Raw genomic sequence first — 57,671 nt, forward strand, 5'->3', positions numbered from 1 at the left:
CTTGCGCGCGCCAGCACGCTGGGCGCTGGAAGTGGGGTCGGTGACCCAGCTTGACCTGCAGCTCTACCTACCTGACGGCCAGGGCGGCTGGCAGTTGCGCCAGTCCGGCGAACGAGTTCCCTTCACCGAGAATCGCGACCACCCTTACCGACGCATGGTGTTCGACCTACCGCCCTTGGGTGATCAACCAACGACCTTCTACCTGCGCGCCTTCGACCCTGCGGGCAATTCGTTCCCACTGCGAATCTGGCAAATCGAGGACCTCACGCAACTGGCAACCCGTGAAAACCTGGCACTCGGTGCTATCTATGGCGTGGTCTTCGCGCTGCTGCTGTACAACCTGTTCATCCTCATCTCACTGCGTGACAGAGCGTATTTCTGGTACGTACTGACAACAGCCTTCGCCCTGCTGTTCATCATGAGCATGACCGGTCACGGCGCGCAGTACCTGTGGCCGAACCATGCGGTGCCGGCCTGGCTGGACCGCATCACCCTGCCTTCGCTGTGGGGCCTGTTCGCCAGTCGCTTCACCCAGACGCTATTGCAGACCCGCATCTACGTGCGCTGGGCGCATCACCTGCTGAACATGGCCTGCGTGATCTACCTGATCGCCATCGCCCTGACCCTGTTCGATCAACGTTACCTCGCCGCCTGGGCCATCGCCCTGCTGTCGCTGACCAGCATCCCCGCCGCCCTGGGCAGTGCCGTGATCCGCTGGCGTCAGGGCTTCTTTCCGGCGCAGCTGTATCTCTACGGCTATGGGCTGGTCCTGGGCAGCGTCGCCATCCTGCTGCTGCGCACCACCGGCGTGCTGCAGCCAGCCGAGTGGAACGCCTATGTATTCCCGCTGGCAGTGGCCGCCGAATCCATCCTCTTCTCCTTCGCGCTGGCCTACCGCATTCAGATACTCAAGCAGGAGCGCGCCGTTGCGCTGCAACAGGCAGATCGCGAGAAGACCGCGCGCCTGGCGCAGTTGCAGGCCAGCGCCGACGAACTGCAGGCCGCGGTGACGGCACGTACCGCCGAACTGGCCGCGACCAACGAACAGCTGCGCGAGCGAGAGCGCGAGCTACAGCACGCGGCATTCCACGACCCACTGACGGAGCTGCCCAACCGACGCTATCTGGTCGAGCGCTGCGAATCGGCGCTGGCTCACGCCGAGCGCCACAAGGAAAGCGTGGCGCTGCTGCTGATCGATCTGGATCACTTCAAGCCGATCAATGACCGCTTTGGCCACGCCGCCGGCGACCTGATGCTGCAAGTGATCGCCAAGCGCCTGCGCGAGCACGTTCGTGCAGGTGATGCAGTCGCCCGCCTGGGCGGCGATGAGTTCGCCGCCCTGATCTGCGGCAGCGATGCCGAAAGCCAGGCCCGGGAAATCGCCGAGCGCCTGCTGGCTGAGCTCTCCGAGCCTGTGCACTACGGCGCCGAGCGCCTGCGGGTAACCATCAGCATCGGCGTGGCGCTCTATCCACGCCATGCAAAGAACTTCACCGAACTTTACAAGGCCGCAGACATGGCCCTCTACCGAGTGAAGGAACTGGGCCGCTCGGGCTCACGCGTACATGGCGACGATGGCGAACTCAGCGAGCAGGCCTGCCTCGAGCTGGATGTACTGAAAGTCCCCAGCGGCCTGGTCTAGTAGCCTAGGGCGGGTGTAACCCGCCGGGCTGCCGATGGCGGGTTATACCCGCCCTACCCGAGATCCCGCTAGCCGATATAGCGCCGCGGCACTCGAGCAGTGACCTTGGTCAGCAGCTCATAACCAATGGTGCCGCACGCCGTGGCCACTTCATCCACCGGCAATTGGCTGCCCCATAGCTCCACCGGCGAATCGATATCGGCGTCAGGCAGATCCGTGATATCCACCGCCAGCATGTCCATCGACACCCGGCCCGCCAACTCGGCGCGCTGCCCCTCGACCAGCACCGGCGTGCCACTCGGGGCGTGGCGCGGATAACCGTCGGCATAACCACAGCTGACCGTGGCAATGCGCGAGGGCCGCTTGGCGACCCAGCTCGCGCCATAACCGACGCTTTCACCGACCGCCACCTCACGCACGGCGATCACCCGCGCAGCCAGCGTCATGGCCGGTTTCAGACCTAGCTCACGTGCGCTCAGCTCGGCGAAGGGCGTCGCACCGTAGAGCATGATGCCGGGGCGCAGCCAGTCCATATGTGCCGCCGGGATGGTCAGCACCGCCGCTGAGTTGGCTAGCGAGCGATGGTTGAAGTCCAAATCCAGCAGATCGAGAAAACGCTCGACCTGCTGCTCGGTGAGCGGATGACCACGCTCGTCGGCACAGGCGAAATGGCTGAGCAGATTGAGCTCGGCGACCTGTTCAGCCTCCTCCAATTGCGCATGCCATTGGCGCAGGCTGGCAGCATCGAAACCGAGGCGATGCATGCCCGAGTCGAGCTTGAGCCAGACGTTGAGCGGACGCGCCAACTCAGCAGCGATCAGCGCCTCGGCCTGCGCCGCGCCCTGCACCACGATATCCAGGCCGAGCTGCGCAGCGATGGCATATTCACTAGCTTCGAAGCAGCCTTCCAGCAGCAGGATACGCGCCTCGCCATGCATGGCACGCACCTCGGCCGCCTCCTCCAGGCAGGCCACGGCGAAACCATCGGCCACCTCGTGCAGCGCCGTCACCACCTCACGCACGCCATGCCCGTAGGCATTGGCCTTCACCACCGCAAAGGCCTCGCGCCCTGGCGCGCAGCGCTTGGCCACGGCGTAGTTATGGGCAATGGCGGAAAGGTCGACGATAGCGGCAAGCGGGCGCATGACAGTGGCCTGAACGAGAAACGGGCCCCCATCTTAACCGTTGGGCGCCCGTTTTCATTGATCTGTGCCGCTGCACCGCTGCCGCGAAAACCGCAGCGCACGTGGACACGATCTATTCGTCGTCGAACTGATAGCTACCCGGTGCCAGGTTCTCGAAGCGCGAATATTTACCGAGGAACGCCAGACGCGCGGTGCCCAGCGGGCCGTTACGCTGCTTGCCGATGATGATCTCGGCCACGCCCTTGTACTCGGTTTCCGGGTGGTACACCTCGTCGCGATAGACGAACAGGATGATGTCGGCGTCTTGCTCGATCGCACCGGATTCACGCAAGTCGGAGTTGATCGGGCGTTTGTTCGGGCGCTGTTCCAGACCGCGGTTGAGCTGCGACAGGGCGATCACCGGGCAGTTGAACTCCTTGGCCAGGCCCTTGAGCGAGCGCGAGATCTCGGAAATCTCGTTGACCCGGCTGTCGCCGCTGGAACCCGGAATCTGCATCAGCTGCAGGTAGTCGACCATGATCAGGCCAATCTCGCCGTGCTCGCGTGCCAGACGCCGGGTGCGCGCACGCATCTCACTCGGGGAGATGCCGGCGGTATCGTCGATGAACAGCTTGCGGTCATTGAGCAGGTTGACCGCGCTGGTCAGCCGCGGCCAATCGTCGTCATCGAGCTGACCGGCACGCACCTTGGTCTGGTCGATACGCCCCAGCGAGGCGAGCATACGAATCACGATGGACTCCGAAGGCATCTCCAGCGAGTACACCAGAATCGCCTTGTCGCTGCGCATCAGGGCGTTTTCCACCAGGTTCATGGCGAAGGTGGTCTTACCCATCGACGGACGGCCGGCGACGATGATCATGTCAGCCGGCTGCAGGCCGCTGGTGAGGCCGTCCAGATCGTCGAAACCGGTGGACAGGCCGGTGATCGCGTCGCCGTTGTTGAACAGCGTATCGATACGGTCAATGGCCTTGACCAGAATGTCGTTGATGCCCACCGGGCCACCGGTCTTGGGGCGGTCCTCGGCGATCTGGAAGATCAGGCGCTCCGCCTCGTCGAGAATTTCCTCGCCCGTGCGCCCCTCTGGGGCATAGGCACTGTCGGCAATGTCGTTGCTGATACTGATCAGTTTGCGCAAGGTGGCGCGCTCACGAATGATCTGCGCATAGGCCTTGATGTTGGCCACCGACGGCGTGTTCTTCGCCAGTTCGGCGAGATAAGCCAGGCCACCGACTTGCGACAGCTGCCCTTCCTTGTCCAACTGCTCGGACAGGGTCACCACGTCGAAGGGTTCATTACGCTCGGCCAGCTTGAAGATGGCGCGGAAGATCAACCGGTGATCATGGCGATAAAAATCGACATCCGACACACCATCGAGCACACGCTCCCAAGCGTTGTTGTCGAGCATCAGGCCGCCGAGCACCGACTGTTCCGCCTCGATGGAGTGCGGAGGCACTTTCAGAGCGGCAGTCTGCAGGTCGTATTGCTCGGGAATGCTGATGTCGTTCATAGGCTCGGGAAGAAAATGCTGCGATAGAAAAACAAAGGGCACGGATCGCAGAGCGATGCCGTGCCCGATTGTCAGCAGACCTGCGCTACAGCGCAAGCCCGCTTGGCGGCTACTTGATTAAGCAGCGACCACGACCACCTTGACGGTGGCTTCGACGTCGGTGTGCAGGTGCACAGCTACGTCGTATTCGCCAACCTGGCGAATGGTGCCGTTCGGCAGACGAACTTCAGCTTTGGCCACTTCAACGCCGGAGGCGGTCAGGGCGTCAGCGATGTCGTGGGTGCCGATGGAACCGAACAGCTTGCCTTCATCGCCAGCGGTGGCGGTGATGGTGACTTCCAGCTCTGCCAGCTGAGCAGCGCGAGTTTCAGCAGAAGCTTTCTTCTCGGCAGCAGCTTTTTCCAGCTCGGCACGACGTGCTTCGAAAGCAGCAACGTTGGCTTCGGTGGCAGCGGTAGCTTTGCCTTGCGGCAGCAGGAAGTTACGGCCGTAACCGGCTTTAACATTCACTTTGTCGCCCAGGTTGCCCAGATTGGCGATTTTTTCCAGCAGGATGACTTCCATTTGGGTCTTACCTCTTAACTTTTAACCTTCACCGTTCGCAGAGCCCGGGCCATTCTTGCGCGCCAGGCGACCGCGAAAATCAAACAGACTGTCGACGATGGCCAAGACCACCAGTAACGGATAGATCAGTTGCATGAACAGCAGCAACGTGATGTACATGCCCACCAGCCAGAAGCGAGCGAGCCCACCCTTCTCCACCAAGCCATGCACCAGGGCGATCCCGGCGAACAGCAGCGGCACACTGCAAAGCGGCGTGAGCATGGCCAACTGCGGCCCCAGATTGGGACCTAGGATCATGCCCGCCAGCAGCAACAGCGCCTGCGGCAGAGACAGTCTCAGGGCGCGAAATTCGCGACCAAAACCGCCAGGGTTGTACAACACGGCCTGCCAGTAACGCCCAAGAATCAGGCTCAGCAAGCTCAGGACTTGCAGCAAGGCCGCCAATAATCCGGTCAGTACCGGTGCGATCAAAGCCTCGAGACGCTCGCGTTCACTCACCGCCAATTGCTGGTGAGCCCCATCGAACATGGTCGGCAGGAGCTTCTGCAGCTCACCGGCCATGGCCGCGATGGGTTCGCGGAACACCGCCCCAAGAACAAATCCGTACACCAGGCCCAGTGCCACACTGCTCAGCAGTATGCGGTTCCAGGTCCAGTTGGCGCGTAACAACAACGCCAACCCCAGCGCGCCGACCAGCACCAACAAGGTGCGCGGTTCGCCGAAATACCACCAGGCAATCGCCGGAAGCATGGCCCAGACCAGGATGCCCATGGCATCACTGGCTCCACGCCGCAACAGCACCAGGCTGCCAGCGGCTGCACTCAACCAGAACAACAGCGGCATCGCTGCCGATCCCACCACCACGAGGGTGGCCTGCATACGGCCGCGCATGATGTATTCAGCCAGGGCGCGCATGCGATCTATTCCTTAACTCTTGTCGACTGTCCGGTCTCAGCGGCCGTGGCTGTCGGTGTAGGGCAGCAGGGCCAGGAAGCGGGCGCGCTTGATAGCGGTGGCCAGCTGACGCTGATAACGAGCCTTGGTACCGGTGATACGGCTAGGAACGATTTTGCCGGTTTCCGAGATGTAGGCTTTCAGGGTGTTGAGATCTTTGAAATCGATCTCTTTCACGTCTTCAGCGGTGAAGCGGCAGAATTTACGACGACGGAAGAAACGTGCCATGTGATTGGCTCCTCAATAGATCCGTGGATTACTCGTCAGCGTTGTCGCTGTCGTTGCTGTCGCTGTCATCGCCGTCGTTGGACTCGGCGTTTTCAGGACGTTCACGACGCTCGCGGCGCTCACTGCGGTTTTCTTCGGCCTTCAGCATCTCGGACTGGCCAGTGACGGCCTCGTCGCGACGGATGACCAGGTTACGGATCACGGCGTCGTTGTAGCGGAAGTTGTCTTCCAGCTCGGCCAGGGCCTTGCCGGTGCACTCTACGTTGAGCATCACGTAGTGGGCTTTGTGGACGTTGTTGATGGCGTAAGCCAGCTGACGACGACCCCAGTCTTCCAGGCGGTGAATCTTGCCACCGTCTTCTTCGATCAGCTTGGTGTAACGCTCGACCATGCCGCCGACTTGCTCGCTCTGGTCCGGGTGAACCAGAAAGATGATTTCGTAATGACGCATAAATGCTCCTTACGGGTTGTAGCCTGCCAACTAAGGTGGTCAGGCAAGGAGTGGGTTTTCTCGTGATGAGCTTGCCGGGTGGTAGGCGCAAAAAGGCCTGCCGTCACGGCAAGGGGCGCCATTCTAGAGAAGCCCCCTGCCGCACGCAAGACGAATTGGCGATTATTTGAGCAGTCAGCCCTTGCGCTTGGCCTGACGCTGACGCACCGCCTCGAACAGGCAGACCCCAGTGGCAACCGAGACGTTGAGGCTGCTGACACTGCCGCTCATGGGCAGCTTGACCAGATAATCGCAGTGCTCGCGGGTCAAACGGCGCATGCCCTTGCCCTCGGCCCCCATGATCAGCACCGTTGGCCCGGTCATGTCCTGCTGGTAGACCTCCTGCTCGGCCTCGCCGGCCGTACCCACCACCCACAGGCCACGCTGCTGCAACTTCTCCAGACTGCGCGCCAGGTTGGTCACTGCCACCAGCGGAATCACCTCGGCAGCACCGCAGGCCACCTTGCGCACCGTGGCGTTGAGGGTGGCCGATTTGTCCTTGGGTACGATCACCGCCAGCGCACCGGCGGCATCTGCGGTACGCAGGCAAGCCCCCAGGTTGTGCGGGTCGGTCACGCCATCGAGCACCAGCAGCAAAGGCGGACCTTCGCTGCGATCGAGTAACTCTTCGAGCATCGCCTCCCCCCAGACCTGACTGGGGCTGACATCGGCAACCACCCCCTGGTGCACGCCCTCGACCCAGGCATCCATCTCGCGGCGCTCGCACTGCCCCACTTTTACGCGAGACTGCGCAGCCAGCTCCAGCAAGGGTTGCACCCGAGGATCACTGCGACCATCGGCCAGCCAGACCTGCTTCACCCGCTTGGGGTGATGACGCAGCAAGGCTTCTACAGCATGTACGCCGTAGATCTTTTCCAGATCACTCATGACTTGGCCTTACGCTTGCGCGGCTTACCAGCAGGTGGTGGGGCGCTGTCGCTACGTCCGGCGCCTTTGCGCGAACCGCCGGCCGGCTTGCTCGCCGATTTCCCGGCAGCACCTTTGCCACTCGCACCCTTGCCAGCCTTGGCGCCAGCCAACAGCGCCTTCTTCACATCCCGGCTCTTCTGCACGTCGGTATTGCCCATACCGCTCGGCTTACCGCCACGACGCACATCATCACCCTTGCCGGCCTTGTCCTGACTCAGCTCGAAATCGATCTTGCGCTCGTCCAGGTCGACGCGCATGACCTTGACCTCGACGCTGTCGCCAAGGCGGAAGCTGCGGCCACTGCGCTCGCCAGACAGGCGATGGTGAACCGGATCGAAGTGGTAGTAGTCGGCCGGCAGCGCGGTCACGTGTACCAGGCCCTCGACATAGATGTCGCGCAGCTCGACGAAGATGCCGAAACCGGTCACCGCGGTGATCACACCGGCGAAGGTCTCACCGACGCGATCCTGCATGAACTCGCACTTGAGCCAGTTGACCACGTCACGCGTCGCCTCGTCGGCACGGCGCTCGGTCATCGAGCATTGCTCGCCGAGTTTTTCCAGGGTCGCCTCGTCGTACGGATAGATGCGCGCCTTGGGCATGATCGCCGCGCCGGCACGCTCCACATGCTTGGTGTCGCGCTTGGAGCGGACCACGCTGCGAATGGCGCGATGCACCAGCAGGTCGGGGTAGCGACGGATCGGCGAGGTGAAGTGGGTATACGCCTCGTAATTGAGACCGAAGTGCCCTTCATTCTGCGCGCTGTACACCGCCTGACTCAGCGAACGCAGCATCACGGTCTGGATCAGGTGATAGTCCGGGCGCTCACGGATGCTTTCCAGCAGGCGCTGGTAGTCCTTGGGCGACGGACCGTCCTTGGACTTGCCACGCTGCAGCGACAGTCCCAGCTCGCCGAGGAAGGCCTTGAGTTTCTCCAGTCGCTCCGGCGGCGGGCCATCGTGCACGCGATACAGCGACGGGATCTCGTGATCCTGCATGAAACGCGCGGTGGCCACGTTGGCGGCCAACATGCACTCTTCGATCAGCTTGTGCGCGTCATTACGCTGGGTTGGGCGGATTTCGTCGATCTTGCGGTCGGTGCCGAAGACGATGCGTGTTTCCTGCGTCTCGAAGTCGATGGCGCCACGCTCGTGACGGGCTGCGACCAGCACCTGATACAGCGCATAGAGCTGATTGAGGTGCGGCAGGACTTCCTTGTACTCGCTGCGCAGGGACTTGCCCTCGCTGCTCTTGGGATCTTCCAGCATCAGGCTGACCTTGTTGTAGGTCAGCCGTGCGTGGGAGTGGATCACCGCCTCGTAGAACTTGTAGTCGACCATCTGACCGCTCTTGGACATGGTCATTTCGCAGACCATGGCCAGGCGATCGACGTGCGGATTGAGCGAGCACAGGCCGTTGGACAGCTCCTCCGGCAGCATCGGCACGACACGCTCGGGGAAGTACACCGAGTTGCCACGCTCGACCGCCTCGGCATCCAGCGCCGAGCCGACCTTGACGTAGTGCGAGACGTCGGCGATGGCCACGTAGAGTTTCCAGCCACCGGAGAACAGCTTCCAGCGACTGCTGTTCTTCTCGCAGTAAACAGCATCGTCGAAGTCGCGGGCGTCTTCACCGTCGATGGTGACGAAAGGCAGATGGCGCAGGTCGACGCGCTTCTCCTTGTCCTTCTCATCCACTTCGGGCTTGAGCTTGCGCGCTTCCTTGACCACCGCCTCGGGCCAGACGTGCGGAATGTCGTAGCTGCGCAGCGCCACGTCGATCTCCATGCCCGGCGCCATGTAATTACCGATCACCTCAACGATGTCACCCTGCGGCTGGAAGCGCTGCGTAGGCCAGTGGGTGATCTTGATTTCGACGAACTGGCCGATGCGCGCACCGGCAGTACGGCCCGGCGTGACCAGCACTTCCTGCTGGATCTTGGGATTGTCAGCGACGACGAAGCCAATGCCGTTCTCTTCGTAGTAACGGCCGACGATGCTCTCATGCGCACGCTCGATCACTTCGACGATGCCGCCTTCACGGCGGCCGCGACGGTCGAAACCGGCCACGCGCACCAGCGCCCGGTCACGATCGAACACCAGGCGCATCTGCGCCGGGCTGAGGAACAGGTCGTCACTGCCGTCATCCGGCACCAGGAAGCCAAAGCCGTCGCGGTGACCGCTGATGCGACCGCAGATCAGATCGAGCTTGTCCACCGGGGCGTAAGTGCCACGGCGGGTATAGATCAGCTGACCGTCGCGCTCCATTGCGCGCAGTCGGCGTCGCAGGGCTTCGAGCTGATCTTCGGTATGCAAACCGAACTCTTCGACCAGTTGCTCACGACTGGCAGGCGCACCGCGCTCGGCCAGATGCGAAAGAATCAGCTCACGGCTGGGGATAGGGTTGTCGTATTTTTCCGCCTCGCGGGCGGCCTCGGGATCGAGGGATTGCCAATCGGCCATGTAAAGAGGATTACCTATGCTTATGTATAAAGGTGTATGCCATATGCCTATTGAAGCGCGAAAAAGGCATCCGGGGCAGCTTTTCCGGTGACAATAATTTTTTTGGGGTCAGGGGTTTACAAGGTAAATGCCCGCCCGTATAGTTCGCGCCCACAGCGTCGAGCAGACGTTGTAACACGAAGCAGATGATGATTCATCGGTTTCTGTGCCCAGGTGGCGGAATTGGTAGACGCGCTGGTTTCAGGTATCAGTGACTTAACGGTCGTGGAAGTTCGAGTCTTCTCCTGGGCACCAAATTCGTGAAGTGGTTTGATAACCCACTTTGCAAATAAACGGATGCAACGCTCCGTGTCGGTAACGACGAACATTGCTGCAGTGCCCAGGTGGCGGAATTGGTAGACGCGCTGGTTTCAGGTATCAGTGGTGGCAACACCGTGGAAGTTCGAGTCTTCTCCTGGGCACCAAAATTCAAAAAACCGAGTCAAATGACTCGGTTTTTTATTGTCCCAAAAAAGCTGCAAGCGTGTTCTCCGGGCATGCGCCGGCAAGCCTTTCGCTCTTACTTAAGGCTTGCGGCTTGTAGCTGCCCCTATACCCTGAACTGACCCAGACTGGCCTTGAGCTGCGCCGCCAATTCATCCAGCACACGCGCATTGCCGGCAATCGCTGCCACGGCCTCCGCCGCGTGCTGCGCTTCGGCATGGATGACCTCAACACGCCCACGCACCGCCCCCGCCCCTTCGGCCTGATGAGCCGCCGCCTGAGTTGCCGCATTGATGGCGCCATGCACTTCATCTACCGACTGCTGCACCGATTGCTGCAGACGGGCACTGTCACGCAGCACCTCCAGCCCCTGACCACCCTGCTCGCCCGCCTGAGCGATGGCCGCCACCGCCTCCTGCGCCCCGCGCTGCAGTGCAGTGATATGGGTCTGGATATCACCAGTCGACTGCTGCGTCTTGCTCGCCAGGGCTCGCACCTCGTCCGCCACCACCGCGAAGCCACGACCACTCTCACCAGCACGCGCCGCTTCGATCGCAGCATTCAGCGCCAACAGGTTGGTCTGCTCGGCAATGGATTGAATGACCGTCAGCACCACTTCGATCTGTTCGCTCTGCTTGGCCAGTCGCTCGATCACCGCCGAACCGTCCGCAACCCGCGCAACAAGCCCCTCGATCAGTGAAGACAGGCGCTGAGCGATGACAGCATTCTCGCGCGCCGCGGCACGGATGGTCTCCACACGCTGCAACGCCTCCTGCATCGCCTGACTCTCGGCCTGCGCTTCGTCTGCCATCTGCTCTAGCGCCTGCAGGCTGCCTGCCACTTCGTCACGCTGGCGACCAGCCGCCGACTCGGCTGCCGCACCACGTTGGGTCAGACTGCGAATCTGCTCGCTCGTACGCAGGGCCACCTCACCGGACTCACGCACAATGGGCTGCAGCTTATCCATGAAGCGGTTGACCGCCCCCGCCATCGCCCCCACTTCGTCCTGACTGTGGATATCGACACGCCGAGTCAGATCCCCCTCGCCTGCGGCCAGATCGTTGAGCGCATCACTGAGCAGACGCAGGCGGCTCAGCACCCGCCACCCGAGCACGAGCGCCACCACAACCAAGGCTAGAACGCCGACCAGAAGCAAGCCCAAGGCGATATTCCAGCGCAACCCGTCCGCCGCCTGACGCACCGACTCACCGCCATTGCGTGCCATCTCCTGGGTGTAGCGCTCAGCCGACAGCAAGCGCTCGCGCAGCGTTCGCGCAGTTTCCTCAGAAGCACCCGACAGACTGCTGTCGACCAGCTTGCCGGCACCTTCGACCAGCGTATTGAAACGCCCATCGAGCGCCTGCAACTCACGCTCGACTACATCGAGCGACAAGCCCATCTGGATCTTGCCAATGGACGCGCCCATCGGATTGATGTCCGCCTCGACGATATAGACGTTGGGGTTACGCGAGGCAGCATCGACCAGCTTATCGAGCGGAGAAGCGCCTTGACCGGTAGCGATGAGGGCGCGCACCTGCTCATTGCTACGATTGAAATTACGCGTCAGACGCTGGCCTTCGGCATCATAGATAACGGCGAAGAGCACGGCAGGATCCTGCTGCGCGATACGCGTCAGAGCCGTCAGCGCCGGAATGTCGAGATCCCAGATGGATTTAGGCGCGACCCCGGCCAGCAGTTGCGCGAGCGATTGGCCTGACTGCTTGAGACTGCCCTCCAGCACACTACGCAGTTGCGCCTGCTCGCCTTTGAGTTGCGTCGAGAGCCCTTCAACCAGACGCGAACGGGTATTCTGCGAAAGCGCCGTGAGCCCCTGGCTCATCTCCTGCTGCGCGACGTTCAGTTCCTGCCCCAGACGCAGACTCTCGCCCCCCAGACGCTGAGCGAGATCTTCGACCATGTCGTTCACCGAGGCACGCATCAACCACACAGCCAGCCCCACCTGCACCAACATGGCCAAGCCGAGCGCAATGAACACCGGACGCAACAGACGACTGCGCAACATCGAGATAATGGCGAACACTGACGACTCTCCTCAACGAACCTGATCGTTATAACGGCAACTCTGACGATTTATTGAGCGCACGCAAGCTTCGTGCCCGTTATTCGGATACGAAAAGACCGCCCGAAGGCGGTCTTTTCACGGATTGAACAAACTCGATCAGGCGAACGGATGACGCAGCACGATGGTTTCGTTGCGATCCGGGCCGGTGGAGATGATGTCGATCGGCGCACCGACCAGCTCTTCCACGCGCTTGATGTAGGCGCGGGCAGCAGCCGGAAGATCTTCCAGGCTCTTGGCGCCCAGGGTGGATTCGCTCCAGCCCGGCATTTCCTCGTAGACCGGCTGCAGGCCGATGTAGCTATCGGCATCGGTCGGCGCGTCGACCAATACCTGGCCATTGGCATCCTTGTAACCGGTGCAGATGCGGATGGTTTCGAGGCCATCGAGCACGTCCAGCTTGGTCAGACACAGGCCGGAGATGCTGTTGATCTCGATGGCGCGACGCAGGATCACCGCATCGAACCAGCCACAACGGCGAGCACGGCCAGTGGTGGCACCGAACTCGTGGCCACGCTTGGCCAGGAAGGCACCGATGTCATCGAACAGCTCGGTCGGGAACGGGCCAGAGCCGACACGGGTGGTGTAGGCCTTGGTGATGCCAAGGATGTAATCCAGGTACAGCGGGCCAAAACCGGAACCGGTGGCGATACCGCCAGCGGTGGTGTTGGAGCTGGTGACGTAGGGATAGGTGCCGTGGTCGATGTCCAGCAGCGAGCCCTGAGCGCCTTCGAACATGATGTCGCGGCCGCTGCGGCGCAGGTCATGCAGCACGGCGGTAACATCGGCCATCATCGGCTTGAGCAGCTCGGCGTATTCCATGCACTCATCCAGGGTCTTCTGGAAGTCGATGGCCGGCTCTTTGTAGAAATTGACCAGCTGGAAGTTGTGGTAATCCAGCAGCTCACCCAGCTTGGCGGCGAAACGCTCGCGGTGGAACAGGTCACCGATGCGCAGGCCACGGCGCGCCACCTTGTCTTCATAAGCCGGACCGATACCACGACCGGTGGTGCCGATCTTGGCATCGCCACGCGCCTTCTCGCGCGCCTGGTCCAGCGCCACGTGATAGGACAGGATCAGCGGGCAAGCCGGGCTGATACGCAGGCGCTCACGCACCGGCACACCCTTCTCTTCCAGCTTGGTGATTTCGCGCATCAGGGCATCGGGAGCGACGACCACGCCATTGCCGATCAGGCACTCGACGCCTTCACGCAGGATGCCGGACGGAATCAGATGCAGGACGGTTTTCTCACCGTTGATCACCAGGGTGTGGCCAGCGTTGTGACCGCCCTGATAACGCACGACTGCAGCGGCCTGCTCGGTGAGCAGGTCGACGATCTTGCCCTTGCCCTCATCACCCCACTGGGTGCCCAGGACGACGACATTCTTACCCATAAACTTGTCCTCTTCGCGCAAGCTTCGATGCCGGCCGCGGGCCGGCGAAAATGAATTCAGAACGCCAGGGGCGCCACCTGCCAACGTCCATCGCGCAGCGTCAGCAGACGATCACAGCCTGCTTCGCGCGCATCCGCCTCGCTCTGTCCAGGCAGCGCCTGTACCACGCGCTCACCCTCACCCCGCAGACGACGAACGGCCTGCCACAGATAGAGATCATGGTTGTCCGGAGACCAGACACCACTGACTGTCTCGTCCAGACGCATGCCACCCAGGGTCACCAGGGTTTTCAGGTCGGTCGAGAAACCAGTAGCCGGGCGCGCGCGACCAAATACCGCGCCGGTATCGTCGTAACGACCACCCTGAGCGATGGCACCGCCCTCACCCGGCACGAAGGCCGCGAACACCACGCCGGTGTGATAGTTGTAGCCGCGCAACTCACCCAGGTCGAAGTACAGCGGTAGCTCCGGATAACGCAGTTCCAGCGCATCGGCAATCGCCACCAGCTCATCGAGCGCAGCGTGCACCGCATCTGGCGCCTCGACCAGGACTGCCTGAGCCAGATCCAGCACCTCGCGCCCGCCACACAGCTCGGCCAGGGAGCGCAGCATGTTGCCCAGCCCCGCCGGCAGCGCAGCGGTGAGACTCTCGATTTCATCCATGGCCTTGCGTTGCAGCGCATCGAACAGCTGCTGCTCGGCCTCACCGGACAGCCCTGCGGCGTGCGCCAGACCACGGTAGATACCGACATGGCCAAGATCCATGTGCACATCCGGCACCGCAGCCAGCTCGAGGGTCTCGACCAGTAGGCTGATCACCTCAATATCGCTGGCCGGACTGGCGTCGCCGTATAGCTCGGCACCCAGCTGGATCGGGCTACGCGACGTGGTCAGTGCACGCGGCAGGGCATGCAGCACGCTGCCGGCATAACACAGCCGGCTCGGCCCCTCGCGGCGCAAGGTGTGGGCATCGATACGCGCCACCTGCGGTGTGATGTCGGCGCGAAAACCCATCTGCCGTCCGGACAGCGGATCGGTGACCTTGAAGGTACGCAGGTCAAGATCCTGGCCAGCGCCAGTCAGCAGGGATTCCAGGTACTCGATATGGGGAGTCACGACGAATTCGTAACCCCAGCGTTGAAACAGATCCAGCACCTGACGGCGGGCTGCTTCGATGCGCGCCGCTTCCGGCGGCAGTACTTCTTCGATGCCATCTGGCAGCAGCCAGCGGTCTACCGTTGCCATTTCGCCATTCCCCTCTCGATCCGGGCGGCACAAGCCTTCAGTGAAGCAGATATAGAAGGGCAGTACCCAGCAACATGCTGGCCAGCCCCATAAGGCGCAGTCGGCGGTCGGGCAGACGAGCCGCCTGCAATACCGCTCCGCGCCAGTGGCGCGGATAGAGGAAGGGCAGGATGCCTTCCAGCACCAGTACCAGTACCAGTACCAGACACAGTGCGATGCCAAGTTCCTGCCACATGATTCCCACAGACGCAAAAAAGCCGGGATTTTCCCGGCTGCCGCATGATACCACGCTCGAAGCTACAAGCCACAAGTTCAAGCCGCAAGTAAGCGACCGGCGCTCACGTGCGGCTTGTGGTTTGCAGCTCGGAGCTGCTTTTTAGGGCTTGGATTTTTCCAGGTAGCGGAAGAAGTCGCTGCCCGGATCCAGCACCAGCACGTCGCGTTTGTCAGCGAAGCTTTCACGGTAAGCACGCAGGCTACGGTAGAAGGAGTAAAACTCCTGATCCGTACCATAGGCCGCAGCGTAGATCGAAGCAGCCCGGGCATCACCGTCACCGCGCAACTCTTCGGATTCGCGATATGCCTCAGCCAAAAGCACGCGGCGCTGACGGTCGGCGTCAGCACGAATACCTTCGGCCAGCTCACGACCCTTGGCACGGTGCTCGCGAGCCTCACGCTCACGCTCGGTACTCATCCGCTCGAACACGCTGCGGTTGACTTCACGCGGCAGGTCGATGGCCTTGACCCGCACGTCGACCACCTCGATACCCAACTCACGCTCGGCAGCACGGTTGAGGGTAGCGGTCACGTCTGCCATCAGCGCATCACGCTCACCGGATACCGACTCATGCAGAGTGCGCTTACCGAACTGGTCACGCAGAGACGCTTCCAGACGACGCGCCAGACGCTCATCAGCGACCTGCTTCATGCCCGAGGTGGACTGATAGAAGCGCTCGGCATCCTTCACCCGCCACTTGGCATAGGCATCGACCATCAGTGCCTTCTTCTCCAGGGTAAGGAAGCGCGACGAGGTCGAATCCAGGGTCAGCAGGCGACCATCGAAGATGCGCACCTGGTTGACGTAAGGAATCTTCACATGCAGACCAGGTTGCACATCAGGCTGAACCACACGACCGAACTGCAGCAATACCGCGCGCTCTGTCTGCGCCACGATATAGAAGCTATTCCATGCCACCAGGGCCACAACCACGGCCACGATCAGGCCGATCAGGGACTTGTTGTTCATCAACGGCCCTCCCGGGTACGCAGGTTACGCTGCGACAGATCGCTGCTCAGCGGCACCGCCGGATCACGCGCTGTCGAATTGCTGCTGTTGGCAGAGCTGGAGGAAGAGGAACCGCCACGGCTGTCGATCATTTTGTCCAGCGGCAGATAGAGCAGGTTGTTCTGCCCCTTGTCGCCAGTGACCAGAACCTTGCTGGTATTGCTCATCAGCTCCTGCATGGTGTCCAGATACAGACGCTCGCGAGTGACTTCCGGTGCCTTGCGGTACTCGGTCACCAGCTTGGTGAAACGGTCAGCCTCACCCTGAGCACGAGCGATGACTTCGTCACGATAACCATTGGCCTCCTCCAGCAGACGCTGAGCTTGACCACGCGCCTCCGGAATCACACCGTTGGCGTAGGACTCGGCCTGGTTCTTCTCACGCTGCTCGTCTTCACGGGCGCGGATCACGTCATCGAAGGCTTCCTGAACTTCACGCGGCGCCGCAGCGCTCTGGATGTTCACCTGAGTGATGGTGATACCGGTGCGATAGTTGTCGAGGAAACGCTGCAGACGCTCACGCACCTCGCTGGCCATCAGTTCACGACCTTCGGTCAGCACCTGATCCATCTCGGTAGAGCCCACGACGTGGCGCACGGCACTGTCGGTAGCGTGCTGCAGGCTGACTTCCGGCTGGTCGACGTTGAGTACGAAGTCCTGCAGGTTGCTCACGCGGTACTGCACGGTCAGCGGCACCTCGATGATGTTCTCGTCCTCGGTCAGCATGGCGCCCTGCTTGCTGTAAGCGCGCTCACGAGTCACGTTTTCCTGAAACTTGCGATCAATCGGCGGGAAGTAGATGTTCAGGCCGGGACCTACGGTTTCGTGGTATTTGCCGAAGCGCAGCACTACAGCCTGCTCCTGCTCGTCCACCACATAGATCGCACTGTAAAGCCAGACCACCGCCAGCAGGCCGAGGCCAACGAACAGCAGACCGAAGCCACCGCCACCACCGCTGCGCCCGCTATCGTCGTCACCACGTTTCTTACCGCCACCGAACAAGCCGTTGAGGCTTTCTTGCAGCTTGCGGAACGCTTCGTCGAGATCCGGCGGGCCCTGGCGTCCACCGCCTTTGCGGCCGCCCCAAGGGTCTTGATTGTTCGAGTTTCCACCCGGCTCATTCCAAGCCATAGCGTTCTCCGTACTGATAAAGCAAAGGCGCGCCCACGGCGCGCCGGCCAATGCTACCCAAAGCCCTATGGTGACAGCAAAGCCACCGTCCCAGGCTTTATTGCAAAGTATGTTGCTCGATGAAGGTTTGAGGTTCCAAACCTTCGCGACTCACCAGGCGATTGAGCTCGACTCGCGGCAAACGTACCGCCAGCAGACTATGTCCCGACTCGTCATGCTCTTCGCTCTGCACCGCCCCCAGCGCGAAGAACTGCGCACGCAGTCGACCCAAACGCTGCGGCAGCTGCAGCGTGGCGACGAACAAATCTTCACCCAGCAGCTCTGCCACGGCTTGCCGCAGCAGCTCCAGACCACGCCCCTCGCGGGCCGAGAGCCAGACGCGAACCGGCTTACCGTCACCATCACGCTGGATCTGTGGTTCGACACCTTCCAACAAATCCAGCTTGTTGTACACCTCGAGCATCGGCAGCTCGCTCGCTCCGATTTCCTTGAGCACCGCCTGAACCTGCTCGATCTGCGCCATGCGCTCGGGCTCATGGGCATCGATCACGTGCAGCAATAGATCGGAATTGCTCGACTCTTCCAGCGTAGCGCGGAAGGCCTCGACCAGCTTGTGTGGCAGGTGGCGAATGAAGCCCACGGTATCGGCAAGGACGATCGGGCCAAGGTCGTCGAGCTCGAGCCGACGCAGAGTCGGATCGAGCGTGGCGAACAACTGGTCAGCCGCATAGACCTCGGAGGTCGTCAGGGCATTGAACAGCGTGGATTTGCCGGCGTTGGTGTAACCCACCAGCGAAACCGAAGGAATATCCGCACGTTTGCGCCCACGGCGCGCCTGCTCACGCTGACTGCGCACCTTCTCCAGCTTCTGCTTGATCTGACGAATCCGCACGCGCAACAAACGGCGGTCGGTTTCCAGCTGGGTTTCACCAGGGCCGCGCAGACCGATACCACCCTTCTGCCGTTCAAGGTGAGTCCAGCCGCGAACCAGCCGCGTGCTCATGTGATCGAGCTGAGCCAGCTCGACCTGCAGTTTGCCTTCATGGGTACGCGCGCGCTGGGCGAAGATATCGAGGATCAGTCCGGTGCGATCGAGCACACGGCATTCAAAGGCGCGCTCAAGGTTGCGCTCCTGGCTGGGTGTCAGGGTGTGGTTGAAGATGACCAGATCGGCCTCGATGGCCTTGACCTGGTCGCGCAGCTCCTCGACCTTGCCGCTGCCGATAAGGAACTTGGCAGTCAGGCGACTGCTGGGCACGCGAAAGAAAGCGACCATGTCAGCGCCTGCCGACATGGCCAATTCTTGGAACTCCTGGGGATCTTCGCTCGCCTCGGAGTCTTGGCCTTCCAGATGAACCAGGATGGCCCGCTCACCGCCCTCATGACGCTCGAAGAACAATGCGACCCCCTATCAGGCGTTACCCGGCTCGCCATCGGCTTGCTCGGCATCGCCAGCGCTCGGCAGACGTACCGGACGGCTTGGTACGACGGTGGAAATGGCGTGTTTGTAGACCATCTGGCTGACAGTGTTCTTCAGCAGGATGACGAACTGGTCGAATGACTCGATCTGGCCCTGCAGCTTGATGCCGTTGACCAGATAGATGGAAACAGGGACGCGTTCCTTACGCAGGGTATTCAGGTAAGGGTCTTGTAGCGAATGCCCTTTTGACATGTGCCGCACTCCTTTCGAGGATCAATTCAATAATTTTAGGTAAGTAAACAATGGCTTCAGACCGCCTCACCCCCAAGGATAGACGGCCAGCGGCAAGGTCTCATTTCAATATGGAGACGCTTTCCAGGTATTTCAAGGCGCGAGACAGATTGTCGCAGGCCAGGCTATCCAGCCACTGCAAACCGTCCCAGCCGCGTAGCCAGGTGAACTGACGCTTGGCCAATTGCCGAGTGGCGATAATGCCGCGCTCGACCATCTCGTCCCGGGACAGCTCGCCATCAAGGTATTCCCATACCTGGCGATAACCTACCGCCCGTATAGACGGTAATCCCGCGTGCAAGTCACTTCGTCTACGCAAGGCTTCGACCTCTTCCACGAAACCCTGTTCCAACATCGCCCGAAATCGTTGAGCGATGCGGTCATGCAGAACCTGACGCTGCGCTGGTGCGATAGCAAGCTGAACAACAGTATAGGGTAATTGCCAGGCGCCCGATGTGCCCGTATCGGGATTTCCTGCAGCCTGCCGCCGGCGATGCTCGGTCATGCTCAGGCCACTTGCGCGATAGACCTCCAGCGCTCGGGTCAGACGCTGCGGATCATTGGGATGGATGCGCGCCGCAGACTCCGGATCGACTGCAGCCAACTCCCGATGCAGCACCTCCCAACCCTCGGTCGCCGCTCGCGCTTCCAGCTCGGCGCGGATGACTGGATCAGCACTGGGCATATCGGCCAAGCCTTCCAGCAGGGCCTTGTAATACAGCATGGTGCCACCGACCAGCAGCGGAATACGCCCACGTGCCGTGCTTTCGGCCATGGCAGCCAGCGCGTCGGCGCGAAACTCCGCAGCCGAATAGCTTTCGGCCGGATCACGAATGTCGATCAGTGCGTGAGGAAACGCCTCAAGCACGCTGCGCTCCGGCTTGGCCGTGCCGATATCCATGCCACGATAGACCAGCGCTGAATCGACGCTGATCAGGTCGCAAGGCAACACGCGGGCGAGTTCCAGCGCCAGATCGGTCTTACCGGCGGCGGTCGGCCCCATCAGGAAGATGGCCGGTGGCAATTGAGCCATCAGCGGCCCCGCAGGAACAGTTTGTCGAGGTCGTCCATGCCCAGCTGCGTCCAGGTCGGACGGCCATGGTTGCACTGCCCGCTGCGCTCGGTCTGCTCCATGTCACGCAGCAGGCCGTTCATCTCAGGAAGGGTCAGACGCCGATTGGCGCGCACCGCACCATGGCAAGCCATGGTTGCCAGCAACTCGTTGAGATGCGCCTGGATACGGTCGCTGGTGCCGTACTCCAGCAGATCAGCCAGCACATCACGCACCAGCTGGGTAGCTTCGGCCTGTTTGAGCAGCGCCGGAATCTGTCGAATCGCTACCGTTTCTTCACCCAGGCGCTGCAATTCAAAGCCCAGACGCTGAAACCACTCGCCATGTTCCTCGGCGCAATCTGCTTCACGCTGACTGAGGGCGATGGACTCGGGCACCAGTAGCGGCTGGCCACGCAGTCCTTCACTGGCCATGGCGTGCTTCAGTCGCTCGTAGGTGATGCGTTCGTGAGCCGCGTGCATATCCACCACCACCATGCCCTGGGCATTCTCGGCAAGGATATAGACACCCTTGAGCTGCGCCACGGCGTAACCGAGCGGCGGAATGTCGCCCTGCTCCTGCGGCATGGGCTGAGCCTGGGCCGCCGGTAATGGCGAAAAATACTCGCGATACGCCGCCTGAGCCTCGCCAGCCGATACACCGGGGCTACTGGCTGGCTGCTGGTACCCGGCGCCACTGCCACGCCAGGCCGGCTGAACGCTGGAGGCGGGCATTTCAAGAATGCTGGCGGCCAGGCCCATCTCGCCCTGCGGGCCGAACTCCCCGGCAGCCAGGCCGGTCGGGCGCACCATATGCGATACGGCGGCCGGAGCGGCCACCTGATCCTCTGGGCGGACATCAGCCAGCGCACGATGCAGCGTGCCGTAGAGGAAGTCGTGGACCATCCGACTTTCACGGAAGCGCACTTCGTGCTTGGTCGGGTGCACGTTGACGTCCACCGTCGCCGGATCGATCTCCAGAAACAGCACGAAAGCAGGATGGCGACCGTTGAACAGCACGTCGCGAAAGGCCTGGCGCACCGCATGAGCCACCAGTTTGTCGCGCACCATGCGCCCATTGACATAGAAATACTGCAGATCCGCCTGGCTGCGGGAGAACGTCGGCAAGCCGACCCAACCCCACAAACGCAGACCGCCGCGCTCAATCTCGATTGGCAGCGCCTGCTCAAGGAAGGCCGACCCACAAACCGAGGCGACACGACGCGCGCGGCTCATCTCGTCACCGGCCTCGTGCAGGCTGAGCACGGTTTTGCCGTTATGACGCAGATGGAAGCCGACATCGAAGCGCGCCAGCGCCAGGCGCTTGATCACTTCCTGCAGGTGGTCGAATTCGGTTTTCTCGGCGCGCAGGAATTTGCGCCGCGCCGGGGTATTGAAGAATAGGTCACGCACTTCCACCGAGGTGCCCACCGGGTGCGCAGCAGGCTGCACCCGTGGCTCCATGTCGCGCCCTTCGGTTTCAACCTGCCAGGCCTGATCGGCATCGGCGGTACGCGAGGTCAGGGTCAGGCGTGATACCGAACTGATCGACGCCAGCGCCTCGCCACGAAAACCCATGCTGAGCACGGCTTCGAGGTCTTCGAGCTCACGAATCTTGCTAGTGGCGTGGCGCGCCAGTGCCAGGGGCAGGTCGTCCGGTGCGATACCGCCACCATCATCGCGCACTTTGAGCAGCTTGACGCCGCCTTGCTCGACTTCGACATCGATACGCCGGGCACCTGAGTCCAGACTGTTCTCCAGCAGCTCCTTGGCTACCGACGCCGGGCGCTCGACCACCTCGCCCGCAGCGATCTGGTTGGCCAGGCGCGGGCTGAGCAAATGAATACGGGACATGTCACTCACTACTGGGCCGCCAGCGCTGTGGCGGGTATATGCAATGTCTGGCCGACCTTGATCACGTCGCCATTGAGCTTATTAGCGCTGCGCAGCGACGCCAGGCTGATCTGGTAACGCTGGGCGATCAGCGCCAGGCTCTCGCCACGCGCCACAACGTGCTCACGCGGGCCAGCAGCGATCTTGCCTTCATCACGCAGCCAGGCGACGTAAGTACCGGGCGGCGGATTTTCGTGGAAGAACTGCTTGACCCCGGAAGTGATCGAACGCGCCAGCGCCTGCTGATGATTGGCGGTGTGCAACTTCTTCGCTTCGTTGGGGTTGGAGATGAAGCCGGTCTCCACCAGGATCGAGGGAATATCCGGCGATTTCAGCACCATGAAGCCCGCCTGCTCGACGCGACGCTTGTGCAGCGGGGTAATACCACCCATGTTCGACAGCACCTTCTGACCGACGTTGAGGCTGGAGGAGAGCGACGCGGTCATCGACAGGTCCAGCAACACGCCAGCGAGCATCTTGTCCTTGTCGTCGAGGCTGACGTTGCCAGCCCCGCCGATCAGGTCGGACTGGTTCTCGGCGTCGGCCAGCCAGCGCGCGGTCTCGGAGGTAGCGCCGCGTTCGGACAGGGCATAGACCGAAGCACCGAATGCCGAGGAGCGCGGCGCGGCATCGGCATGAATGGACACGAACAGGTCGGCGCCTTTCTTGCGCGCGATCTCGGTACGCTTGCGCAGCGGAATGAAGTAGTCGCCGGTACGCACCAGTTCACCACGGAAGCCTTTCTCGGCGTTGATCTGCCGCTGCAGCTCCTTGGCGATGGCCAGGGTCACGTTCTTTTCATACTGGCCCTTGACCGGCGACAGCGCGCCAGGGTCCTCGCCACCATGGCCGGCATCGATGGCGACGACGATGTCGCGCTTGCCATTGGGCACGGGTGTCAGCTTGGGCGGAGGCTGGGTCGGAGTAACCGGCACCGGCGGCGCACTAGCGGCAACGCTGGGCGCCTGAGTGGCGGGCGGCGCACTGCCCTGATCAAACAGATCGACGACCAGGCGATGGCCGTACTGCTGATTCGGCGCTAGGGTGAAGCTCTTCGGTGAGACAGGCGCGGAAAGGTCGATGACCACGCGCAGGTCATCAGCGCTACGCTGAGCCGAGCGCACACCAGTAATCGGGGTGTTGGCGAGGGAAAGCTGCTCGAGATTGGTGGCTAACTTGGCGCCACTGACGTCGATAACGATGCGATCAGGCGCGGCCAGGGTGAACACGCTGTGCTGCACCGGGCCGGACAGATCGAAGACCAGACGGGTATTGTCAGGAGCACGCCACAGGCGCACACCACGTACATCGGAGGCAGCAAACGCCTCGGCGGCCAGGGCCGCCAACAATACCCCAACAGCGGTAACCAGCGCGCCTATGCGCATAACCAACCCCATCGCTTCTTATTCATTCCTTGCTGCTCAGAGCCTTGCACCAGGCCTCCCCTCGAGCCCCATGCCCCTGCAGCAATAGCGAACGGCCGCTCGCTTGGGGGCTAATGGTAATGTCCAGGTCGGGCTTTGGCAAAACGCCCGCGCCACGCTGCGGCCATTCGATCAGGCACAAAGCGTCACCTTCGAAGTAATCGCGGATACCGAGAAACTCCAGTTCCTCCGGGTCAACCAGGCGATAGAGGTCGAAATGAAAGGCGCGCACATCACCGATTTCGTAGGGCTCGACCAGGGTAAAGGTCGGGCTCTTGACCGCACCGACATGGCCCAGACCACGCAGAATGCCGCGGGAAAGGGTGGTTTTGCCGGCGCCCAGGTCGCCATGCAGATAAATGATGCCGACGCCGTCACTGACTTCAGCGATCCGCGCACCCAAGGCCAGCATCACTGCCTCGTCAGCCGCTTCGAACTTCACTTCACACAAGGGCACAACTCCTCCAATAACTGACGAATGGTGCCGGGTAGATCACCAGCAGCCAACCCACGCCCCTGCGCGGCGAGCACCTCGCCAGCTCGCGCATGCAGCCATACCGCCAGGCAGGCAGCATCGTATGCCGCCATTCCTTGCGCCAGCAGCGCCCCGATCAAGCCCGCCAAGACATCACCCAAACCCGCCCCGGCCATCGCCGGGTGACCACGATCACACAACGCAAGGCGCCCGTCCGGCGCTGCAATCAAACTGCCGGCGCCCTTGAGGACGACTACCAGCCCGAAGCGCTGCGCCAGGACTCGCGCCGCAGCCGGCCTATCAGCCTGAAGCTCGGCGGTCTCGACGCCGAGCAAGCGCGCGGCTTCACCGGGATGAGGGGTCAGCACGCCCTGGCGCGGCCCTGCGACCTGGCCAGCAGCCAGAAGATTCAGTGCATCAGCATCCCAGACCTGTGGCACCTCGAGAGTGCAGACGCCTGACAACAGGCTGCGCGACCAAGCCCCCTGCCCCAGGCCAGGGCCTACTACGCAGACATCGGCACGCTCGATCAGTGCCACCAGCTGATTGGCCGAGGCCACCGCAGCGCACATGATCTCAGGCCGCCGCATCAGTGCTGCAGCGACATGTTCGGCTCGCGTCGCCAGAGACACCAGCCCGGCGCCAGCACGCAGTGCGCTGTCGGCACACAACAGCGCCGCGCCGCCCATACCCAGGTCGCCACCGACCACCAGCAGGTGGCCAAACTGGCCCTTGTGCGCCACCGGCGAACGCGCGGCCAGACGCGGCAGATTGGCCGGATCGAGACGCCAAGCTTCGCTGGCAGCGCCAGCCAATAGCTGAGCATCACCCTGCAGATCGTCGAACTGCAGCTCACCGCACAACTCCGGGCCGACGCCCGTCAGCAGGCCGAGCTTGAGAGCGATGAAGGTCACGGTCAGATCGGCGCGTACCGCCACACCCAGGCGTGCGCCGCTGTCAGCGTGCAAACCAGAGGGGATATCCACGGCGAGTACCGGCAGTGCGCTCTGATTGAGCATGCGGATCGCCTGGGCATACGGTTCCCGCACGGCACCCGCCAGGCCCGTACCGAGCAACGCATCGACCACGACCCCAGCCAAGGGGGCGCACTCGCTCCACGGCAGAATCGCCACACCGGCATTCCTGGCCTCGGCGCAAGCCTGGGCAGCGTCACCACTCAGCGCTGCCGAATCACCCACCGCCAGCACCCGCACGCGCCAGCCAGCGCGCTGCGCCAGGGCTGCGATCAGATAACCATCACCGGCATTGTTGCCACGCCCAGCCAGCACCGTAATTTCCCCAGCATCCGGCCAGCGCCTACGCAGGGCGCGCCAAGCCGCATGGGCAGCGCGCTGCATCAACGCGAAACCAGGCGTGCCAGCTGCGATCAGCTGCGCGTCCAGCGTTCGCACCTGCTCGGCACTGTGCAGGCTCAAGGGTAAAGAGGCAGAAAGTGGATGCATGACTCGCTCACGACGGATGTCTGGCAGAATTATACCCACGTCCATCGCCTGCGCCCGCCCATGTCCGATCAAACCCTCGACCTCAACGCCCTCGCCCTGTCCATCAAGGACTGGGGGCGTGAGCTGGGCTTTCAGCAGGTCGGCATCACCGATGTCGAGCTGGGCGAGCACGAGGCGCACTTGCAACGTTGGCTCGACGCCGGCTACCAGGGCGAAATGGACTACATGGCCGCTCACGGCAGCAAACGCTCGCACCCCGATGAGCTGGTGCCCGGCACCCTGCGCGTGGTGTCCCTGCGCATGGATTACCTGCCCGGTGATACGCAGATGGCCCAGCGCCTGAAGGAGCCAGAACAGGCCTACGTGTCGCGTTATGCCCTGGGCCGCGACTACCACAAGCTGATCCGCAAGCGCCTGCAGCAGTTGGCCGAACGCATCCAGCAGCAGATCGGCCCGTTCGGCTACCGCGCCTTCGTCGACAGCGCTCCGGTGCTGGAAAAGGCCATCGCCGAAAAGGCAGGCCTCGGCTGGATCGGCAAGAACACCCTGGTGCTCAACCGCAAGGCGGGCAGCTATTTCTTTCTCGGCGAACTGTTCGTCGACTTGCCCCTGCCGGTGGACGCCGCGCATGCCAGCGAACATTGCGGACGCTGCAGCGCGTGCATGGACATCTGCCCCACGGCAGCCTTCGCCGGCCCTTATGTGCTGGATGCCCGGCGCTGCATCTCCTACCTGACCATCGAGCTGAAAGGCTCGATCCCAGTAGAGTTACGCGCGCCCATCGGCAACCGGGTGTTCGGCTGTGATGACTGCCAGATCGTCTGCCCCTGGAATCGCTTTGCCCGTCCTACCGAGCAGGGCGACTTTCAGCCACGCCATGGTTTGGACAACAGCGGCCTGGCCGAACTGTTCCTGTGGACGGAAGAGGAGTTTCTCAGCCGAACCGAGGGTTCGCCGCTGCGCCGCGCCGGCTACGAGCGCTGGCTGCGTAACCTGGCAGTCGGCCTGGGCAATGCGCCTTCGACCATTCCGGTGCTGCTGGCCCTGCAAGCGCGCCGCGAGCACCCGTCGGAACTGGTGCGCGAACATGTCGAGTGGGCGCTGGAGCGACACGGCGCCTTGTAGCCCGAATGAAACCCGGGAGTAGCGCCACCTGTTTCCCCGGATTGCATCCGAGCTACGGTACTTTGCCTCTCAGACCTTGAGGAAGTGCTTACGGTAGTGGCGCAACTCGGCGATGGACTCGCGGATGTCGTCCAACGCCTGGTGCGTGCCGGTTTTCTGGAAGCTGTCCTTGACCTCCGGCGCCCACATGCCAGCCAGAATTTTCAGGGTCGAGACATCCAGATAGCGGTAGTGAAAGTAGGCTTCCAGTGCCGGCATGTACTTGTAGAGGAAGCGGCGATCCTGGCCAATACTGTTGCCGCAGATCGGTGATTTGCCCTTCGGCACCCACTGTTCAAGAAAGACGATGGTCTGCGCTTCAGCCATGGCGCTGTCGATACGGCTCTCACGCACGCGCTGGGTCAGACCACTCTGACCATGGGTGCGGGTGTTCCACTCGTCCATGCCGGCCAGGGTCTCGTCGCTCTGATGAATGGCGATCACCGGCCCCTCGGCGAGCACGTTCAGCTCGCTGTCGGTGACGATGGTGGCCATCTCGATGATCACATCGCGCTCCGGCTCCAGGCCGGTCATTTCCAGGTCGATCCAGATCAGGTTATTGGGGTTTTGCATGGTGGGGGCTCCTAGACTCAGGCGCCAAGTCTAGCGGATATCCGCCTCCTTGATCTGCCAGAGAAACAGCGCGGTCTGCCGCCCTTCGTTGACCTCCAGCAGCCGGTCGGCCGGCGCCCCGGGAATCTCGAAGGTATTGCTGATCAGCCAGCTGCCAGCGCCCATCTCGGCCTGGGCCTTGGCCCAGAGACGGGTCATCGGCACCGGCGAGAGAAAGCAGTACACGACGTCGAAGCACCCAAGGTCGACGCGCCAGATACTGCGATAGCGGATGCTGCAATTTTCCTGCAACAGGCAGCGCAACCACGCGACAACGAACAGCAGCGGCGCTGTTTCGACACCGACGAACTGGCCACGCGGGAACTGTCGAGCCAGCTGCAGCAAGGTACCAGCGGTGCCACAGCCCAGGTCGACGAAGCGCAATGGCGGCTCGCGCTCGCTCAAAAATTGCTGCAGACGCTGCTGCGCCTTGCGCCCGCTCAAGTAAAGCGGCACCTGCTCACGCCAGCTGTTCCAGTTGACCAAAAGCAGCAGCACGAAGCCCAACAGGAACAGCCATGCCGGCATATCGATGCGCTGCACCACCAACAATGCCGGCAGGAACGCCAGGTTTATCCACAGCCACCAACGCGACAGGCCCAGGCGCCAGCCGATCCCGGCAGCCAGAACGCCTTGCAGCAAAGCCACCGAAAACAGCGACATGCGCCAGGGCAGCAAGGCCAGCAAGGCCAGCAGATAGACCAGCACCACCACCAGCGCAATGGCCAACCCTTGCGCCAAAAGAGCGCGCAGCACCGGTAGCCGCAGCACCGCTCTCTCCCCGCCTGTCATCATTGCCAGCCCCTGCTCCTGACAGCCGAATGGCCACCGAGCGCTCATGCTAAACTCGCCGCGATCAACACTCCACTACCCCCGGAAACTCCATGGCCAAACGCCAACTCAACCGCCGCCAGAGCTGGCGTATCGAAAAGATTCAAGGCGAACGCGCCGCTCGCGCCGCCAAGCGCGAATCGAAGGCAGTGGAAGCACTGGAAGGCGGCGACCTGGGCCCTGAGCAGACCGGCCTGGTCATCGCTCACTTCGGGGTGCAGGTAGAGATCGAGGGTTTACAGGGCGAGCTGGCCGGCCAGATCTTTCGCTGTCACCTACGCGCCAACCTGCCGGCGCTGGTCACCGGCGACCAGGTAGTCTGGCGGCCCGGCAATCAGGGTGATGGCGTCATCGTTGCGCAACTGCCGAGAAACAGCGAGCTGTGCCGCCCCGACATGCGCGGCCAGCTCAAGCCGGTGGCTGCCAACGTCGACCAGATCGTTATCGTCTTCGCTCCGCTCCCCGAGCCGCACGCCAACCTGATCGACCGCTATCTGGTCGCCGCCGAGCATGCCGGCATTCGCCCCCTGCTGCTGCTGAACAAGGCCGACCTGATCGACGAGCAGAACAAGGTGGCGCTGGATGCCCTGCTCACGGTCTATCGCCAGCTGGAGTACCCGCTGCTGGAAGTCTCGGCCCATCAGGGCGATGGCATGGAGCAACTGAAGAAACATCTGGATGGCAACGTCAGCGTATTCGTCGGCCAGTCCGGTGTTGGTAAATCATCCCTGGTCAACGGCCTGCTGCCCGGCGTCGACACCCGTGTCGGCGCGTTGTCGGAACTGACCGGCAAGGGCACGCACACCACCACCACGGCGCGCCTGTTCCATTTCCCCGGCGGCGGTCAGCTGATCGACTCCCCCGGCATTCGCGAGTTCGGCCTGGGCCATGTCAGCCGTGATGATGTGGAGGCAGGCTTCATCGAGTTCCACGACCTGCTTGGCCGCTGTCGCTTCCGCGATTGCAAGCACGACCGCGAGCCTGGTTGCGCACTGCTGCAGGCACTGGAAGACGGTCGTGTGCAGCCGCAGCGGATGGCCAGCTACCGGCACATCCTCGCCAGCCTGCCGCAGGACGATTACTGATTGTTCAGCTGATCGAGCGGGCTATTGCCATTCTCGAAGATGTTCAAGCGCTCACGCAGTTGATCGGCCGGTAGCGCTTCGGCGGGCGGCCCTGGCGGAGTGCCGGCGGGTGCCGCCTCCTGCGTTGCCGGCTCTGCACCAGCGCCCTGCTCGCCCTCGATCGCGCGCTGCGCCTTCTTGGTCAGCACGACGATATCGATGCGCCGATTGACGGGATTGAACGGATCCTCGCGGTCAAACAGGGCCGACGACGCATAGCCGACGACGCGCGCCACCTGCTCGTCCGGATACCCACCCGCCACCAGGGTGCGTCTCGCTGCATTCGCGCGATTGGAGGACAGCTCCCAGTTGCCAAAATCGCCACGCCCGGAAAAGGGCTTGGCGTCGGTATGGCCGCTGACGCTGATCTTGTTCGGCACCGCGCGAATGGTGTCGGCCATGGCCAGCAGGATGTCTTCGAAATAAGGCTGAAGGTCAGCACTGCCGAGGGCGAACATGGGACGATTCTCGGCGTCCATGATCTGAATGCGCAGGCCATCCTGGGTGATCTCGAACAGAATCTGGTCCTTGAAGCGCTGCAGTTCGGGGTTTTCCTCGACCTTGTTCTGCAGCTCCTGCAACAGCAGCTCCAGGCGCTCCTGTTCCATTTTTTCAGCCAGGGTTTCGATCTGATCCGTGCTTACGCCAGTCTCATCCGGCTGGCTCTCCGGTGTCTCGGAGACGTCCGGGTTGAGCGTGCGCTCGGGCGCCGGCGTCGGCGTACCGCCCAGGTCGATGGCGTAGGGGCTGGCACTTTCGGTGAAGCCGATGGGGTCCTGGAAGTAACCGGAAATCGCGCGTTTCTGTTCCGGCGTGGCCGACGACATCAGCCACATCACCAGGAAGAACGCCATCATGGCGGTAGCAAAGTCGGCGAACGCGATCTTCCAGGCACCGCCATGGTGCCCGCCAGCGGTCTTCTTGACCCGCTTGACGATGATGGGTTGGTTATTTTCCATGGCTTAGTTGCCGCGCATGGCCTGCTCGAGCTCACTGAAGCTCGGGCGATGCGCCGGATACAGCACCTTGCGCCCGAACTCGACAGCCAGGGTCGGCGGCATGCCGGAAGCGGACGCGACCAGCGTCGCCTTGATCGACTCGTAGAGGTTCAGCTCTTCCTTGGCGTCATGCTCCAACGCCCCGGAAAGCGGGCCGAAGAAACCGTAAGAAGCGAGAATACCGAGGAAGGTACCGACCAGCGCCGTACCCACCTTCTCACCGATCTGCGCGTTGTCCGCCTCGGCGAGAATCGACATGGTGATCACAATACCCAGTACCGCCGCGACAATACCCATGGCCGGCATGCCGTCGGCGACCTTGGCCACTGCGTGTGCCGGATGCTCCACTTCCTCCTTGAGGCTGGCCAGCTCCATGTCGAACAGGCCTTCCAGCTCGTGCGGCGCCATGTTGCCGGAGGACATGATACGCAGGTAGTCGCAGATGAACGCCGTCATCCGCGCATCCTTGAGCACGCCGGGATACTTGCTGAAGATCGGGCTGGCGTTGGGATCTTCAACGTCAGCCTCGATGGCCATCATGCCCTCGCGGCGACTTTTATTGAGTATCTCGTAAAGCAGCTTGAGCACTTCGAGGTAATAGGCATGAGTGAAACGACTGCCGAACATGCTCAGCGACTTCTTGAACACGGTCATGAACATGCTGCCGGGGTTGGCCTGCAGGAATGCCCCGAGCGCCGCACCACCGATAATCATTACTTCGAAGGGGTGGACCAATGCCATCAGGTGCCCGCCCGATAGCACGAACCCACCGAATACGCAGCCGAAAACGACGATGATGCCTATGATTTTTGCCATGGAAGAAACGCTTGAGGAGCCTAGAGGATGGGTTATTAAAAACAACCCTTCTAATTATCGGAGCTTATACGCCAGACTATAGCCAGTTATGGTCAAAAGCCAGTTTCGACTCGAGCCAATATGTCGACGTCAAAATCCCTGCCGCGCACGCTGGATGCCTGGGTACAACAGCTGGGCAAGTTGCCACTGCCAATCGAGCAGCAGCAGCATTTGCGTCTGCGTCGCATCCTTGCCGACAGCCGCCGAACCTGGCGCGAAATTGCCGAGGCGATAGAGGCGAGCCCCTCCTTTGCCCTGCAGGTACTGCGTGAAGCCAACCAGTCGAGCAACAGCCTCAGCGACCCCGCTGAAAGCGTCGAAACCGCTCTTTCGCGTCTGGGCCTGAGTCGCTGCGAAGCCCTTCTCAATCAGGCGCCCGCCCTACCAGAAAGCGACATACCCCTTGCATTCAAGCAGATCTTGCTGATCAGCCAGCATGCCAGCCAACAGGCACGCGGCTTGTTCGGCGCACGCCTGGCGCGCCTGTGGAATGAACTGCATGGCTGCAGCCTACTGTTTCTCTCGCCCATCTGGCCGCTGCTGTGCGCCCACCCTCAACTCTTCGAAGCGTGGGAACAGCGCGTACTGCTTAAAGGCGAGCGCCCTGCCGTTGTCGAGAAGGAATTGCTCGGGGTCAGCTTGATCCAGCTGTGCGTCAAACTGGCCGAACGCTGGCGCCTGCCCGAGTGGATCGTTCGCGGCTACCGCTTGCTGGAGCGAGATCGCCGCCAGTTGGTCAAGGCGTTGCACATCGCCCGCGACAACGAGCATCCCTTGCATCAACAGCAGATGCTCGACGCCGACACGCCCCTGCGCCACTGGCTCACTCATCCGAGCAACTGCGTGCTGCTGGCCAACGGCCTGGCGGTATCGGCGCACCAAGCCTGGGATACCGCACACTGCCTGCGCTGGCAGCGGCTGACCGGGCTGTACCTGCAGATTCCCCTGAGCGAACTACAGCAGGAAGTGCACCAGCATGCTGTGAGCAGCGCTCGCCAGCCCCACGACAGCACACTCTGGCATCCGGCCCAGGCGCTGATCTGGCCGTGGCACGTTCACCGCCTCAGACCAGCCGTGAGCGCGGCAGCACCGCCCAAACGTGATGACCTCGCTGCCTGGCGCCAGCACTGTGCACGCCTGCTCGCCGACCCCAGTACTTTTGCCAACGTGCCGCAGCTGACTGCCTGCGCCCGCGACGCCCTGCAAGCCTGCGGCCTCAAGCGCGTGCTGCTGCTACTTGCCGATCGCCAGCACACCCGCCTGCTAACCCAACAGCAAGCGGGCCTTGATGTCAGCGCAGCTGGCCTCAGCCTCGACCCAGCACAGAGCAAGGTGCTGAAGCGCCTGCTCAGCGAGCCAGGACAACTGCGCCTGACGCCCGGCAATGTGGCGCAGTTTTCGGCACTGCTGCCGGGCAACCTTAAGGCCCTGTTCCCCAGCGAGCACCTGCTGCTGCGCTCCCTAGCCAATAACGGTCGGGTGGTGATGCTGGTCGTGGCCGACCAGGGCGGCCAACCGCTCAATGACGTCTGCCTGCAGGCGTTCGGCAAGACCGTACAGTGCATCGAACGCGCGCTTGGTAGCTTTTCCAGACGCGGGCGCTGAAACGACCTGTTTCCGCTACAATCGACCTCTTTTCATACGAGGAGGCCGTCATGTCCGCCTTCGACAACCTGCCACTGGTGATCGAGCCGGCCGAACTGGCCGAGCGCCTGGACGCCCCCGATCTGATCCTGCTCGACCTGAGCAGCGCGGCACGCTATGCAGCCGGTCATATCCCCGGCGCGCGCTGGGTCGATGCCAAGCGCACGCAGCTAGGCCAGCCGCCTGCTCCCGGTCTGCGCCCCGAACGCCCCGAACTGGAAGCGTTGTTCGCCGATATCGGTCACCACCCGGATGCCACCTATGTGGTCTACGACGATGAAGGCGGCCCCTGGGCCGGTCGTTTCATCTGGCTGCTCGACGTGATTGGCCATCAGCACTACCACTTTCTCAACGGCGGCTTGCAGGCCTGGATCGGCGACGGCCTCGAACTGAGCCAGGAGGCACCGAGCGTAGCGCGCAGCGAAGTGCAACTGACGCTCAGCGATGCTCCCACTGCAACCCGCGACTACCTGCAGTCGCGCCTGGGCCACAGCGACCTGGCCATCTGGGACGTACGTGGCGCGGATGAATACCGCGGCGAGAAACTGAGTTCGGCACGCGGCGGGCATATCCCCGGCGCCACTCATTTCGAGTGGACGGCCGGCATGGACCCGCAACGCGGCATGCGCATCCGCACCGATATCGCCGAAATCCTGCAAGGCCTGGGCATCACGCCCGACAAGGAAGTGATCACCCACTGCCAGACTCACCGCCGCTCTGGCTTCAGCTACGTGGTCGCCAAGGCGCTCGGTTACCCACGCGTGAAGGCCTATGCCGGCTCTTGGTCCGAGTGGGGCAACCTACCCGACACGCCAATCGAACGCTGAGCGCATCGGCAATCAGATCTCCCCGGCCTGGCCATGCCAGTGCCGGTTCAGAACCCTCAAGGAAACACGATGAAACAACGTCTCTTTATCCTCAGCCAGTACCTGCTGCCTCATCACCTGCTGTCGCGCCTGATCGGCTGCGTTGCCGAATGCCGTATCGGCTGGCTGAAGAATCCGCTGATCTCGTGGTTCGCCAAGCAATACCAGGTCAACATGAGCGAAGCGCAAGTCGAAGACCTGCGCGCCTTCGAGCACTTCAACGCCTTTTTCACCCGCGCCTTGAAAGATGGCGTCCGCCCGCTGGATGGAACCCCCGGCGCCATTCTCAGCCCTGCCGACGGCGCCATCAGCCAGCTCGGTGCCATCGAGCACGGCCGAATCTTCCAGGCCAAGGGCCACAGCTTCAGCGCTGTCGAACTGCTCGGCGGCGATGCCGAGCGCGCAGCACCGTTCATGGGCGGCCAGTTCGCCACCGTGTACCTGTCGCCGAAGGATTACCACCGCGTGCATATGCCGCTGGGCGGCACGCTGAAGGAAATGGTCTACGTACCGGGTCGCCTGTTCTCGGTCAACCAGACCACCGCGGAGAACGTGCCCGAGCTGTTCGCGCGCAACGAGCGCGTGGTCTGCCTGTTCGACACCGAGCGCGGGCCGATGGCCGTGGTACTGGTCGGTGCGATGATCGTGGCCAGCGTCGAAACCGTATGGGCCGGCCTGGTCACGCCGCCCAAGCGTGAGCTGAAGAGCACCCGCTACGACGCGCAGGCGCGCGAGCCGATCGAGCTGGCCAAAGGTGCGGAGATGGGTCGTTTCAAGCTGGGCTCCACCGCCATCGTTCTGTTCGGCCCGAATCAGGTGCAATGGGCTCAGGAGCTGGACGCCGGCAGCGCGGTGAGCATGGGCCAACTGCTCGGCAACGCTCAAGACTGAAAACGAAAAACAGGAACCCGCGTATCGACCGCTTGGTCATAGATACGTACTCTGCCTGGGTGCCCGTCCATGTGGACGGGCTGCCAGCACAGCCAGATGCTGCTAGAGTTCGAAAGACTATTACTAGAGCCGCTTGATAGTGCGTGGCCGGAGCCTCCGAGTTTGATGGATAAACAGAGTACCCACCTTCAACTGTTGCGCGTTCCCACGCCAAGCAAGCAGAGCCTCGGTTTCTGCGACGGCAGCCCCCGCGATCTGAAACGCTGGATCGCAGGCCTACCCAAGGCGAACATCGGTGAAACCGCACGGCAGTTGTATCAGAGCCTGGTGGAACTCAACCAATTCCTCACCCCCTCGGAAAACCGCCTGCAACTGCTCGAGCTGCTGCGCCCGGAAGTCAGCTACGTCTGCCAGCATCTGGAGCGTCACTTCCTCAACCAGGCCATCGTCCTCGACGAGCGCCCACGCAAGGTAGCCAACCTGTGCCAGGCGCTGCAGAACCACCTGGCCGTCGGCTACAAACTGATCATTTCCCGCGTTATCAGCCGTAGCGGCAAGGATCGCGACCAACTGCTCGCCGTCTCTCTGCAGCGCGCCAGCCACAGTCTTTGCAGCCCGCTGATCCGCGCCAGCCAGCTTTACTGCCCGGTGCCCGAAGGGCTGTGGCTGGAGCTGCACCAGCTGTATCAGATCGCCTGCGAACAAGGCCTGCAACGCCAGGTCATTCGTGACCCGCTGGCTCGCCATACCCAGGGACTGAGCACCGAGCAGTCCTACGTGACCGCGCTGCTGCTGGGCTGCGCCCGCACCAACCAGATGCGTCAGAACGGCATCGCCCGCCTGGCAGAAGCACTGGAACCCTGGAGCACACTGGTCAAGCTGCAGCCGGGCGATCATCCGGACAGCCTGTTCGTGCTGGCACCACAGATCGACGGCCCGCCACGCTACAAATCGCTGTACCAGAGCAGTGAACTGCACAACCTTCTGGGCATCGACACTCAGCCACTGGTCGATGCGATCAAGGAATACCTCGAACTGCCGGAAGAAGAGCGCAGCAAATCGCGCTTGATGATTCCGGAGGGCATCAGCCTCGATCTGCTGCAACACGTCGCAGCGGCCTGGGGAGACATCGCCGAGCGCACCTTCCAGCGCACTGCGGGCCACGGCAACCTGACCCTGTGCATCGGCATGACCGCATTGCATTTCTTCCTTTCCGGAAAGCGCTCGTTCGCCGAAGTGCTCAAGCGCCCGGTCGAGCTAGGGGCCGCGGTGTTCAAACCCACGACCGGCGAGCCCGATGTCTGGTCGAACGCCTTCGACGCCCAGCGCAGTGCGGTTGACGAAATTCATTTCGAAGAAATCCAGTACACCAAAGTGACGCCTGGCGAACAAGCGCAGCCGGCGAGCAATGGCGAGGAGTACCCGACCTTCCCGCTGGCCATCGTCAATCACAGCCCTGGCGGCTACTGCCTGTCCTGGCCCAAGGACGTGCCCAGCCAACTGCAAGCCGGCGAGTTGCTTGGCGTGCAGGACAGCCCGAGCCAGGGCTGGAGCGTGGCTATCGTGCGCTGGATTCGTCAGGTTCGCGGTGGCGGTACGCAGATGGGCATCGAACTAATCGCCCCGCATGCACGCCCGTGCGGCCTGCAGCTGCTGCGCAAAGCCGAGCAGAATAGCCAGTATCTGCGTGCCCTGCTGCTGCCGGAAATCAGCGCCATTTCCCGCCCTGCCAGCCTGATCACACCGCGCCTGCCGTTCCAGGAGGGCAGCAAGGTGCTGATCAACGATCACGGCGAGGAGCACCGTGCCGTGCTCACCCGCAGACAGGTCAGCACCGGAAGCTTCAGCCAGTTCGAGTATCGCCGCGTGGGCGAAGAAGAAGGCGCAGCCGGGACACCGGTCACAGCCTCGCAAAGCCAGAAGCCTGCCGGGGAGGAAGATTTTGACTCACTCTGGAAGTCGCTGTAGGCTCCAGCGAACTCACCATTTGTCGCCTTTTCGCGTCCGTTCGGCGCGGTATTGACTCCTCTATGGCCATCGAAAAAAAAACCATCCGCCTGCTGATTCTCGAAGACTCGCAGAACGAAGCTGAGCGCCTGGTTAGTTTGTTCCGCAACGCCGGTCACGCCACCCGCGTGCATCGTTTGACCTCCAGCGATGACCTTGCAGAAACCCTGCAACAAACCTGGGATCTGCTGATCTGCGCGCCGAGCAGCGAGCACCTCGACCCCAGCGAGGCGATTACCGCCATCCGCCGCCAGGCCAAGGACATCCCGGTCATCCAACTGATCGAAGACAACGACTCCGAGATCATCACCGAGGCACTGCTGTTCGGCGCCCAGGATGCACTGCCGCAAGGCGAGGACGAGCGCCTGGTGCTGGTGGCCAAGCGCGAGCTGGCCAACCTTGAAGAACGCCGCGCCCGCCGTGCCGCAGAAGTGGCACTGCGCGAGGCGGAAAAACGCTGCCAGCTGCTGCTGGAAAGCTCGGTGGACGCCATCACCTACGTCCACGACGGCATGCATATCTACGCCAACCGCGCGTACCTGGAACTGTTCCGCTACGAAGATGGCGAAGAGCTCGAAGGCATGCCGATGATCGACCTGATCGCCAGCGCCGATCACGGGGCCTTCAAGGATTTCCTGAAGAACTACCAGAGCGCCGAAGGCCATGCCGAGCTCAACTGCCAGGGCGTGCGCGCCGACGGCAGTAGCTTCGCTGCGCAGATGAGCTTTTCGCCTGCCACCTACGACGGCGAGCCGTGCATTCAGGTGGTGATCCGCGCGGAAACCTCCAACGCCGAACTGGAAGAGAAACTGCGCGAGATCAGCAGCCAGGACCTGGTCACCGGCCTGTTCAACCGCAACCATTTCCTCGAACTGATGGACAATGCCGCCGAACGCGCCGTCAGCACCGGCCAGCCCTCGACCCTCGCGTACATCCGCGTCGACCGCTACGCCGGCATGCAAGGCGAAATCGGCCTGGCCGGCATCGACCTGCTGTTGACCGATCTGACCGGTCTGCTGCGCGCACACTTCCCGGCGGAAACCCAACTGGCCCGCTTCGGTGACGATGTGTTCGCCGCCCTGCTTCCGGGCCAGACGCCCGAGCAGTGCGAAGCCAGCCTGACGACGCTGCTGAAGAAAGTCGAAGGCCATTTGTTCGACGTCAGCGGCCGCACCGCCCAGACCACCTTGTCAATTGGCGTAGCCGGCCTCAGCGAGAAAACCGCCAAGGCGCAGGAAGTCATCGACCGTGCGCACCGTTGCGCCGATGAGCTCAGCGACGGTAACGCCATCAAGCTGTTCAACCCGGCCGACGAACTGGCCGCCGCCGCCAACCGCGGCAACCTGCTGGCGATGGTGCAGCAAGCGCTGGAGAACAACAGCTTCCGCCTGCTGTTCCAGCCGATCATCAGCCTGCGTGGCGATGCCCACGAACACTACGAAGTACTGCTGCGCCTGCTCAGCCCGCAGGGCGAAGAGGTGCCGCCTACGCAGTTCCTCGCAGCCGCCAAGGACGCCGGGCTGGGCGAGAAGATCGACCGCTGGGTGATCCTCAACTCGATCAAGCTGCTGGCCGATCACCGCTCCAAAGGTCACAACACGCGCCTGTTCGTGCACCTGTCCAGCGCCAGCCTGCAGGACCAGACCCTGCTGCCCTGGCTCAGCGTGGCACTCAAGGCGGCGCGACTGCCGTCGGACTCACTGGTATTCCAGTTCAGCGAGCCGGATGCCATCGCCTACCTGAAACAGGCCAAGGCCCTGACCCAAGGCCTAGCGGAGCTGCACTGCAAGGCGGCCCTGAGCCAGTTCGGCTGTGCGCTGAATCCGTTCAACACGCTCAAACACCTGCAAGTGGACTTCGTCAAAGTCGACGGTTCCTTCTCCCAGGACCTGACCAGCGCGGACAACCAGGAAGCGCTGAAGACGCTGCTCAGCAGCCTGCACGCCCAGGCCAAGCTGACCATCGTGCCCTTCGTCGAGAGCGCCAGCGTGCTGGCCACGCTGTGGCAGGCCGGGGTCAACTTTATTCAGGGCTACTACCTGCAGGGTCCGAGCCAGTCGATGGACTACGACTTCTCGGCCGGTGACGAATAAGCTCGCCGCAACGAAAAAGCCGCCTGAACAGGCGGCTTTTTCATTTCCGAAAGAACGCGATGCTTATTCCTGCCCCTCGCGATCGCGGAAGCCCAGCAGATAAAGAATGCCATCGAGGCCGAGGGTGGAGATCGCCTGCTTGGCCGATTGCTTGACCAGCGGCTTGGCGCGGAACGCCACACCGAGACCAGCCAGACCAAGCATCGGTAAGTCGTTGGCGCCATCACCGACCGCGATGGTCTGCTCCAGCTGCAGGCCTTCCTTCTGCGCCAGCTCGCGCAGCAGATCAGCCTTGCGCTGGGCATCGACGATGGGCTCGACAGCCACGCCGGTGACCTTACCGTTCTCGATCTGCAGCTCGTTGGCGAACACGTAGTCGATACCCAGCTTGGCCTGCAGCTGCTTGGCGAAGTAAGTGAAGCCGCCGGACAGAATTGCAGTCTTGTAGCCCAGGCGCTTGAGCTCGGCGAACAGCACCTCGGCGCCCTCGGTCAGGCGCAGGGACGCGCCGATCTCTTCCAGCACGTCTTCCGACAGGCCCTGCAGCAAGCCCAGACGCTCCTTGAAACTGGCGCGGAAATCCAGCTCGCCACGCATGGCGCGCTCGGTGATCTCGGCCACCTGCTCGCCGACGCCAGCCGCCTTGGCCAGTTCGTCGATCACCTCGGCCTCGATCAACGTCGAATCCATGTCGAACACGGCCAGACGGCGATTGCGCCGGAACACCGAGTCGCGCTGGAAGGCGATGTCGACGTTGAGCTCCTGCGCCACGCTGAGGAATTCGGCGCGCAGGGCGACCGGATCGGCCGGCTCGCCACGCACGGAAAACTCGATGCAGCCCTTGCCCTGCTCAGCCGGCATATCCAGCGGCATGCGCCCGGAAAGACGGTCGATATGATCGATATTCAGGTCGTACTTGGCAGTGATCACACTGACGCGCTGCAACTGCTCAGCGCTGACCTTGCGCGTCAGCAGGGTGACGATATGGCGGGCCTTGCCCTGGCCACCGACCCATTGGCGGTAGTCGTCTTCCGATACCGGGGTGAAACGCACCTGTTGATCGAGCTCGTAGGCGGTGAACAACAGATCCTTGAGCACCGACTGGGAACGGCCATTGTCCGGAATCTCGATGAGGATGCCGAACGACAGGGTGTCGTGGATCACTGCCTGGCCGATGTCGAGGATATTCACCCCGCCTTGAGCCAACACACCGGTGATGGCAGCAGTGAGTCCGGGGCGATCCTCGCCGGTGATATTGATCAGGACGATTTCGCGCAAGACGCACCCTCCAAGGCAAACGATTGAGGCAGGCAAGCGACCGAAGAGGCCACTGACCGACGAAAAGGCGCACATTCTACCCAGTTTCCCGTCTATCCGGGCAGCTGCGCGCTTTGCCCGCTCCAGGCCGCTCGCTATACTGCGCGGCAACTTCAGTCGACAAGAGCCGTGCTCTGTGAACCGGCCCGCGCCCGTCAAACCCGATAATTTCTTCATCATGATCTTCCACGCGCTGCGTCAGCGGCGGGTGCCCTTGGTTCTGCGCATCGCCAGCCACAGTCTGTTGCTGGTGGCCTTGGCCATGGTCATCTATGCCTGGGTCATGGGCATGCAGTTCAAGCAGGCCATGCAGCAGCAGGCCGATGCCCTGGGCCAGGCGCTGATCACCCAGACAGCGGCCTCGGCTACCGAGCTGCTGGTGTCCAACGACATCCTCAGCCTCAACGTGCTACTGAACAACCTGGCGAAGAACCCGCTGGTGGCCCACGCAGCCATCTATAGCGTGGATAACCGCATCCTCGCCGAATCAGGATCGCGCCCAACGCGCAGTGTGCTGGGCGAAACCGAGGGTCTGTACACCACCCCCATCACCTTCCAGGAGGTGATGGCCGGGCAGTTGCGCATCAGCTTGGACATGAGCCAGTTCCAGCAGCCGATGACCATCAGCCTGCAGAGCATGGGCATTCTCAGCCTGATTCTGCTGGCCCTGACCCTGTCGCTGAGCATGCGCCTCGGCCGGCATATTTCCACTCCACTGCTGCAGATGCGCCTATGGCTGCGTGACCCGGACGACCCTGCGCCAGGCGCGGGGCGCCACGACGAGATCGGTGATCTGGCGCGCCAGCTGCAGGCGCGACTGGTACCGGAAAAGCCAGAACCAGAACCGGAGCTCGATGACGAGCCGCTGCTGGGGGAAGATGACAGCGAGGATTATCTGCACGACGAAGACGACGAGCGCTTCGACGAGCGGGAGGAAATCGCGGCCGAGCATGCCTTCGATGAAACCCATCTGGATGAAGACGAGGGTGAGCAACTCAAGCCCTGGCCCGACGCGATAGAGCCGGACGATCCCTTCGCCGATCTGCGTGACGAGTCCGAAGCGCCAGCGCCGGTCGCCAAGGCTCCGCGCCCATCACAAGCCAGTGCAGTGCTGGCCATTCAACTCGGCGCTCAGGAACAACTGCGACGCCTGCCGCGCACGCGCCTGCTGGACTTGCTGGATCGCTATCGGGGTTGCCTGGAACAAGCCGCCGCGCTCTATCAGGGGCAACTGCACACGCTCAAGGACGGCAGCAGCCTGATGCTGTTCCATGAGCGCGAATGCGGCGAGGATTATCTGACCCACGCCATCTGCTGTGGCGAGCTGATGCGCGCCCTGGGCCATGCCCTGCAGATCGAGGTCGCCGACAGCGGTATCACCCTGCAACTGCAGCTGGGGCTGACCCTGGGCCGTGACCTGGAAGAGCTGGGCCAGGCCGACCTGCTGCTCAGCGACAGCGCCCTGGACGCGCTGGCCTTGTCGCAACACAGCCGCAACCTGCTGCTGGTCGAGCAACGCGTCGCGCAGGATACTCTGGCTCGCCAGCGTGCCCGCATCCGCCCGATTGCCAGCCCGGAAGGTGCCAGCTGCGTGGAGCGCCTGCTCGATCCTTATCCGGCACTGCTGGAGCGGCAGCTGACGCGCATGCGCGACAGCCGGGCGTGAAAGCGACGCAGCCCATGTAGGGCGGGTGCAACCCGCCAGACGGCCAACACGGGTTGCACCCGCCCTATGCGCTGGCTAATGCTCGCCGCTGCGACGGTTTTACACCGTAGCGCTGCAACCAGTCCTTCCAGCGAACACGCTCATCACGCACCAGCCAGCCATCCTGTTCGGCAAAACTCTCCGATAGCCACACCCCGCGGGTGCTGGCAGGCAGCAGCTCACCCTTGCGCAAGGTGAACAGCCCACCGCTGGGCAATCCACGCTGCAATGCCAACAAGTAGATATCCGGCCGCCGACGCTCCAGTCGCGCCACTAGGCGGCCGTCTTCCAGGCATTCGTCGACGTGGAACAGGCTCAGCTGGCGGGCATCGCGCGGCAGCTCCAGGCTCAGGTCGTAGACCAGCTGTAAGGATGCGGTAGGCAGGTGCACGTAGGCGCGCGGGCGTTCGAGCAAGGTCAGGTTGCCGCACTGCACTGGCCGCGCAGCGCCGGACAGCGGGCTGAGGCGAAAGTGACTCGACTCACGATAACGCAGCGCGCCCTGATAGGGCGTGGGCAGCCAGGTATCGGCGAAACGCCCGCTCAGCCAGCCATCGGCGCTCTCTAACAGGCACTCCTCGGCGACTTCCTGAATGGCGGTGAGCAAAGGCAAGTTGAGTTCATGCGCCGGCACGTAGCCGGAAATCAGCTTGAGTACGGTGTCACCACGATCCGGACGCCGCTGACGCACCAGCAACCAGTAATCACGGCCATGCAGGCGCAGGGTCAGGCGCACCGAGACGCCGAGGTTGGCCAGCTCGACGGAAAAACGCGAGCTGTCCGCCACCTCGATCGGGCGGCGGCGCTCGAGCATCTGTTGGAAATTCAGCGGCTGTCCCAGGCTCTGGTAGCTCAACCCATCGGGGCTGGCTTCGACGAACAGCGGCAGGGTCTTGAAGTTACTCGGGTCCTTGCGGATCAGCGTACGCGGCATCTCGACTCCTTGTTCCGGCTGGGCGTGAATTCAGCTCGATGAGCGGCCTTCACACTAGGGTCAGGTTGAAGCGAAAACCGCTCAAGGCTGCCCCAAGCCGACCACCCAGCACAACCCAGGGCTGTAAGAGGAAGTGACCGGGGACCTCAGCGGATATCCTGCAAAACCGCCGCGACCGTCGCGACATTGGCCGCCAGGTGCGCGGGCGTGATGGTGCCGACGATGGCGCTGCTGACGCCAGGATGAGCGAAGATCAGTTCGAAGCTGGCCCGTACCGGATCGACACCCTCAGCCAGACAAGCATGCCCGCTGGCCAGCGCCTTCTTGATCAGAATGCCCTTGGCGTGACTGGCAGCGTAGTCCAATACCGGCTTCTCGCTTTGCTCACTCAGGTTATAAGTGACCATCGCGCAGTCGCCTTGTTCCAGTGCCAGCAGCCCACCCTCGACGGTCTTGCCGGAAATCCCGTAGGCGAGAACCTTGCCCTCGCGCTTGAGCTCCGCCAGCGTCTCGTACACCCCGGTTTCACGCAGCACCGTCAGATCGTTGCCATCGGAGTGCACCAACAGCAGGTCGATGCGGTCGGTCTCCAGACGCTTGAGGCTGCGCTCGACCGACAGACGAGTATGCGCAGCGGAAAAATCGAAGTGCGACTGGCCCTGCTCGAACTCCTCACCGGTCTTGCTGACGATCACCCAATCATCGCGCTGGCCACGCAACAACGGGCCGAGTCGCTGCTCGCTGATGCCGTAGGCCGGCGCGGTGTCGATCAGGTTGATGCCCAGCTCGCGCGCTTGCTGCAGCAAGGCCAGGGCCTGCGCGTCGTCGGGAATGGTGAACCCGTTGGGGTACTTCACGCCCTGGTCACGGCCGAGCTTGACCGTGCCCAGGCCCAGCGGCGAAACGCGCAAGCCGGTGGAACCCAGTGGGCGCTGCAGATCGTGCAAGGTGCTCATGGTAGCAGAGCCTCCCAAACCGGCTGACCCAGTGCGGGGCGCGGCAGCTCAGGCAACGGGGCATGGCCAGCCGGCTGCACCTTGTCCCGTTGCAGGGCGGCCAGTACGCGGTCGGCGAAGTCCGGCGCCAGCGCCAGCTTGGTCGGCCAGCCCACCAGCAGACGCTGCTCCTCGGCGAGGAAGGCGTTATCCGGGCGCACCAGGCCCGACTGCGCGGGCTCGGCGCGATCCACACGCAATGTCGCCCAGCGCGTCTGACTCTGATCGACCCAGGGCAGCAGCGACGCCATCTCCTTCTGCGCAGCCTGAATCTGAGCGCCTTCGTCGCGCGCGACGCCGTCAGCTTCAGCCAGATCGCCGCCGAGGTACCAGACCCACTGGCCATCGGCGGCCGGATGGGTGGTGACGGTGACCCGTGGCTTGGGCCCGCCGCCCAGGCAATGCGCATACAGCGGCTTCAGTGCCGGCCCCTTGGCCAGCACCATATGCAGCGGGCGCAACTGCTGCGCGGGCTGCTCGATGCCCAGCGTGGCGAGCAATTCGGCATTGCCGGCCCCGGCGCTGAGCACCACGCGCTGCGCGCGAATCTCGCGTCCGTCGACGATCAGCCCGCACAGCTCGCCGTTTTCCTGCAGTGGCTCGATGCGCTCAGCGGCCAGCAGGCTATCGCCGGCCAGTTCGGCCAGGCGTGCGATCAGGCTTGGCACATCGAGTACCAGTTCAGCGAGGCGATAGACCTTGCCCTTGAATTTCGGGTGCTGCAGCGCCGGCGGCAATTGCTCGCCCTTGACCTGATCGACCCGGCCGCGAACCGCCTTGCTGGCGAAGAAACTGGTGAGGTTGCCGGCCAGGGTACCGGGCGACCACAGATAGTGAGCTTCGGACAGAATGCGCACGCCAGAGAGATCCAGCTCGCCATTGCCGGCCAGCGCTTCGCGCCAGCGGCGCGGCATATCGGCGATGGCCTCCGACGCCCCGGTAAGCGCGCCATGCAAGGCATATTTGGCGCCGCCGTGAATGATGCCCTGCGACTTCAGACTCTGCCCGCCACCGAGGCTGCCGCGCTCCACCAGAACGGTGGCGAAGCCCTGTTGACGCAGGCGCGCATTGAGCCAGAGGCCGGCGATACCGCCGCCGACGATCAGGACATCGGTGCTGAGAGACTGGGACATGAGCGGGCCTCGGCAAAAAACAGGCGCGCAGTATAACGGCTTCAGGCAGTACCCGTAGGGTGTGCCATGCGCACCAAGGCCCTCAGGTACGCACGGCCTCAGTGACCGGTGGAGCTGGAGAACAGCTGGATCACCACGACACCGCTGACGATCAGGCCCATACCGAGCACCGCTGGCAGATCGAGCTTTTGCTGGTAGATCACCAGCGCCGCAATGCTGACCAATACGATGCCCAGCCCCGCCCAGATGGCGTAGGCGATGCCCACCGGGATGGTGCGCACGACCAGAATCAGCATCCAGAAGGCAATCGCGTAGCCACCGATCACCAACAACAGCGGCAACGGTTTGTTGAGGCCGTCGATAGCCTTCATCGAAGTGGTGGCGACCACTTCGGCCGCGATGGCAATAGCGAGATAGAGATATCCGGGCATGATGGCGACTCCTGAACGAAGGCCACGATTCTAAGTTCTTCCATGATGGGATAAAGTCATTACCTATCTGATTTTGAGATAGGCTGACCATGAACTGGAATCTAGAACAGTTGCAGCTGTTCGTCCTTACCGCCGAAAGTCGATCCTTCTCCGCCGCGGCTCGGCAAACCGGCCGCGCGCAATCGGCGGTCAGCACCGCCATCGCCCTGCTCGAAAGCGATCTCGGCGTCACCCTCTTCGAGCGCAGCAGCGGGCGCCAGCCGCGCCTGACCGAAGCAGGCGTCGCGCTGCTGGAGCAGGCTCGCAGCGTGTTGCAGCAATGTGAGCGACTGGACGGCCGCGCACTCGGCCTGGCACGTGGCGAGGAGGCGCGCCTGCGTCTGGCGCAGGACGAAGCCATGCCCTACCAGCCGGTGCTGGCCAGTCTGGAAGCCCTGGCCAACGCCTTTCCCTTGCTCGAAGTGCAGCTTTCCAGCGGCGCCCAGGGCGATGTGGCGCGCAAGCTGCTGCAACGTCAGGCCGATCTGGGCCTGCTGTTTCATCACGAGCAGATGCCCAGAGAGCTGGAAAGCCAGCGCCTGGGCACCATCGAGATGGTCACGGTGTGCAGCCCGCAACACCCGCTGGCCGCGCTCGACAGCGTGGAACGCCGTGACCTGGCCGAACATCGCCAGCTGTTGATGACGCCGCAGGACAGCCACTACCCCGGCGGCGAACAGATCAGCCCACTGGTGTGGCGCGCTGACAGCTTCTACGTCATGGCCGAGCTGGTGATACGCGGCGTTGGCTGGGCGTGGCTACCGCGCCATGTGGCGCAGTACCCGACCTACCAGGGCCACCTGCAGGAACTGCGCAGCGACTGGGCGCCACTGCCGCTGGTGGTGGAGCTGGTGTGTCGTCGTGACGGCGCGCTCGGCCCCGCCGCCAACTGGCTGGCCGACTGCCTGGCACGCGAACTGCTGCGCCCGCAAACGTGATCCCGCTTCCAGACGATGGCAGGCGACGCTAAGCTGCGCCCCCATGAACAGACTCCTCTACACCCTCCTGCTACACCTGGCCCTGTCCCTGATCGCCCTGCGCCTGGCCCTGCGCGCGCGCAAGGCGCCGGCGTACGCTCGGCGCATCAACGAACGCTTCTCCCTCGGCCTGCCGGCGATGAAACCCGGCGGCATCTGGGTGCACGCGGTATCGGTCGGTGAAAGCATCGCTGCTGCGCCGATGATCCGCGCGCTGCAGGCGCGTTATCCCGACCTGCCGATCACCGTGACCTGCATGACGCCGACCGGCTCCGAGCGCATTCAGGCCATGTTCGGCAGCAGCGTGCAGCATTGCTACCTGCCCTACGACCTGCCGTGGGCCGCTGCGCGTTTTCTCGACCGCGTACAGCCACGCCTGGGCGTGGTGATGGAAACCGAGCTGTGGCCAAACCATATTCACCAATGCGCCAAACGCGGCATTCCGGTAGCCCTGGCCAACGCACGCCTGTCCGAGCGCTCGGCACGCGGCTATGCGCGCTTTGGCAAACTCACCGCACCGATGCTCGCCGAGCTGTCGCTGATCGCCGTGCAGACCCAGCCCGAGGCGCAACGCTTTCTCGACCTGGGCGCACGCCCTGACTGCGTAGAGGTGACCGGCTCGATCAAGTTCGACCTGAAGATCGATGCCGAGCTGCTGCAACGCGCGGTCGAGTTGCGCCGCCAGTGGCAGGCCGAGCAGCGCCCGGTGTGGATCGCCGCCAGCACCCATGCGGGTGAAGACGAAATCGTCCTCGCCGCCCATCACCGGTTGCTGGAGACTCAGCCGGACGCGCTGCTGATTCTGGTGCCGCGACACCCTGAACGCTTCAACTCGGTCCATGAGTTGTGCATCAGCCGAGGGCTGACGACACGCCGCCGCGCAACGGGTGAAGCGGTGCAAGCTGGCGACCAGGTGCTGCTCGGTGACACCATGGGCGAGTTGCTGTTTCTCTATGCGCTGGCGGATATCGCCTTCGTCGGCGGCAGCCTGGTGGCCAACGGCGGGCACAACCTGCTGGAGCCAGCCGCGCTGGGCAAACCGGTACTGAGCGGCCCACACCTGTTCAACTTCCTGGAGATCGCCGCGCAGTTGCGTGAAGCCGGCGCCCTGAGCGAAGTGGAAAACGCCGAGCAGTTGGCGGACAGGGTTGCAACATTGCTGAACGAGCCAGGCGAGATGCAACGCATGAGTCATGCCGGCCTGAGCGTGCTCAAGGCCAACCAGGGCGCGCTAGAGCGCCTGCTGAATGGGTTGCAGCACCTGCTATAGCCCGAACAGCTGCAATCTGTAGGGTGGGCTTCAGCCCACCAAGACTGGCCGCTATTGGTGGGCTAAAGCAGATCGCCGCCCAACCCACCCTACGCGCTGCCGTTGAAAGCAAAAGCCCGACTCGCGTCGGGCTTTTTGTTTGCTGCGAACGCCTCAGAAATCCTGATTGTTCTTCAGACGCTCTTCGGCGGCAGAGGCCAGGTCCGGTGGCAGGAAGTCCTTGTCCGGGTTGTAGTCCGGCTTGAGGAAGCTGCCCAGCGCTTCCAGATCGGCGGGGCTGAGGGTGCCAGCCGCCTGCTTAAGGCGCAGGTTGTTGAGGATGTAGTCATAGCGGGCATCGTTATAGTTGCGCACGGCACTGTACAGCTGGCGCTGGGCGTCTAGCACGTCGACGATGTTGCGGGTACCAACCTGGTAGCCGATCTCGGTGGCCTCCAGCGCGCTCTGGTTGGAGATGATCGACTGGCGACGCGCCTGTACGGTCTCCACGTCGGTGTTCACCGCACGGAACAGGTTGCGTGTGTTCTGCACCACCTGACGGCGCAGGCTCTCGCGCAGTTGCTCGGTCTGACCGAGGCGCTGATAAGCCTCGCGCACCTGCGAGCTGGTCAAGCCACCGCTGTACAGCGGGATGTTCAATTGCAGACCGATGGAACGCTGCGAAACGTCGCCGCTGTAACGCGGAGCACCAAATGCCCCGGAATTGGTGAAGCCCAGGCTGTCATTATCGCCCTGCTGATAGCTGGCCACCGCATCCAGGGTCGGCGCATGGCCGGCCTTGCGCTGACGCAAGTTTTCCTCGGCAGCGTTTACCGCGTACAGGCTGGCTTGCAGGTTGAGGTTCTGTGCGGCAGCGGTATCGACCCAGGACTTGGCGTCATTGGGCGTCGGCGCCAGCACCGGCAGGGTATGGACGATCCCTTCGACGGCTACGTAATCGCGGTTAGTCAGGGTCACCAGGGCTTCGAAGGCGTCATCCACCGCGCGCTCGGCGAGCAGGCGGTTGGCACGGGCGGTATCGAAGCCGGCCTGGGCTTCGAGCACGTCGGTCTTGTCGGACAGGCCAACATCGAAGCGCTCGTTGGCCTGGTCCAGCTGACGCTTGAAGGCCGACTCTTCGGCTCGGGTCGAGGCCAGGTTGTCCTGGGCACGCAATACGGCGAAGTAGGTTTCGGCGCTCTGCAGGATCAGGTTCTGCTCAGTGGCGGACAGCTCCAGCGCGGCCTGCTCGCTGGTGGCTTCGGCCGCCTGCAACTGGAACCAGCGGTCAGCGCGAAACAGCGGCTGACTGAGGTTGGCCTGATACACCAGGCCACTGCGCGAGATCGTCGCGCTGGGCGAATCGATTTCAGTGCGGGTGTCACCATAGTTGGCACCGGCCGACAGGTTGGGCAGCAAGCCGGCTCGCGCCTGCGGCACGACTTCGCGGCGGGCCTGATAATCGGCGCGCGCAGCGGCGATATCGGCATTGTTCTTCGCCGCTTCCTGATACACGGTGACCAGGTCGGTCTTGCTGGACAGCGGGGCCTCTGCGGCCTGAACCAGGCCCACCGAAGCGGCGGCCACGGCGATTGCCAGGGAAAGTCTGCGCAACATGATGGATGTCGATCCTTGAATAGGCGGTAATCGGCAAGGCTACGGGGCGCCGCAGGCGGGGGTCAAGCGCGCCATGGGCAGCATCAGTCTAGCTGGCGGCAAGCTATGTTGCTCGTCTGCAACAATCCGCGTTGTGGTAGAGCAGCAGTCGCTTTCCGACGCACGGGTCGATATTTATTGACCGCCGAGTTGGTTTTCTCCCACCAGCTTGTTTAGACTGCCCGAGTTCTTGTCGGGGTGCCCCAAATGCGGGGCTGAGATTGGCAGCTGCCGGATCCCGTTGAACCTGATCAGGTTAAGGCCTGCGTAGGGAACAAGATGTCCTCGCCAGCACTCGGCGAGTCCTCTCGGCACCGCCCACGGTGTATCTCGCGCCCTTCGTCCGCTCAGGTTCCAACTCCGACATCTATCCCGGAGAGAGCCTTGATGAGCGTACAACAAGAAAAGAATTCGAGTCCGATTCTGAGCGAAAGCGCCCAGGTCGATCAGCAGTCGGTACAACCCTTCCCGCGTTCGCAGAAAGTCTATGTACAAGGCTCGCGCCCAGATATTCGCGTGCCGATGCGCGAGATCAGCCTGGACGTGACACCGACCGACTTTGGCGGCGAGATCAACGCCCCGGTTACCGTCTATGACACCTCCGGCCCCTACACCGACCCGAACGTCACCATTGACGTGCGCAAGGGACTGGCCGATGTGCGCAGCGCCTGGATCGAAGATCGCGGCGACACCGAGAAACTGCCGGGCCTGTCCTCCGAGTTCGGCCAACGCCGCCTGAACGATGCAGAGCTGACCAAGATGCGCTTCGCCCACGTGCGCAACCCGCGCCGGGCCAAGGTCGGCCACAACGTCAGCCAGATGCACTACGCCAAGAAGGGCATCATCACGCCCGAGATGGAGTACATCGCCATCCGCGAGAACATGAAGCTGGCCGAAGCACGCGAAACCGGCCTGCTCAATGAGCAGCATGTCGGCCACAGCTTCGGCGCCAATATTCCGAAAGAGATCACCCCCGAATTCGTGCGCAGCGAAGTCGCTCGCGGCCGCGCCATCATCCCGGCCAACATCAACCATGTGGAGCTGGAGCCGATGATCATCGGCCGCAACTTCCTGGTGAAGATCAACGGCAATATCGGTAACTCGGCGCTCGGCTCATCCATCGAAGAAGAAGTGGCCAAGCTGACCTGGGGCATCCGCTGGGGCTCGGACACGGTGATGGATCTGTCCACCGGCAAGCACATCCACGAGACCCGCGAGTGGATCATCCGCAACTCGCCGGTACCGATCGGTACTGTGCCGATCTACCAGGCACTGGAAAAGGTCGGCGGCGTGGCCGAAGACCTGACCTGGGAGCTGTTCCGCGACACCCTGATTGAACAGGCCGAGCAAGGCGTGGACTACTTCACCATCCATGCTGGCGTGCTGCTGCGCTATGTGCCGCTGACCGCCAAGCGCGTCACCGGCATCGTTTCGCGCGGCGGCTCGATCATGGCCAAGTGGTGCCTGGCGCACCACAAGGAAAACTTCCTCTACACCCATTTCGATGACATCTGCGAGATCATGAAGGCCTACGACGTGTCCTTCTCCCTGGGTGACGGCCTGCGCCCCGGCTCCATCGCCGACGCCAACGACGCCGCGCAGTTCGGCGAACTGGAAACCCTCGGCGAGCTGACCAAGATCGCCTGGAAGCACGACGTGCAGTGCATGATCGAAGGCCCCGGCCACGTGCCGATGCAGCTGATCAAGGAGAACATGGACAAGCAGCTCGAGTGCTGCGACGAAGCGCCGTTCTACACCCTAGGCCCGCTGACCACCGATATCGCGCCGGGCTACGACCACATCACCAGCGGCATCGGCGCGGCGATGATCGGCTGGTTCGGCTGCGCCATGCTCTGCTACGTCACGCCCAAGGAGCACCTGGGCCTGCCAAACAAGGATGACGTCAAGACCGGCATCATCACCTACAAGATCGCCGCGCATGCTGCGGATCTCGCAAAAGGTCATCCGGGGGCACAGATCCGCGACAACGCCTTGAGCAAGGCGCGCTTCGAGTTCCGCTGGGAAGACCAGTTCAACCTCGGCCTGGACCCCGACACCGCACGCGCCTACCACGACGAGACGCTGCCGAAGGATTCGGCCAAGGTCGCACATTTCTGTTCCATGTGCGGGCCGAAGTTCTGTTCGATGAAGATCACCCAGGAGGTGCGCGAGTACGCCAAGGAGAAGGGCCTGACCGACGAACAGAAGGCCATCGAGACCGGCTTCGCCGAACAGTCCGTACGTTTCAAGGAAGAAGGTGCGGTGATCTACCGGCAGGTCTGACGATCAACCTGCCAAAGCCCCTTTCCATAGAAAGGGGCTTTTCTTTCAGGGTCGCACCGACGCCGCGTCATAAAAGCAGTAACCGCTGTTGCGTAGGGTCTTGATGGGCAACTCCGTTCCCGCGTTGTCCAGCACCTTGCGCCTCAGCCGCCTCATCTGGGTATCCAGACGTCGCTGGTCGTAACTCAAGTAGTCGCCACCCAGTGCCTGGATAATCTGCCTACGGCTGATGCTTTCACCAGGTGCTGCCATCAGGCAACGCAGCACCAGCATATCCTGTTGCGACAGCGACACCTGCGCGCCATCAGGCAGACACAGGCGGCGCGGGCCGATCTCCAGGCACCAAGCAGGCTGGCTGCGGTTTAGTTCCAGGCGGCGGCACAGCGCCTCCAGCGTGGCCGAGAGCTCACCGAGGTCACAGCCTTTGCCGAGGTAATGATCGGCGCCGATACACAGCCCCTCGATCCTGTCCGTCGCGGTGCCGCGTGCACTGAACACCACGATGCCCAGCCGATCACCTGCCAGGCGCAGATTCTGGATCAGGGAAAGACCACTGCCATCGGGCAGACCAATGTCGATCACAGCCAGGCGATGACGCCCGGGCTCGAAGGCCGCATTGAATTCCGCCAGAGAGGTCACGAAGGTCACGCAATAGCCGATCTCCCCGAGAAAGTCGGCGAGCTCCGCCCCCAACACGGGGTCGTCTTCGAGAAAAATCAGATCGATCATACTTGCCAAACTCATTCACTGGCGGCTTTCATAACCCTCCCGCCCATGATCATCAAGCCTTGAGACTTCTCAATCCAGGCATGTCCAGACTCCCTCCTCTGCTGTTGCTGCTCATCCTGTTGTTGCCGTCGACGCTGCAAGCCGCCGCGTTGCACCTGGACGATACCAAACCGATGTTCAGTACCGCAGGCTATCTCGAGGGTCTGGCAGACCCCGGTGGACAGTTCGATGTCGCACAGGCCAATGCCGCGCAAGGGTGGCAGAAACTGCCCAGTAACCTCAATGCCGGTTATACCCCGAACACTTACTGGCTGCGCTTGCGACTGGACGTGCCCCAACCCCTGCCCGGCGGATGGATGCTTCACCTGAGCAACGCGCTGCTGGACGATGTACGCGTCTACACCTGGGACCCCGGTGGCTGGCAGCTGCTCGGGCTCAGCGGCGAGAACGTGTCACGCAGCGAATGGCCCGTCGACTACCGCAGTGCGGTGATCCCGTTCGAACCGACAGAGGCGAGCGAACATACATTGCTCATCAGGCTTGAGAGCAAGAACTCGCTGGCGACGCGTGTGGAGATCTGGCAGCGCCTGGCCTTCGACGACAACTCGCGGCGCGAGGGCCTGTTCTTTGGCCTGCATTTCGGATTCTATCTGCTACTGATCGGCCTGCACGCGATCTTCTGGGCAGCAACCCGTAGCCATATGAGTGGCCTGTTTCTCCTGTATATCAGCCTCAGTCTGCTCAACGAAGTCCTGAGCCTGGGACTGATTCAGCAAATCATTGGCTTGCCCGTGACGTGGAGCGACCGCCTCCTCGGGGCTGGTTTTGCGTGCAATCTGCTGGTCGGATTCCGCGTTTCGATGCAGCAGCTGGGCATGCCGATACTCTATCCACGGACCAGCTTATGGTTGGATCACACCATCAAGGTGGCGGCGCTCTACTGCCTGAGCATGGCCTTGCTCAACAATTACTCCATGAGCGTGGTACCGGTGCTCCTGCTGGGTATGGTGATGATGGTCGGGTTCAGCAGCATGTGCATTTGGCTGCTGATACGGGGTTATCGACATGCCAGGTTCTTCGCCCTGGCCTTTGGCATCTTCTATGCGGGATTGCTGATCGGTTTCCTGCGTAATCTTGGCTACCTGCCGGTCAATGCCTGGACCGAACTGGCGACGACGATCGCCACCATGCTGCACATGATCCTGCTGAGCCTATGGCTAATTACCCGCTACGAGCGCAAGCGTCGCTCGCGCGAACGCTGGCAAGCCAACCGAGCTGCCAACATGGCCCAGCAGCACAGCCAGGAACTGACCCGCGAAGTGGAGCAGCGCACCGCAGACCTGCGCCAGGAGATACACCGTCGCAAGTTACTCGAACAGGAACTGCGCAATGCGCTGGAACTCGAACAGCGCGTACGTACCGAGCAACAGGATTTCGTCGCCATGGTCTCTCACGAATTCCGCACCCCGCTGGCGATCATCACCACCCTGTCACAGCGCATCGAGCAGGGCACGCCGCCACAGACGCCGAAGAATGCCGAACGCTGCCAGCAGATACGCAACGCTGCCTCACGACTGCTCGCCCTGGTCGATGAATACCTGAGTGACGACCGCATGGGAGAGTCTCCCGTCGAGTTGAAGCATGCACCCTACGACCTACCGGCCCTGCTGGAGGATCTCAGCGGCGACTTCGCACCGGGGCGTATCCGTAACCATTTCCACTGCAAAACCGAGCGTCTGGTCACCGACGCAGGGCTGCTGCATATCGCCCTGCGCAACCTGTTGGCCAATGCTGACCGTCACTCCCCCGCCAACGAAACTGTAGAGGTCGATGTCAACGAAGACGGCGACTTCCTCCTCATCGACATCTGCAACGTCTCCAGCAACATCCCCGCGCACGAGCGCGAGCGCCTGTTCCGCAAATACTTTCGCGGCCAGAACGCCAAGCACGCAACCGGCGCAGGCCTGGGCCTGTATCTGGTACAGCGTATCAGCGAAATGCTAGGTGGCGACGTGACCCTGCTCTCGGCAGGCGGTGAACAGGGTGTGTGCTTCCGCCTGCGCCTACCGAAAACCCCTGCCCCGAAATAACCAAGCAAAAGACTCAACTACCGCTCAGATTTGCTCAGTCCCTCTCGACCAAAGACCAATAGACTCATCGCAAATTGCCATCACTCATGCAGTACGAGCGAGCGGGTCTGCCATGCCAAATCTCCACGCCATCCCATGCCGCTCTTCTGGCATGTCCTCCATAGCGCCTTCTCTTCCTGACACGCCCTCACGCAGAACGCGCTTTCCACTGCTGAGCGGCTTGCTCACACTGTTGCTCAGCTCGGTCAGCGCTACAGTCTTGGCACAAACGCCCAGCGACCTTGAGGCTGCGGCACGTCAGGCCGAGCGCCTGCAGAACGAGATGAATCAGCGCATCCAGCAGCAGCGCCTGCAGGATCTGCAATCAGACCAGCCGCCCGCTCGCCTGCAAGTGGTGCCACCGACATCCCGCCCACGCGACTCGGCGGTCTGCCGGGACATCAGCACGGTCGAGATTCAGAACGCCGAACTGCTGCCCAAACGCGTTCGCCGCGACATCGCCGAGAGCTATCAGGGGCGCTGCCTAGGCGTTGCCGAAATCGAGCAACTACTGGCAGACGTCACCGCCGCGTACATGACTCGTGGTTACGTAACCGCACGTGCCTACCTGCCAGGCCAGGATCTGAGTCAGGGCACCTTGATCATCGAAGTCGAAGAAGGCCAACTCGAGCGCATCGACATCAACGATGGCGACAAGCGTTCCATCTCACCCGGCAACGTGTTTCCCGGCAAGGTCGGCGAACCGCTCAACCTGCGTGACCTGGAGCAGGCGCTGGATCAGATCAACCGCCTGTCGTCGAACAACGCCACCATGGAAATCCTGCCAGGCACCCAACCGGGCGACAGCCTGGTGCGCTTCAACAACGAACCGGGGCAGCCGTACCACCTGAATCTCACGTATGACAACAACGGCCAGAAGGCTACCGGTCGTAATCAGCTTGGGGTCAACCTGGGGTTGGACAACCTGCTGGGCTTCAACGACTTCCTCAGCCTGACCCACCGTCGCGCCCAGCCCTACGAAAGCGGCAAGCGCTCGTCCTACTTCAACAACCTGACCTACGTCCTGCCCTGGGGCTACAACACCTTAAGTCTGAGCCTCTCCGACTCCGAATACGCCAGCCTGCTGAAAGCACCCAGTGGCACCAAGCTGAAAACCAACGGCGATTCGCAGACCTACACCCTGCAGATGGATCGCGTGCTCTGGCGTGGCCAATCAGGCCAATGGAACCTGTCCGGTGCACTGACCCAGAAGGAACAGGGCAACTACCTCGAAGACATCTTGCTGGCCGTCAGCAGCCGTCGCCTGAGCGTGTTCGACCTCGACACCAGCTACACCACACGCGTACTCGGCGGCGCCTTCAGCCTGAACGTTGGCGTGGCCCGTGGCCTGCACCTGTTCGGCTCGCTCAAGGACGCCTCCAACCTTCCCGACTGGGCACCACGCGCGCAATTCACCAAGTACAAGTACGGGTTCGGCTACTACCGCCCCTTCGAGCTGCTGAACCAGGAGCTGAGCTTCAACAGCCAGTTCAGCGGCCAGCATGCCCGCGACGTGCTCTATGGCTCGGAGCGCATCTCCCTCGGCAGCCTCTATACGGTGCGCGGCTTCAACGAAGAATCCATCGCCGGTGATCACGGCTATTACTGGCGCAACGAGCTGGCCCTGACCCATCGCTTCAGCCTGCCCAACGGCCGCCCTGCGCTGCTGCGCCCCTTTGTCGGACTCGACTACGGCAAAGCCTGGAACCGTGAAGACGAATCCGCTGGCGACCTCAGCAGCGCATCACTCGGCGTGGGCGTGATGACCGGCCCGGCCAGCCTCAACCTGACGCTGGCACACCCCCTCGACTCCCCCAAATACGAGACGGATCAGGGCGACACCCTGGCCTTCAGCCTCAGCCTTTCCCTCTGAAGGAAGATGACATGAACCATATCTATCGCATCGTCTGGAACAGGGTACGCAACGCCTTCATGGTGGTGGCAGAGAACGTCGGCAGCGGCGGCCGCAGCGCCAGCGGCTCGGGTCGTGGCCCAGTGGGCTCGGTTGGCCTGTTCGCACTCAGCGCACTTGGCGCTTCGATTTTCGTCGGTTCGGTGCATGCAGCCGGCGTCGAGGTCGCCAGTGGCAATACCCAGGTATTCCAGGCGCCGAACGGCGTCCAGGTGATCGACATCGCCACCGCCAATAAAGCCGGCGTGTCGCATAACCGCTACATCCACTACAACGTCGATCCGAGCGGCCAGATTCTCAACAACAACTCGGCGCTCACCCGTGCCGGCGCGCTGCAATCGCAGCTCGGCGGGCAGATCGTGCCCAACGTCAACCTGACCAATGAAGCGCGGGTGATCCTCAACGAAGTGGTCGCGCCCAATCGTTCTTCGCTCAAGGGTTACACCGAGGTGGTCGGCGGCAAAGCCGACGTGATCGTGGCCAACCCCTACGGCATCACCTGCTCGGGCTGCGGCTTCATCAACACCGACCGTGCCACCCTGACCACCGGCGTCCCCACCATTGGAGGCGACGGCCGCGTGGCCGGTTTCAACGTCAACCGGGGTGACATCCTGGTCGAAGGCACCGGCCTCGATGGCCGCAACCAGAAAGTGCTGGATCTGGTAGCACGCTCGGTGAAGATCGATGGCCAGATCAACGGTCAGGATGTGGCCGTGGTGGCTGGCAGCAACACCTACGGCTATGCCGACCGCAGCACCACGGCTCAGGCGTCGACCGGCGATACGCCGTTGTATGCCATCGACTCCACCGCGCTGGGCGGCATGTACGCCAATCGTATTCAGTTACTGGCCACCGAGAATGGCGTTGGCGTTCGCATGCGTGGCGAAGCGGCGGCCAGCGCCGATGACTTCGTACTCAGCGCCTCGGGCAAGATCGAGATCAACACACGCATCAGCGCCGAACGCGATATCGCACTGAGCAGCTCGACCGTAGGCGACGCCATTCGTGTCGAGGGCGACAGCACCCAGTTGACCGCCAGGCGCGACATCGCCATCACGGCCCTGGCTGGTCAAGTGGCGCTGGACGAGTCGACCCTGACCGCCAGTCGCGATCTCACCCTGACCGCCGCCAGCCTCAGTGACAACAGCACGGGCGACAAGCGCTACGCCGGGCGTGATGCGCGAATCCAGACCACCGGCAGCACGCAGATTGCCGGCAGCGCCTGGGGTGCCGGCGACGACCTGGCCATCCGTGCCGCCAACCTGACCGTCAACGATGCCGCCAATCTCTACAGCGGTGCCGATGCCCAGGCGACCGGAAAGTCCCTGACACTGACCAGCACCAGTGGCGACCTGCGCCTGAACCAGGCGACCGTGCAGAGCGCGGGCGCGCTGAAGCTGGATTCCGCCGCAGTGCTCGCCACCGGCAGCAACACCGAGATCAAGAGCGTTGGCGATTTCGACGTGAAGGCAACGGGCGCCATCGATCATGCAGGCAAGCTGCTCGGCGCCGCGGATGGCCAGGTAAAGGCCGGAGGGCGTC

The 57,671-nt window shown here is 62.7% G+C and carries 47 protein-coding genes, 2 tRNA genes and 1 riboswitch (2 of these 50 cut by a window edge); of the genes, 17 read left to right on the forward strand and 32 right to left on the reverse strand.

The features are described 5' to 3' along the window. Positions 1–1,642, forward strand: partial view of a diguanylate cyclase gene (locus BM059_RS02035; protein WP_074936372.1) — the 3' portion only. The gene continues 266 nt to the left of window position 1, outside the view; the window shows 1,642 of its 1,908 coding nt (coding positions 267–1,908); its start codon lies beyond the left edge, outside the window; its stop codon occupies positions 1,640–1,642. 68 nt (positions 1,643–1,710) lie between these two features. Here the strand turns inward: BM059_RS02035 and alr are convergent, their stop codons facing one another. From alr to rnr, 8 genes are all read right to left on the reverse strand, one after another. Next, positions 1,711–2,787, reverse strand: coding sequence for an alanine racemase (gene alr / locus BM059_RS02040; protein WP_074936374.1), 1,077 nt, complete (start codon positions 2,785–2,787; stop codon positions 1,711–1,713). Between the two features lie 112 nt (positions 2,788–2,899). Further along, positions 2,900–4,294: a replicative DNA helicase gene (gene dnaB / locus BM059_RS02045; protein WP_037005846.1), complete on the reverse strand. Its 1,395-nt coding sequence runs from the start codon at positions 4,292–4,294 to the stop codon at positions 2,900–2,902. Positions 4,295–4,411: 117 nt separating this feature from the next. Continuing rightward, positions 4,412–4,858, reverse strand: a complete 447-nt coding sequence (gene rplI / locus BM059_RS02050; protein WP_037005852.1) for a 50S ribosomal protein L9 — start codon at positions 4,856–4,858, stop codon at positions 4,412–4,414. A 21-nt stretch (positions 4,859–4,879) separates the two neighbouring features. Further along, positions 4,880–5,773, reverse strand: coding sequence for a YybS family protein (locus BM059_RS02055; protein ID WP_074936376.1), 894 nt, complete (start codon positions 5,771–5,773; stop codon positions 4,880–4,882). A gap of 36 nt (positions 5,774–5,809) precedes the next feature. Then, on the reverse strand, positions 5,810–6,040 hold the full coding sequence (gene rpsR / locus BM059_RS02060; protein WP_003246847.1) for a 30S ribosomal protein S18: 231 nt from the start codon (positions 6,038–6,040) through the stop codon (positions 5,810–5,812). A 28-nt stretch (positions 6,041–6,068) separates the two neighbouring features. Further along, positions 6,069–6,491, reverse strand: coding sequence for a 30S ribosomal protein S6 (gene rpsF, locus BM059_RS02065; protein ID WP_003246846.1), 423 nt, complete (start codon positions 6,489–6,491; stop codon positions 6,069–6,071). A gap of 174 nt (positions 6,492–6,665) precedes the next feature. Then, a complete protein-coding gene (rlmB, locus tag BM059_RS02070; protein ID WP_074936378.1) occupies positions 6,666–7,418 on the reverse strand; it encodes a 23S rRNA (guanosine(2251)-2'-O)-methyltransferase RlmB in 753 nt (250 codons plus the stop codon). Then, positions 7,415–9,922 carry a ribonuclease R gene (gene rnr / locus BM059_RS02075; protein ID WP_074936380.1) on the reverse strand — a complete coding sequence of 836 codons (2,508 nt, stop codon included), beginning with the start codon at positions 9,920–9,922 and terminating at the stop codon, positions 7,415–7,417. Before rnr ends, rlmB begins: the two co-directional genes overlap by 4 nt. Before the next feature lie 207 nt (positions 9,923–10,129). Between rnr and BM059_RS02080 the strand changes: the two genes are divergently transcribed. Both BM059_RS02080 and BM059_RS02085 read left to right on the forward strand, forming a co-directional pair. Next, positions 10,130–10,216 (forward strand) — tRNA-Leu (locus tag BM059_RS02080). An 83-nt stretch (positions 10,217–10,299) separates the two neighbouring features. Further along, positions 10,300–10,386 (forward strand) — tRNA-Leu (locus BM059_RS02085). A gap of 125 nt (positions 10,387–10,511) precedes the next feature. Here the strand turns inward: BM059_RS02085 and BM059_RS02090 are convergent. From BM059_RS02090 to BM059_RS02150, 13 genes are all read right to left on the reverse strand, one after another. Further along, the gene (locus BM059_RS02090; RefSeq protein WP_074936381.1) at positions 10,512–12,446 is read right to left on the reverse strand and encodes a methyl-accepting chemotaxis protein; all 1,935 of its coding nucleotides are present in this window, start codon (positions 12,444–12,446) and stop codon (positions 10,512–10,514) included. Between the two features lie 138 nt (positions 12,447–12,584). Next, on the reverse strand, positions 12,585–13,880 hold the full coding sequence (locus BM059_RS02095; RefSeq protein ID WP_074936383.1) for an adenylosuccinate synthase: 1,296 nt from the start codon (positions 13,878–13,880) through the stop codon (positions 12,585–12,587). 56 nt (positions 13,881–13,936) lie between these two features. Then, positions 13,937–15,124: an ATP phosphoribosyltransferase regulatory subunit gene (locus BM059_RS02100; protein WP_074936384.1), complete on the reverse strand. Its 1,188-nt coding sequence runs from the start codon at positions 15,122–15,124 to the stop codon at positions 13,937–13,939. A 37-nt stretch (positions 15,125–15,161) separates the two neighbouring features. Further along, positions 15,162–15,359 (reverse strand): DUF2065 domain-containing protein, encoded by a 198-nt coding sequence (locus BM059_RS02105; protein WP_074936386.1) that lies wholly within the window; start codon positions 15,357–15,359, stop codon positions 15,162–15,164. Positions 15,360–15,500: 141 nt separating this feature from the next. Further along, positions 15,501–16,370 (reverse strand): protease modulator HflC, encoded by an 870-nt coding sequence (gene hflC, locus BM059_RS02110; protein WP_074936387.1) that lies wholly within the window; start codon positions 16,368–16,370, stop codon positions 15,501–15,503. Next, positions 16,370–17,539, reverse strand: coding sequence for an FtsH protease activity modulator HflK (gene hflK, locus BM059_RS02115; protein WP_074936389.1), 1,170 nt, complete (start codon positions 17,537–17,539; stop codon positions 16,370–16,372). The genes hflC and hflK overlap by 1 nt, the downstream gene beginning before the upstream one ends. 97 nt (positions 17,540–17,636) lie before the next feature. Further along, complete coding sequence (gene hflX, locus BM059_RS02120; RefSeq protein ID WP_037004288.1) at positions 17,637–18,938, reverse strand: ribosome rescue GTPase HflX; 1,302 nt, start codon at positions 18,936–18,938, stop codon at positions 17,637–17,639. A 12-nt stretch (positions 18,939–18,950) separates the two neighbouring features. Next, a complete protein-coding gene (hfq, locus tag BM059_RS02125; RefSeq protein WP_003459200.1) occupies positions 18,951–19,211 on the reverse strand; it encodes an RNA chaperone Hfq in 261 nt (86 codons plus the stop codon). A 100-nt stretch (positions 19,212–19,311) separates the two neighbouring features. Continuing rightward, positions 19,312–20,283, reverse strand: coding sequence for a tRNA (adenosine(37)-N6)-dimethylallyltransferase MiaA (gene miaA, locus BM059_RS02130; protein ID WP_074936391.1), 972 nt, complete (start codon positions 20,281–20,283; stop codon positions 19,312–19,314). Next, on the reverse strand, positions 20,283–22,154 hold the full coding sequence (gene mutL / locus BM059_RS02135) for a DNA mismatch repair endonuclease MutL (RefSeq protein ID WP_074936792.1): 1,872 nt from the start codon (positions 22,152–22,154) through the stop codon (positions 20,283–20,285). Before mutL ends, miaA begins: the two co-directional genes overlap by 1 nt. Before the next feature lie 8 nt (positions 22,155–22,162). Then, positions 22,163–23,590, reverse strand: coding sequence for an N-acetylmuramoyl-L-alanine amidase (locus BM059_RS02140; RefSeq protein WP_208606083.1), 1,428 nt, complete (start codon positions 23,588–23,590; stop codon positions 22,163–22,165). A 10-nt stretch (positions 23,591–23,600) separates the two neighbouring features. Continuing rightward, a complete protein-coding gene (gene tsaE, locus BM059_RS02145; RefSeq protein ID WP_279626466.1) occupies positions 23,601–24,068 on the reverse strand; it encodes a tRNA (adenosine(37)-N6)-threonylcarbamoyltransferase complex ATPase subunit type 1 TsaE in 468 nt (155 codons plus the stop codon). Beyond that, a complete protein-coding gene (locus tag BM059_RS02150; protein ID WP_074936394.1) occupies positions 24,056–25,555 on the reverse strand; it encodes a bifunctional ADP-dependent NAD(P)H-hydrate dehydratase/NAD(P)H-hydrate epimerase in 1,500 nt (499 codons plus the stop codon). Before BM059_RS02150 ends, tsaE begins: the two co-directional genes overlap by 13 nt. Before the next feature lie 60 nt (positions 25,556–25,615). Here BM059_RS02150 and queG point away from each other — a divergent pair, with 60 nt between their 5' ends. Further along, positions 25,616–26,680, forward strand: coding sequence for a tRNA epoxyqueuosine(34) reductase QueG (gene queG / locus BM059_RS02155; protein WP_074936795.1), 1,065 nt, complete (start codon positions 25,616–25,618; stop codon positions 26,678–26,680). 69 nt (positions 26,681–26,749) lie between these two features. Here queG and orn read toward each other — a convergent pair whose 3' ends face one another. Both orn and BM059_RS02165 read right to left on the reverse strand, forming a co-directional pair. After that, positions 26,750–27,292, reverse strand: coding sequence for an oligoribonuclease (gene orn, locus BM059_RS02160; protein ID WP_074936396.1), 543 nt, complete (start codon positions 27,290–27,292; stop codon positions 26,750–26,752). 30 nt (positions 27,293–27,322) lie between these two features. Then, entirely contained in the window at positions 27,323–28,126 is an 804-nt protein-coding gene (locus tag BM059_RS02165) for a class I SAM-dependent methyltransferase (protein WP_074936398.1), read from the reverse strand. 89 nt (positions 28,127–28,215) lie between these two features. Between BM059_RS02165 and rsgA the strand changes: the two genes are divergently transcribed. Then, positions 28,216–29,247, forward strand: coding sequence for a small ribosomal subunit biogenesis GTPase RsgA (gene rsgA / locus BM059_RS02170; protein ID WP_037002696.1), 1,032 nt, complete (start codon positions 28,216–28,218; stop codon positions 29,245–29,247). Here rsgA and motB read toward each other — a convergent pair. Further along, positions 29,241–30,245: a flagellar motor protein MotB gene (motB, locus tag BM059_RS02175; RefSeq protein ID WP_074936400.1), complete on the reverse strand. Its 1,005-nt coding sequence runs from the start codon at positions 30,243–30,245 to the stop codon at positions 29,241–29,243. The genes rsgA and motB overlap by 7 nt on opposite strands. 3 nt (positions 30,246–30,248) lie before the next feature. Continuing rightward, entirely contained in the window at positions 30,249–31,100 is an 852-nt protein-coding gene (gene motA / locus BM059_RS02180; protein ID WP_037003402.1) for a flagellar motor stator protein MotA, read from the reverse strand. Positions 31,101–31,220: 120 nt separating this feature from the next. Between motA and BM059_RS02185 the strand changes: the two genes are divergently transcribed. The 5 genes from BM059_RS02185 (at position 31,221) to BM059_RS02205 (ending at position 38,640) form a co-directional block, all read left to right on the forward strand. Then, positions 31,221–32,744: an HDOD domain-containing protein gene (locus BM059_RS02185; protein WP_074936402.1), complete on the forward strand. Its 1,524-nt coding sequence runs from the start codon at positions 31,221–31,223 to the stop codon at positions 32,742–32,744. A 50-nt stretch (positions 32,745–32,794) separates the two neighbouring features. Continuing rightward, positions 32,795–33,610: a rhodanese-like domain-containing protein gene (locus BM059_RS02190; RefSeq protein WP_074936404.1), complete on the forward strand. Its 816-nt coding sequence runs from the start codon at positions 32,795–32,797 to the stop codon at positions 33,608–33,610. 69 nt (positions 33,611–33,679) lie between these two features. Beyond that, the gene (asd, locus tag BM059_RS02195; RefSeq protein WP_074936406.1) at positions 33,680–34,540 is read left to right on the forward strand and encodes an archaetidylserine decarboxylase; all 861 of its coding nucleotides are present in this window, start codon (positions 33,680–33,682) and stop codon (positions 34,538–34,540) included. A 165-nt stretch (positions 34,541–34,705) separates the two neighbouring features. Then, positions 34,706–36,508, forward strand: coding sequence for a molecular chaperone (locus BM059_RS02200; RefSeq protein WP_074936408.1), 1,803 nt, complete (start codon positions 34,706–34,708; stop codon positions 36,506–36,508). 62 nt (positions 36,509–36,570) lie between these two features. After that, on the forward strand, positions 36,571–38,640 hold the full coding sequence (locus tag BM059_RS02205) for an EAL domain-containing response regulator (protein ID WP_074936410.1): 2,070 nt from the start codon (positions 36,571–36,573) through the stop codon (positions 38,638–38,640). A gap of 63 nt (positions 38,641–38,703) precedes the next feature. On the opposite strand, the gene serB is transcribed toward BM059_RS02205, so the two are convergent. Next, complete coding sequence (gene serB, locus BM059_RS02210; protein ID WP_074936412.1) at positions 38,704–39,918, reverse strand: phosphoserine phosphatase SerB; 1,215 nt, start codon at positions 39,916–39,918, stop codon at positions 38,704–38,706. 175 nt (positions 39,919–40,093) lie between these two features. On the opposite strand from serB, the gene BM059_RS02215 reads away from it, so the two are divergent. Beyond that, on the forward strand, positions 40,094–41,623 hold the full coding sequence (locus BM059_RS02215; protein WP_074936414.1) for an AhpA/YtjB family protein: 1,530 nt from the start codon (positions 40,094–40,096) through the stop codon (positions 41,621–41,623). Between the two features lie 64 nt (positions 41,624–41,687). On the opposite strand, the gene BM059_RS02220 is transcribed toward BM059_RS02215, so the two are convergent. The 4 genes from BM059_RS02220 to BM059_RS02235 form a co-directional block, all read right to left on the reverse strand. Next, positions 41,688–42,596, reverse strand: a complete 909-nt coding sequence (locus BM059_RS02220; protein WP_037003412.1) for a hypothetical protein — start codon at positions 42,594–42,596, stop codon at positions 41,688–41,690. Between the two features lie 146 nt (positions 42,597–42,742). Then, entirely contained in the window at positions 42,743–43,552 is an 810-nt protein-coding gene (locus tag BM059_RS02225) for an aldo/keto reductase (protein ID WP_074936416.1), read from the reverse strand. Beyond that, positions 43,549–44,724, reverse strand: coding sequence for an NAD(P)/FAD-dependent oxidoreductase (locus BM059_RS02230; protein WP_074936418.1), 1,176 nt, complete (start codon positions 44,722–44,724; stop codon positions 43,549–43,551). The genes BM059_RS02225 and BM059_RS02230 overlap by 4 nt, the downstream gene beginning before the upstream one ends. A gap of 98 nt (positions 44,725–44,822) precedes the next feature. After that, positions 44,823–45,155, reverse strand: a complete 333-nt coding sequence (locus BM059_RS02235; RefSeq protein WP_074936421.1) for a DMT family transporter — start codon at positions 45,153–45,155, stop codon at positions 44,823–44,825. Between the two features lie 89 nt (positions 45,156–45,244). On the opposite strand from BM059_RS02235, the gene BM059_RS02240 reads away from it, so the two are divergent. Continuing rightward, positions 45,245–46,132 (forward strand): LysR family transcriptional regulator, encoded by an 888-nt coding sequence (locus BM059_RS02240; protein ID WP_074936423.1) that lies wholly within the window; start codon positions 45,245–45,247, stop codon positions 46,130–46,132. A gap of 43 nt (positions 46,133–46,175) precedes the next feature. Then, the gene (waaA, locus tag BM059_RS02245) at positions 46,176–47,441 is read left to right on the forward strand and encodes a lipid IV(A) 3-deoxy-D-manno-octulosonic acid transferase (RefSeq protein ID WP_074936425.1); all 1,266 of its coding nucleotides are present in this window, start codon (positions 46,176–46,178) and stop codon (positions 47,439–47,441) included. A 153-nt stretch (positions 47,442–47,594) separates the two neighbouring features. On the opposite strand, the gene BM059_RS02250 is transcribed toward waaA, so the two are convergent. Then, positions 47,595–49,037, reverse strand: a complete 1,443-nt coding sequence (locus BM059_RS02250) for a TolC family outer membrane protein (RefSeq protein ID WP_074936427.1) — start codon at positions 49,035–49,037, stop codon at positions 47,595–47,597. 223 nt (positions 49,038–49,260) lie between these two features. Then, positions 49,261–49,367, forward strand: a riboswitch (TPP riboswitch). A 96-nt stretch (positions 49,368–49,463) separates the two neighbouring features. Between BM059_RS02250 and thiC the strand changes: the two genes are divergently transcribed. Then, positions 49,464–51,359: a phosphomethylpyrimidine synthase ThiC gene (thiC, locus tag BM059_RS02255; protein ID WP_074936429.1), complete on the forward strand. Its 1,896-nt coding sequence runs from the start codon at positions 49,464–49,466 to the stop codon at positions 51,357–51,359. 45 nt (positions 51,360–51,404) lie between these two features. On the opposite strand, the gene BM059_RS02260 is transcribed toward thiC, so the two are convergent. After that, complete coding sequence (locus BM059_RS02260; RefSeq protein WP_037003426.1) at positions 51,405–52,088, reverse strand: response regulator transcription factor; 684 nt, start codon at positions 52,086–52,088, stop codon at positions 51,405–51,407. 80 nt (positions 52,089–52,168) lie between these two features. On the opposite strand from BM059_RS02260, the gene BM059_RS02265 reads away from it, so the two are divergent. The 3 genes from BM059_RS02265 to BM059_RS02275 form a co-directional block, all read left to right on the forward strand. Further along, the gene (locus BM059_RS02265) at positions 52,169–54,178 is read left to right on the forward strand and encodes a sensor histidine kinase (RefSeq protein ID WP_074936431.1); all 2,010 of its coding nucleotides are present in this window, start codon (positions 52,169–52,171) and stop codon (positions 54,176–54,178) included. A 220-nt stretch (positions 54,179–54,398) separates the two neighbouring features. Then, positions 54,399–56,090 (forward strand): ShlB/FhaC/HecB family hemolysin secretion/activation protein, encoded by a 1,692-nt coding sequence (locus BM059_RS02270; protein ID WP_074936433.1) that lies wholly within the window; start codon positions 54,399–54,401, stop codon positions 56,088–56,090. 11 nt (positions 56,091–56,101) lie between these two features. After that, positions 56,102–57,671, forward strand: partial view of a hemagglutinin repeat-containing protein gene (locus BM059_RS02275; protein ID WP_074936435.1) — the beginning only. It continues 4,394 nt past the right edge of the window; the window shows 1,570 of its 5,964 coding nt (coding positions 1–1,570); its start codon is at positions 56,102–56,104; the stop codon falls past the right edge of the window.

It is taken from the genome of Ectopseudomonas composti (genome assembly GCF_900115475.1).
GTDB classification, from domain to species: Bacteria; Pseudomonadota; Gammaproteobacteria; order Pseudomonadales; family Pseudomonadaceae; genus Aquipseudomonas; species Aquipseudomonas composti.

Coding starts and splice junctions, on each gene's coding strand:
- BM059_RS02250 (WP_074936427.1), bottom strand. CDS start 49,037: ATGTTGCGCAGACTTTCCCTGGCAATCGCCGTGGCCGCCGCTTCGGTG.
- BM059_RS02100 (WP_074936384.1), bottom strand. CDS start 15,124: ATGGCAACGGTAGACCGCTGGCTGCTGCCAGATGGCATCGAAGAAGTA.
- asd (WP_074936406.1), top strand. CDS start 33,680: ATGAAACAACGTCTCTTTATCCTCAGCCAGTACCTGCTGCCTCATCAC.
- BM059_RS02260 (WP_037003426.1), bottom strand. CDS start 52,088: ATGATCGATCTGATTTTTCTCGAAGACGACCCCGTGTTGGGGGCGGAG.
- hfq (WP_003459200.1), bottom strand. CDS start 19,211: ATGTCAAAAGGGCATTCGCTACAAGACCCTTACCTGAATACCCTGCGT.
- rnr (WP_074936380.1), bottom strand. CDS start 9,922: ATGGCCGATTGGCAATCCCTCGATCCCGAGGCCGCCCGCGAGGCGGAA.
- BM059_RS02230 (WP_074936418.1), bottom strand. CDS start 44,724: ATGTCCCAGTCTCTCAGCACCGATGTCCTGATCGTCGGCGGCGGTATC.
- BM059_RS02165 (WP_074936398.1), bottom strand. CDS start 28,126: ATGATGACAGGCGGGGAGAGAGCGGTGCTGCGGCTACCGGTGCTGCGC.
- queG (WP_074936795.1), top strand. CDS start 25,616: ATGTCCGATCAAACCCTCGACCTCAACGCCCTCGCCCTGTCCATCAAG.
- rpsF (WP_003246846.1), bottom strand. CDS start 6,491: ATGCGTCATTACGAAATCATCTTTCTGGTTCACCCGGACCAGAGCGAG.
- BM059_RS02150 (WP_074936394.1), bottom strand. CDS start 25,555: ATGCATCCACTTTCTGCCTCTTTACCCTTGAGCCTGCACAGTGCCGAG.
- motB (WP_074936400.1), bottom strand. CDS start 30,245: ATGGAAAATAACCAACCCATCATCGTCAAGCGGGTCAAGAAGACCGCT.
- BM059_RS02220 (WP_037003412.1), bottom strand. CDS start 42,596: ATGCCGCGTACGCTGATCCGCAAGGACCCGAGTAACTTCAAGACCCTG.
- hflK (WP_074936389.1), bottom strand. CDS start 17,539: ATGGCTTGGAATGAGCCGGGTGGAAACTCGAACAATCAAGACCCTTGG.
- BM059_RS02205 (WP_074936410.1), top strand. CDS start 36,571: ATGGCCATCGAAAAAAAAACCATCCGCCTGCTGATTCTCGAAGACTCG.
- rplI (WP_037005852.1), bottom strand. CDS start 4,858: ATGGAAGTCATCCTGCTGGAAAAAATCGCCAATCTGGGCAACCTGGGC.
- BM059_RS02200 (WP_074936408.1), top strand. CDS start 34,706: ATGGATAAACAGAGTACCCACCTTCAACTGTTGCGCGTTCCCACGCCA.
- rlmB (WP_074936378.1), bottom strand. CDS start 7,418: ATGAGTGATCTGGAAAAGATCTACGGCGTACATGCTGTAGAAGCCTTG.
- mutL (WP_074936792.1), bottom strand. CDS start 22,154: ATGTCCCGTATTCATTTGCTCAGCCCGCGCCTGGCCAACCAGATCGCT.
- alr (WP_074936374.1), bottom strand. CDS start 2,787: ATGCGCCCGCTTGCCGCTATCGTCGACCTTTCCGCCATTGCCCATAAC.
- miaA (WP_074936391.1), bottom strand. CDS start 20,283: ATGGCTCAATTGCCACCGGCCATCTTCCTGATGGGGCCGACCGCCGCC.
- BM059_RS02240 (WP_074936423.1), top strand. CDS start 45,245: ATGAACTGGAATCTAGAACAGTTGCAGCTGTTCGTCCTTACCGCCGAA.
- BM059_RS02235 (WP_074936421.1), bottom strand. CDS start 45,155: ATGCCCGGATATCTCTATCTCGCTATTGCCATCGCGGCCGAAGTGGTC.
- BM059_RS02105 (WP_074936386.1), bottom strand. CDS start 15,359: ATGTGGCAGGAACTTGGCATCGCACTGTGTCTGGTACTGGTACTGGTA.
- waaA (WP_074936425.1), top strand. CDS start 46,176: ATGAACAGACTCCTCTACACCCTCCTGCTACACCTGGCCCTGTCCCTG.
- rsgA (WP_037002696.1), top strand. CDS start 28,216: ATGGCCAAACGCCAACTCAACCGCCGCCAGAGCTGGCGTATCGAAAAG.
- dnaB (WP_037005846.1), bottom strand. CDS start 4,294: ATGAACGACATCAGCATTCCCGAGCAATACGACCTGCAGACTGCCGCT.
- BM059_RS02055 (WP_074936376.1), bottom strand. CDS start 5,773: ATGCGCGCCCTGGCTGAATACATCATGCGCGGCCGTATGCAGGCCACC.
- orn (WP_074936396.1), bottom strand. CDS start 27,292: ATGCAAAACCCCAATAACCTGATCTGGATCGACCTGGAAATGACCGGC.
- BM059_RS02185 (WP_074936402.1), top strand. CDS start 31,221: ATGTCGACGTCAAAATCCCTGCCGCGCACGCTGGATGCCTGGGTACAA.
- motA (WP_037003402.1), bottom strand. CDS start 31,100: ATGGCAAAAATCATAGGCATCATCGTCGTTTTCGGCTGCGTATTCGGT.
- thiC (WP_074936429.1), top strand. CDS start 49,464: ATGAGCGTACAACAAGAAAAGAATTCGAGTCCGATTCTGAGCGAAAGC.
- BM059_RS02140 (WP_208606083.1), bottom strand. CDS start 23,590: ATGGGGTTGGTTATGCGCATAGGCGCGCTGGTTACCGCTGTTGGGGTA.
- BM059_RS02225 (WP_074936416.1), bottom strand. CDS start 43,552: ATGAGCACCTTGCACGATCTGCAGCGCCCACTGGGTTCCACCGGCTTG.
- BM059_RS02265 (WP_074936431.1), top strand. CDS start 52,169: ATGTCCAGACTCCCTCCTCTGCTGTTGCTGCTCATCCTGTTGTTGCCG.
- BM059_RS02095 (WP_074936383.1), bottom strand. CDS start 13,880: ATGGGTAAGAATGTCGTCGTCCTGGGCACCCAGTGGGGTGATGAGGGC.
- BM059_RS02190 (WP_074936404.1), top strand. CDS start 32,795: ATGTCCGCCTTCGACAACCTGCCACTGGTGATCGAGCCGGCCGAACTG.
- hflC (WP_074936387.1), bottom strand. CDS start 16,370: ATGAACAACAAGTCCCTGATCGGCCTGATCGTGGCCGTGGTTGTGGCC.
- rpsR (WP_003246847.1), bottom strand. CDS start 6,040: ATGGCACGTTTCTTCCGTCGTCGTAAATTCTGCCGCTTCACCGCTGAA.